The following is a 56,314-nucleotide window of genomic DNA, read 5'->3' as shown; positions in this document are numbered from 1 at the left end:
GCTCAGGATTGGTTACAACCATTGCAAGCATTGCTGACAGAATTGCAATCCCAAGTGCCCGCGCATTTAGTGCCTGTTCTCCAGGAGCTACTGGAGCAATCGCCAGTCCAATTGCTCCAGTGGGGCAATCAACTGAGGCAAGGGCAGTTTAGTGCCGTACCCGCACAGTTTAGCTTATTTATTTGGGCGGGTTTGTCACTCTATTGGTCCCATTGGGCGCCCATGGTGATTGCGCGTATGGATACCAATAGGGTTAAGCAGTCCAGTTTATGCCCTGTGTGCGGCAGTCATCCGGTCGCCAGCATGATTGTCGATAAACCCCGCGAAGGGCTGCGTTATCTGCATTGCAGTCTGTGTGAAAGCGAGTGGCATTATGTGCGCGCCCATTGTACTTGCTGCGAACAATCTCGGGAGATGTCTATTTGGTCGTTTGACGATCATAAGGCTGCCGTACGGATTGAGAGCTGCGAGGTGTGTAAAGGATATACTAAGATGTTATTTATCAACCGTTTGCCATTGTTAGATGCGGCAGCGGATGATATCGCATCGATGGGATTGGATGCCGAGCTCAATACAAAGGGCTATGGTGCGACAACTGTCAATCCGCTATTGCTGGCCCATGAAGCTTAGAAAACGTAGTTAACAGGAGATGCGTTGATGGTTGCTGATAATTCTTTCCCTAATTCAGTTGTTACAGCCGATGTGACTCGATTTAGCACGGCAGGGAATGTTGAACAAACTGAATTACTCGCCAATGAGGTAAGAGTGGCGTTGGTGTATAACGGATTGGCGCACACAGTCATGATGGCAAGCCCACAGGACTTGGAAGTGTTTGCGATAGGTTTTACGCTTTCGGAAAGAATTGTCTCAACCATTAATGATATAAAAGATGTGGAACTTGAATATGTTTCTAATAGCGTGATCATTAAGATAGAGATTAATCAACGCTGTTTCAATGAGTTAAAGGAGCATCGCCGTAGCATGGCGGGACGCACTGGCTGTGGTCTCTGTGGTGTTGCACAGCTTAAAGATGCTGTAAAACCAGTTCAAGTCGTCGGATCAGATATCCGATTCAACATTGCCCATCTCGACCCGATTTTAGTCCGAGTCAAACAACTACAACAGACTTTTGCTTTAACTGGTGCAACCCATGCTGCAATTGGTGTAAATGAAAACGGGGAGGTGATTTATCTATTTGAAGATATTGGCCGACATATCGCTTTAGATAAATTGATCGGGGCGATGTCTGTACGGTATGCAGCAAAACCCGCTGCGGTATTGTTAACCAGCCGCGCCAGTTTTGAAATGGTACAAAAGGCGGCAAGTGTCGGTATTCAAATTCTGTTTGCTATGTCAGCCGTGACGGCGTTGGCTACTGAGATTGCGGAGCAAAGCAATGTGACTTTAGTCGGTTTCTGCCGTGATGGTCGAGCAAATATTTATAATCATGGCTATCGACTTCAAGGAAGCCAACTGTCACAACCAGCTGTGGTCGGGCTTTAAGATTTGACCGTAGGCAAATGAAGAGATTGATTGCAAAATCAAAAGTCGATCCAAGTAATAATAAACACCAACATCAGGATATAAAACGCGATGCTATGTGAATTCTTTAGCACTGTATGTGGAGTAATCTCTGCAAGCATTCACGTAGCAACGCGATATAAGCAATAGCATTTCTTCCTTAAACCAATAAATCCTCAATCAAGCAGAATCAGCAGAAGTGAAAGTACTTTAACGTAAATCCATAGAGAACTGTTTTTCTCTTCAATATACAATTTAACATAATATACATTGTACGCAGTTGCAAATATTGCAAATCAAGATAAGTGATTGATACGGAGCTTTGGCGGCGTTTTCATAGGAAAAGCCTTTTTTGTCACGTTTTAAGAAATTACGAGCTTATTACTTATTAATTGACTTAAAGGGTTTTGTTATGACAAATAAATCTAATAAGAAGGAATTTAGCCCTATGAAAACTTGTACGCGCCGATGGTTTTTAGCCACGTTTGGAAATGGCACCGACGGAATCGACTATAACGCTGCGGCCAAGTTTTGTGATGTTAGTCCGAGAACTGTTCGTTATTGGTGGTCAACAAGTTGTCCGCCTTGGATTGATAGACTCGCTTACTTAGCGAGTCGCTCGATACCAGAATCTAAAGAATGGCAAGGTTTCGGCTTTAGCCACGATGGTAAGCTATTAACTCCATATAAGAATCTGACCTTTACCAGCGGCCAGTTGTTAAACGTGTTTTTTGATAGGCAGTTTAACCGCTTTGACCGCGCCGAAAAGGAAAAGCTCTCGGCTCAGGTCGATAGTTTACGCAGTGATGAAGAAGCCGCCGCCATTAGGGATGAATTAGAGGTGATCATCAACACGCTAACCAAGCTTAAACAGTCGCCTATTGTTGCGCCGAAAAAGGCGTTTGCTAAGACTGCCAAGCGAACCGTGAAGCGTAGCGAGTAAATAGCAAAATGCCGATAACGAGACTTATCGGCATTAGTTTAACTAGGCAACGAACCAGATTAGTATTTGCGCTTAACCCATGCGGCGGCAATGATTAACACGCCTGCAAATATGGCGATTAGCGAGTCACTCGGCTGGATTTTAACGATTATCGGGTCAGGTGTTTTGACCGCCACGCTATAGTCACTTGGTAAGCCGCTGAACATTATAAATATCCTCCCGCTGCTGTTTGACTTCGAGCGCCACTACCCGCTTGTCGATTTCGTTAATGACTTTATTCAGGCTGGCTTGGTTTTCGTTTATGCCCGATTGGATATTCCACATCATGCCCAGTAAGACCACGCCAAAGCCGCCTATCCCGCCGCCTTTGAGCAATTCCATTTGTTTTTTCTTTTCATCTTCGTGCATATCAGCCCCGCCATACTTTTGTTTTATCTTTTTTACGCTCGTTTTTGAATACGTCCCACGCGCCCACGCTGGCGGCGGCTGAGGCGGCAACGCCCTGTACCACTACATCACCCACGTTGACCACTGCGTTAACTAAATCAGGGTGAACACCCGCTACGGCGGCACCAATCAGCACTAGGCCGCGCCACGTTGACCACTGCGTTAAATAGTTGGTTAAAGTTTGCATCTAAGCCCCCTAGCCTATGGTTTTTGCGCTGACTTCGCCATTGATTAAGTAATTGTATTTAGGCAGTAAAACGCCTTGCGGGGCGATTTTGTTAAATAGCGCGGCAATGCCCGAGTTGCTGCGCTCCATAATCAGCCGCCAAGTGGGGTCGATAAAGCCGTTTGCGGCCACGTATTTACTGTTTAGGTAGAATGCCGCGCTTGAGAACTCAACAGGCTTATAGCCGTTAGTCCATGCCGCAATATCCGACCATGCTTGGCCGATTGGCTCGGTAATTTGCGCCGCTAATCGGTCGCCTGCCGAGTACATTTTGCTAAAAACATACAGGCCATAAATCGCCGCCACGGCGATTAGGCTGTTAGTTAAACCCTGCGGCCACTGCGCTGGTAATGGTATTTTGGTCATATGGGTTGTATCCGTTTTCAAAGTGAATCATGGCCGAGACTACCCGCGAGTAATATGCGGTTGGAATAACTTGGTTAACTTGTAGCCCTGCCTTAGTAGCCACAAAATCAGCGTATCGCTGGGTGGGATTATTATCACTTGGCGGTGCCCATCGGTTGATAATGCCAGCCACGGTATTTAGGCCGTACTTGTCGCGGTAATTCTTAAGGATGCGAGCGGCGGCGCGGATACCGTAGAACGGCGATGAAAAGATGACAAAACGGCCATCATTGCCCGTCATGCCTTGCCATTGGTCGCCACTCTTTTCTACGTTGAGCGGGTTATTATTTTGAATGCCTTTAGGGGGTAACATGCTATTGCCTACCTCGGTGCGTGGCGCTGGCTCCGCTGGCGGCTCTGGATACAAATACGGGGTTTGCACCACAGGCGCGGGGCTTGTGCGTTGAAAGATAATGTCCTCGAAACTTTCAGCCGAGAAAATATCGAGCCAATCGAGGTTTGCATAAGTGGGTTTGTACCGCTCCGATTCAGTCGGCGCGGTCACGGTGTTTGATGTGGGCGAACCGTTAACGGCAACGGGCGTTAATGGCTTTTGTGAGTTTTTAAGCCACCACCACCCCGCCGCTGCCATGGCTGCGCCTGCGGTAATCACGATAAGCGGGCGCATTAGTTTAATAACTCCATAACTTCGACCAAAGCGGGGCTTAAGTCACCGTTAACGCTCAATTCTACGCGCTGCATTTCTTCACCTGCGGCGCTGCTTTGCCCTGTGATTAAATGCCCCGCTTCATTGATCACGTAGCCGCCCTTTTCTCTCAGCCCTTCAACGTTGCCTTCGTCATGCCGATATTCCCCATTAACGAGGTAAAACGCTAACACGCTGCCGTATTTAGGCTTTATCCAAATGTCATTATAGAAATTCACCAGCGGCTTATTACTGACAGTGCCCGCACCGGTGTAGCGAACAAATGATAAGCCCCCATCATTTGAAAAATAAGGGTAAACAGTGCCATAAATGGATAAGCCGCAAACTTGCTCGCCTGTTTGGTCAAATTCAAGGGTTAAAAATTCATTCACCACAACCGACCATGACACGCCGCCGTCATTGCTGGCGAATGTTCGCCGCACAGGGCTTGAAATGCCGCCTACAATCCGCTTGCCATCTTTACTGGTAATTCTGGCGTTATAACGCTGTGACGAACCCAACTCTGGTACAACTTTTTGAATTGCGGCGGTATAACTTGCCGTTTTCGCTACGCCGCTGAATGTTAAGGTGTCTAAATCCAATAACCCCCACCATTCGCTTGCAGAGAAAAACAACTTGTTTTCGATGATATGGCCGTAAGGAAAAAAGTTTAAATAGCCGATTCCGACTAAATCCAAGGCGCTGGCAGTTATGAGGTAACTAAAGGTCACGCCGTCATCATTCGACACAAAAAATCGTGTTGAGCCTGATGAGCCATTAGTAGCAATCAGCAAATAAAGCTTGCTCCGCGCCCGATGGTGAACAAGGTAAAATCCCGCACCTTGCATGGCGACATCATTAGTCCACGCTGGCTGCGACCAAGTCGCGCCGCCGTCTGTTGAAATACGAAATCTATCAATGAAGCTTTGTGAACCCGCTAAAATGGTGTTGCCGTCTTTGCTTACGTGAAACTCACCAGCCGATAAGCTATCCGTTTCCCTTCCCGTTGCCTTTGAATAGGTGTTTAACACGCTGGCATTTTGCACGTTTAATTCAGGCAGTTTTTTATAGGCGTATAAACTGCCAGCGATTGGCAATTCTTCCACCACGCCCACAGGTAAACGCCAGCCCGTCCCATCAACCCCCGAGCCGCCAAGAAATACTTCTTTATTGGTGCGTAGGCGAATCGCTTGGCGGGTTAAATCGCTTAAGGTGATTAGCTTTGAGCCGAGCACGTCAACGGTTTTTGTCCTAACCGCCGTTGCCCCTTTGATTGAGACATTGGCTTGACCAGAAATTGAGGTATCGCCCGCCCAAAAGGTAACCGCGCCGTCATCGCCTTGAATAGTGATTTCATCAAATGGAATGGCTTTATCTATGGACATGCCAACCCACATTTTAGTATCGAGCACCACACGGCCTTTTTCAGATAGGCGAACGTTTACCACGCCGCCCGCGCTGATTAAGCTAAAGTAAGCGCCTGTTTTGTTGACGGTTAAAAAGCCGTTGTTAATCGTTTGATTAATAATCATTATTTTCGCCCCGCTAAAATGACCGCGCCCGCGATTAATGCTGTACCGCCGAGCATATAAAGCATGGTTTTATTGTTTGATTCGGCCAAGGCCGCGCCGTCACTGCGGCTAAATTGCTCGGCAAAACTCATCATGGAGTCAAAGCCGCGCTGCAATTGCCCAGTGGCGTCCTTATTGGCTTGATTGCCCGCATCGAGGGCGGTTTTAGTGAGTGATTCCGCAAGGTCGGCGCTGTTATTCATGGCGCTACCCGCTAGATAAGTGTTGTTATCGTTGGCCTTTGAAAGCGCATCGGCGACCACGGTCGCAAGGCTTTTGGAATTGTCCATTGACGCTTGAGACACGGCGGCGTTAACCGCTACCGCACCATCGGCAAACTTAAGCGAATCGCTCAGATTGTCGCGGGTGGCGTTAGTCATGGTTTCAAAGCCGCGAGCCTGTAAATCGCCGAACTCCGTTAAGGCGTTAGCTCCCACCCTAAACATATCTTGTTGTGCTGAGTTGGTTTCGCCGAACAAATCCACAGCAGCATTTAGAAAGTTTTCGTTTTGACGCTCGCCCATTAAGGCGACATCGGTCACGGCGTTGAATCCATCTGTGACCATGCCCGCGCCTTGGCTGAATAGCTGCGGAAAAATATCGACAATCTGACCAACGAGGTCAAATGCGCCGCCGTCTGTGACAGTGTTACCACTGCCATTAATCACAAGGCCATTATTAGCCCCTTGGATACCGAATGTGTTCGATGTGTTGTTTGTTGTTTGGCTGGATGCGCTGCGAGAACTTGAGCCCATTATAAAACCGCCCTTAAAATGGTTTCGGCCTTTTCATAGCCAAAACGCTTGCCCATACGGAGCATGGCTTCGGGGCGCTTGGTGTGTAGTCGAACGCTGGCGAACCCCTGCGCCTTTGCTTGATTGTGGATGGTATCGAGGTAAGGCAGTGAGTTTTTACCCGCCGCCGCGACAATCACTAGCTCTTTACCGTTTGCGGCCACTTCACCGCGCAGCACAGTAAAAAACTCGTTATCACCCCATGCAATTAATTGCGCCGCGCCTTGCTGGACTTCGCTTTTAATGGTGCGCAAGTCATCACCCAAGGCGGGCGCTAATTTTTCCCATGCAAGGGCGGCTATTTCTTTTGGGTCAACAGGTAAACGGCCACCGCCGCAATCCCGAGAATTAGCCATGTGTTTACCCCGCTACCGCTTCCGATACCGAATGAAACATTGCCACCCTGAAAGGCAGCGTTGTTTAACTGGTCACCAGTGCCCGAACTTGCGGCACTGGAATTTGACATGCCACCAGACGGACCCATTATTTAGCCTCAGCCTTGGTGTTGCGTGTGTTGATATAATTCAGGATTAAGCCAGCCACTACCGCGCCCGCTACCTGCATTAAAAACGCTTTGTTATTCATCGCGCTCCCCTTATTTTTTACGGCTCAGCCAGTACAACAGCGCTAAGCCACCGACGACTATCCCGAGCGTACCCGTGCCAATTTGCAGCCCTTGAGCCATTTTTTGTTTCATTTGCTCGGCTGGCGTGGCATAGACATAGTTTGAATTTGGCGCTGGCGTTTGAACCGTTTCTAACAGCTCCTTTTGGCCTACGCCGTTGGCGTTTTTCATGGCGCGGATTTGCTCATACTGCGCATACAAGCCAAGCGCCGAGCCTAAGCCCTCATTCACACGGTCAAACCAACCTGTTGTTGACGGGTTTGGCGCAATCGTTGGTAACTGTGTATCAGTTGCCTTTGCCGTGGCATCGAGGTACTGGGACACCGACCCAGTGAGGTAATCAAAAGCCATACAGCCCCCTTAGATACCCGCTAGGCCGTCGAAGTATTCCACCACCACAACCGCCGCCGCTGCGTCATCGGTATAAACACGAACGCGCAAATCTTGCAGACCTTTCAGCGGCAATGCTTGGAGCATGTCGCCTTCCAGTACAAAATCGAGCGTTACACGGTCAGCTTGTGGATTGCGACCATGGTCAACTTGAATTTTTTCAATCAGGGTTTTGTTACCTTCAAACGCCTTGAGCGAGTCCATTTCAAGCTCAACTTTGGTCACGGTGGCGCTAGTAACAATGTGAATCGCCGCGATACTTGCCGAGGCTGGGCGCGGGATTTTGTCGATTTCGGTCACGCCAGTATTTAGCGCAACAGGGAAGTTTTTGATTTTGGTAATGTAACCAATCTCGGCGGCATCGGATTGAATCGCGAACCCTTCCAGCTTTGGCGCTGTCGCGGCGGCGTCAATTTCAATGCGCATGGTCACGTTAGAAATGATGCCAGACGCACCCGACTTAGTACCTAAGCCAAACATGCGACCTTCGAGCAAGGTTTTCATTTCATCACGCTTGAAATGGAAGTCCAACACGCCCGTAACGGTGTTACGTTTATAGAACTTGTTGTAATCCGCTAAGGCTTGGCCGTCCTTAAATTCGAGAATGGCTTTGCCATTGACTTCAATACGGATATTTTTCATTTGCGCCAAGGTCACGCCCGAGTATTGAACGTGAATTTTGTCGTAGGTACGGCCAATAGGCAGTTCTAAGGTGGCGGTATTGCCTGCGGCAACGTTTGAAAATGATGGGAGTTTAACTGTTGTGCGCATGTTCTACCCCTTAACCAATTAAACGGCGAACAGACGGGACGCGATTCGCGGCATAGACAACGCCGACAGCAATCGCCACAAAAGGCAGGTATTTTTTTAGCATGGTTTTCCCCTTGGGATACGCTGCCTCACGGCAGACTATAAGCGCCTCACGGCGGGTTAACGCGCCTACGCTTCACAGCGTTGGCTAAGTGCGCTTATAGATATACGGGGATTTTCGGCGGGAGAAAAGCGTACCCGTTAACGGGTACTTAATTAGATGCGCTTAATGACTGATAAAATCTCTTACCGATTTCTGTTATTTCCAACAATTCCTTTTGATTAATAGTATTTTTAATTTTGACATACTGCGAATTCACAAGGCCATTAATGACTGCATCTACCTCTAATTTTTTTGTACCTGAGTACTGCTGAAGTAATGAGTGTTTCGGGTAAGTAAAGGATGCGGAATTAACCAATAAGTCAAGAATTTTATATTTTAGATCATCTAAATCTACATTCTTAGGCTCCAAAAGTGCGACCTTTTCCATAAGGCGCTCTATTTCAGTGCGAGCTTCATTTAGCTTGGCATTGGCGTCTTCATATGACTGGGTCAATGAAGTTATTTGTTTATTAAAAGTCGCTGTAGCTTTCTTTAAGTCATCACCATATTTCAAATTTAATTCCACTTCTTTTTCTGTCAGAGTTTTCTTTGAATCTTCGACCTGAGAGCTGAGTTTTTCCTTCAACTCTTTTATCTCTGAATTATTAGAGTCCAGCAAGTCTAAATACGACTGTTTATAGGAGTAAAGCTCTGCTTTTAAGTTATTCACCTGCTCTTGACTAAGCTTGGTCTCCCCATCGCTTTCTGCCTTAGAGTTAATTAGTTTCCTGTTACCAGATAACCATATTTTGTATATTCCATTCTCTAAATGTGGGAATAAAGTCGCATAAAAAACAGCCACAAAAGCCGGTATTAGATATAAACTCCAAAAAGCACCCTCCTTACCTGTTAGCAATTCAATTTCGTATATTTTGTAACGAGGTTCTAAGGATGAAAAAAACAAGATTAAGATTCGATAATTACAAATCAACCATGATATACAAAATGAACTGAATAATGGGCTTGATGCACGTTTGTATAATGTAGCTTTCATCTGCGAGGTTAAATTTTCAATCACAATCAATACCATGTGTTAGCGAATCCAAGTAACTTAGCATGACGTGAATATAAATCAATAATTTTTATTAGTTGCAAAGAGGAATAAGTTCTATTGCTTTTTTAGCGACGTTTCCTCGCACAACTTTATTCGTATTCATATCCTTCATGACATAATCCAGCGGCACCAGTTTGGCGAGTACGCTGGGGCTAATATCCATTTCAGCAGCCATCATACGGCGGTCAGCGGCGCGGCTTAAGCGACCACAGCGGATAATGGTTGCGTTACCCAATGCGGTTTTGTCGGATTCGGCGGGGCGCTGCGTTAGGGCAAAGATAGGCGCAAGGCCACGGGCGCGGCCTTTGCGTATCACCTGCCCCCACCATGGCGGCGCTTTACTGGGACTGGTGACATCGGCAATTTCCTCGGCGACCACGGCGGCATTGCACCAACTAAAGGCGCACTGCGCCCACACTTCAAACAGCTTAAAGTTAGTGGTGACAAAGCGAACCTTTAACGCGCCCCTTGGATAACGCCTGAGAATATCCACCAATGCGGCAGCGGTGGTTACTTTAACAATGCCCTCAAGCTCGCCGTATTCATCCACTGGATCCCAAATAATCACTCTAGGGCATTTAAGCCGCTTAAGCTCGGCCTTAACATAGCTCGACTTTGCTGACCCCGTAGCACCACAGACGACCCGCACATCGGCCTTGCGGCTGGTATCAATCCGCTTTTTCGGTGGTCTGGTCATCGTTTTTCACCTCCTTTTCAGCATGGCGTGGGGTTTTAAAGCGCGGTGCGAGAATTGCCCCCGTGATAATCAGCGCATTCAGCTCGACCCCAAAGGCTCCCGCCCCTTCGGGGAAATACTTGTCGATTAATGCGCCGTAGCTATCGGCAAGGGCTTGTTGTTCCTCTGGCGCAATATTCCAGTTAGGGGCAAAAATGGCGCAAGTAAGGCCAATAATCGGCGCGATAAGCTCACTACCCGATACATGGGCGGCTTGTATGGGTTGATAACCTTGGTTTTCGGCTTGGAGTCCGCCCCCTTCGATTTGCTGGGCTGCTGCTAGTGCTGCGTCGAACTCGCTAAAATGCTCGGCTTCTACGCCTGTTAAATCTTCTTCGGGCAGTTGGTCTTGTTCTAACATAATTTCCCCTTGGGACTGTTACGGCATCACGCCGTTAATGGGCTTTGGCAGGCTGGTTAACCGATTAGCCATTTAATAAAGGTTGGCTTTTCCTCCGTTGTCGATTCTGCCCCTGTAACGGGGATTTGTCCTGCGGACTCGTTAACGGGTACACGGGCAGGAATGGGCGGGATTTTAACCCCGTTAATGATGACCGGATTCGTTAACGGCTTGGCGGTTTCAGGTTCCGTTACGGCTTGGTTTCCCGCTTTTTGTGTTGGCGACCAAATCACGGCATTTTCAAGCATCCAATCTTGCCCCGTAGGTAAGTTAGGCTTAATCATTCCCGCCTTACTCACATAGTAGAGTTTGCCGTTACAGTCGCGGCGCACTGGGGCTTTTTCATTGCAGAATGGGCAAAGGATTTCGCCTATATCCTCGTTTTTAGGTTTACGTGCCATGCTACCCCCTTAATGATGTGGGCATAAAAGCCGCTAGTACTGCCAGTATTGAACCAAGCCAACGGCGTTTAGGTTTGGCTGCGGACTTAACGGGTTCGCTGGATAAAGGTTCGACTTTTTTAGCCACCGTTTGACCAGGCGATTTAGTGATATTTGGCCGAATCGCTTCACGCTCGGCATAGCGGGCATTGTGTACAGCTGCGGCGGCGCGTTTGTTTGCATGATTACCCATGATTACGCCCCTCCAAAACATTAACGCGCTTATCTAATTCGGCAACGTGCTCGATAATGTCGCCTAAGAGATCATGGCTTTGACTGGCGGCTTTTTTGGCTAAGGCAATGGCTTGAAACGGCATAGCCTTTTCTGCTGCCTCAATCACTTGGCCGATTTTTTGGTGTTGCTCTAACAAGGCTTTAATTGCCATTGGTAGTACTCCTTCAGGTTTTGTTGGTGGTTTAAAATTTCGGTTTCGAGGTCGCGCTCTGGCGCTATCTTTTCTGCCAGCCATGCCGACCAAAGGCATTCTTTTTCAGCGAGGCGATTGCGCACCGCGCTATAGGTGGCGCGGGCGGCGTTAATGCCTTTTGTCCAAAGGCGCTGACAAATCTTGTTAGGCATAAACTCGCTAGCACTGCTTAAGCCCTGCCATTGACGGGCACCAATCGCCCAGTTGAAAAACTTAGAAAGTGCCTCGGCACCCTTGAACGTGAGTTGATAATCTTGGGCGCGAACCTCGCCCGCCTTAAGCGCCGCCTTGCTGGTTTTGATTTTTTGTTCGAGCTCGGCAATACGCTTATTAATTTTGGCGAGGGCATCGGCGCGGTTTTGTGCCTTCATTACAGCTTTGTCCCTAATGGCTTTTTCAAGCGCACCATAGGCGCGGCCAATTTCACGGCGCACAGGGGCGGCGCGGTTTTCAAGCTTGTATTTGATTTCGCCAATGATTGAGGCCATGTGTTCAGCGTGATAGCTGGCGATGGTTTCCCACGGCAAGGCGCGGGCAGATTTTGAAATGTTGTAGCGGTTTCCCTTAATTTCGCCTTGGTCTGCCTTCTCGCCTTTAGTCAGATATCCCAAGGCTTTAAGCAAATAGCCGCCCGCTGCATTGGCGCTTTTAATCCGTTGTAGATTAGCGAAGCCCTGCCCCCAAAGCGCCTCAATACGCGCCGCCCAGTCATGGAACAAATGCGGCTCAACTTGCCAGCGCAGTAACACGTGGCAATGCGGGTTAACTTCACCCTCTTTGTTTTTTGGTGCCTCGGCAACCCACAGATAATCAAGCTTGTCGCCCGTTGGCTCCACAGTCTCAGTTGCGCCGATATAGTCAAAGCCGTTTTCTGATTTAAGAATCGCCCCATCGGCTGACCAGCCGCGCAGATACATTTTGCTAATCGCATCAAAGAAGCGCGAACACTCCGCGCCTATGGTCGATTCGCCGCTGATAATCCGCTCACGGGCGGCACTGTTGAATGTGAGCGTTAAAAACGTGGTAAACCCGCCGCGCACTGCGGCCACATACGCGCCCGAGTCCAAAATATTGCGAGCGCCACGACTGCTTAAGTCTTTGGTCACACGGTCACCCGACTGTTGCGGCGGCGCGTCACTCGGCGGCATATCGGCTTGCACTCTTAACCGGTATTCATTTGACCATGCGCGATGTGAAACTCGGACAACGGGCGTTTTATTCAGGACAACGCCGCTACGGTCTGATTTGCGGGTACTGTTGTCCATCGGTGGCAACATTTCGCCCGTTTCAAGGTTTACCCGCCCGAGTTCTGGCAGACTTGCCACGGTTTCAGGGGCTTTTTCGTAAACATCACGGACAATAAAACGCTCTGAGGCTTCGAGATTCACGCCAAGCGAGGCAGCAACATTGCCGTGAGCCTCGCTATCCTTGGCGCGTAAATGTTCAAGATAGCGACCAATGCGGGCTTCCTTACGGGTGTTTGTCGTTGCTACCGTGTGGCGTGTCGGACTTTTGCAATCCTTGACTAGCCTAGCTTTCTCGGGCTTCGCCCGCCCTGCGGGGCTTTGGTCTTGGAGTGCAATTTCAGCAAAATAAGCCTGATTTCTGCGGCATAAATCCAGCTTTAGCTTTTCGGCATTGCGCTGGTCAAATTCGGATACAAAAATACCGCCCCTTGGGGCGGTTAGGTCTTGAGGTTCGAAGGTGAGCGGCGGCAAATCCTCTATTATCTCAACAGTGGATATGGGCACCCGCGCACCCTTTACTGGTTTAGCAATAGTGTCAATCATCTAATGCGCCCCCATCGAAACAGCCACAAGGCATATCCCAATCTGATGGAAACTCACCAAATAAATCAGGCTGAGAAAGATACTCACCCCAATTAAAACGACGACCAAGCCCTTTAACTGATGTCAACTCGGCGGCAGATTCTAATTCAAGCGCCTTTTCTATCAGTTCTGGGTAATGCTCCTTGAGCATTTTTATTTCGTTATAGGTGGATGCTGGGCACATAAAGCAAGCCGACTTGCCAACCCTTGGCAAACCAGCCCTAAGGATTGCGTTAATGCAATCCTCCCTATCCCAACCCCACTCAATGAGTGGATACCACATTTTATATTTCTTGGTTTCGATCGGAGCATTGTCAGCGCGACGCTCTTCGTCAATATCGTAACCAACAACTTTAATAATCTTTTTCCCTGTAGCCCAAAACGCTTTAGCTAGAGGATGGTTGTTTAAGTGTTTATCTTGTGGGGCGATTTTGAATTTCTGACTGCAATTTTTAAAGCCGTATGCAAGTGATGGAAGCATGTTCCTATCTTTGCAATGGTCGTATAAATTAGCGATACGGCCGCCTTTATAAACCTTTTTTACCACCTCAATCTGCGGAAAACCGATAGAAAAAAGCCAATTATTAACAACTGTAATCATCTGGTAAGTGTGCGGTTTTTCCGCACCAGTATCAGCAAAAGTAATAATGTCAGGTCGAATACCAAGCTCAGCGAACCGCGCTAAGATTGCGATTGAATTTGTGCCCATTCCACACGAGACATAGATTAATCCCTTATCCATTACCGCCCCCTTAGCGCGTTGGCGATAGTGGCAGGTTTGATTTGCAGCTTGATAAAGTCGGCGGCTTTTTTGAGTTGGACCACGGTAAGCGGCTGGCGGGTTTTCATGCCCAGTTCAAAGGCGAGCCATTCGCTTTGGGTAACATTGATTAAGTTGCCGATAGTACCCGCGCTGCAACCGTGCTCCGCGCGGGCTTTACGAAACTGTTGACCAAGTGCAATAGAGACGCTCATCTTGCACCCCCGAATAACTTGGCTTTCAGGCGGCTGATTAACATGGCATTACGCTGGCGCTTGGGAATACTGAACTTTTCAGTTAAGGCGCTAGCGTCCATCCATACGGGGACTTCGATATTTGAATTGGGTACTTTCTTGTAAGCGGTCATTAGTCTGTCTCCTGTTGTCTGCCTGTTGGTTTTGTGGCTAACGGGACGCATCCAGCGACCCGCGCCACACAGGACATATTCAGCCTACATTCATCAACTTTGCTGTACAAGCAAGACCTCTGCTGCATTTACGATGCAGAATGCAGCAACTACACTGGTTATAGGACACAAACAGGACACGGAAAAATGCAACCATCAGACTTGCTCGACCTCATACGAGCCGCATACGGCCTGACTTCTGATTATCAAGTGATGAAAAAATTTGGTTTTTCACAGACTGGCGTTTCTCATTGGCGCCGAAATGCCAGTTTTCCTAAAGATGACGTGTTAATTAAGTTCGCTGATGCGCTGGATATTCACTTAGGGGTTTTACTATTACATTCAGTAATTTGGAGACAAAAAGACCCTGTAGCCAAAGCCGCTTTGCAAAAAATTCTAGATGCTCTGGCGTTCTGTGAAAATTCAGAGCTTCTAGATTAGATTGTTATGGAATTGTGGCAAAATCGGCCAAGCTGCTAAATCACATAAAATCGCTTACAGCCCTTACACAGTAAGGGTTTTGTGAAATTATCTAATGTTTAGAATGCTTTAACTATCTATACATTGTACGCAGTTTTCATGTAAGAGGGATTTAGGGTGCCGATAACATCCTAGTTAATACCTTGCAAATGGTCTAACGGCTTATTAAAGGCGCTTTCATGTCTTTCTATTTGTGTGGTGTGTAAATACTTCGATGTGGTGTCGATACTCTCATGGCCTGCATCGGCTTGGACATGTGACAACGGTCTACGGTTAATATTAATGTCATGGGTAATCCCTGTATGTCTGATATTGTGTGCTGTGAGTTTTCTCATTTGTGCCGCGTCTTGGTGAAAGCCATCAACTTGAGCATTATCCGCAGCAAGATTAATAATCGCTTGGATTTCTTCCCGTATCTGACGGATCCCAAGATTAGCATTCACTACACCCGCATCTCGGCCGCGACCAGCTGCTCTATGTCGAACAAATAACGGATGTGGTTCACTTTGATTTGGATAGTCAGTAAGACCTAAAAACTGTCGATATTTAACTAAGCCGTCCAGTAACGCCTTTGACATCGCCACGCTACGCTTTTTACCACCTTTACTCAGTGGAATATGAAAACTCCAAATGCCTGTCTGTGAATTTTGCCTAAATTGGCCCATCACTGGTGAATAGCCAACCCGTGCAGATACATCAGAGATGCGTAAATAGCAGGAATAAATCAATGAAATCAAGAATAAACTACGTTGATGCAATTCGGGTAATGTTTCAGCCAATCGAGTAACTGTGCTCATCACATAGGACCACTGTAGTTCTGTGAAAGCCAAGTTGTTTTCATCTTCCTCGCTTTGTCTTTGATACTGCTTGTTTTGGCCAAAGCGGCTGTGATTCAACCAAATTTGCGCGGGGTTGCGCTCACAAAACTCCTCACTCATTAAGTAGCTATAAAACGAGGATAAAATAGCAATCTTGGTTTTTAATGCATTGTCGCTAAGCACATAAGGTTGAACTTGCCCTAACAGTTTCTTGCCGACAAATGGCCGCCAAAGACTATTAGGAACCCGCTCATCACGCAGTTTATCGAGTTTAAACTGTGGCACGTTAAAGTAACCAATCAGCGCTAAGGGTGGCGCCAAACAATAATTCACATACCGACTCATATCCTTACGTAGCACCTGTGTGGGTGACATTTTGGCGACATCAAAGCACCAATGCAGGAATGTAGTGAGTTCACTCCGATAGGCTTTATAGTTGTTTTCACTGTGTTTTTGTTCAAATAACCAATCTGTTGCATGTTCCATTACTAAACCTGCATCAGGCACATCCGTTAGACTGACTTGGGTAATGTATTGATTCACCACACTGTTCCCATCTTGTATGAATTCAATTGAATCAAATAAAGGTAATACTGGAGGAAGCTGCATAATAACTTTTAAATTTAAGTGTTTAATGCATGATAATACTTAAATGCAAATGCCGATAACGTTATTTATCGGCATTAATGAGTCTTTCAATTTGCGGACAACTTGTTTGTGAACATTGCTGGCAGCCTATGCGTTTTTGGCAACAGATAAGGCAAAGTTGCCAGACTTTCCGTTTTGATTGATTATCTAGACATGAAAAATCCGCTGCACATAGACTTCCTTCACGAATGAGTTGCGCAAGTTTCTCCTCTGATATAGATAAATTGATCCTTTCTGCCATATATGCCATATAAATTCCTGCTGAGTTATCTATTTTGATAATACACAAATGATAATAGTTATCAATAACGAGCTGTTAAATTTGCGACCTTCCCCGCTGCAGAATTATTTTTACTGATTTGACAAGCTTCTACTACACTCTAACTGTGCGACATAAATTAAGTGATGAGGTCTCGGATGGTGATTGATCTTACAAAGAAAAAGCCGCTCTTTTCAGGGAAAAAAACCATAGAAACTTCTGCATTTTCTGCGCCCTGGAAAATTCTTGTTGTTGATGATGAGCCTGATGTACACACGGTCACTAAACTTGCACTTTCTCGTTTTAAACTCGATGGTCGTGCCCTCTCCTTTATTAACGCTTATAGTGCTGAACAAGCTAAAGAATTTCTTTTAAATGAACAAGATCTGGCAATTGCCTTTATTGATGTTGTAATGGAAACCGATCATGCTGGCTTGGAGTTAGTAAAGTGGATCCGTGAGGAACATAAAAACAAAACAATCCGCCTAATTTTGCGCACAGGACAGCCAGGCCAAGCTCCTGAAGAAGATGTTATCGTCAACTACGATATCAATGACTATAAGGCAAAATCTGAACTCGATTCACGCAAGTTAATGACAAGTGTCTACTCGGCACTGCGTTCTTACCGCGACATTATGGAAATCGAACAAGCAAGGCGTGCACAGCTGAATCATCGAAAAGGATTAGAGCGAGTGCTCGAGGCAACCTCAGGATTATTTGAACTCAGAACGCTCTATCGATTCGCTGATGGCTTGCTGACCCAAGTTGCAACCCTATTGAATCTCGATTCCGAAACACTGCTGCTAACCTGCAATGCCATGGATGCGATAAGCGGCCATATGGAATCTGCTGAGATTAAGATTTTGGCGGGGACGGGACAATTTGCCGAGAGTCCTGCGAACAAAGTGTTACCAATGCATATTGATAAGTTATTACGCACCGCTCTCGCACAAAAGCGTTGTTTATATGAAGATAACTGTTTCGTTGGCTATTTCCCAACGAAGAGCGGGCTTATCAACCTGCTTTATATGGATGGGATTGATAAAATCGACGATTTAGATAAAAAACTTATTGATATTTTTGCAATAAATGTGGGTATCGCCTTTGAGAACCTACTTCTAAATCAAGAGGTCGAAGATACCCAGTCTGAACTTATTCTACGTTTAGGAGATGTCGTTGAAAGCCGCTCAAAAGAGGCGGCAAACCACGTAAAACGTATGGCCGAATATTGTGCCAAACTGGCACTACTTGCTGGATTATCAGAGACCGAAGCTGAACTTTTACGCAGAGCATCGCCTATGCATGATATTGGTAAGATAGCGATCCCCGATGCTGTGTTGCTTAAGCCTGGTAAGTTAGACGATAAAGAATGGTCGGTTATGCGTCAGCACCCTACTATTGGCTACCAGATCCTCGCTAATTCCGAGCGGCCTATCCTAAAAGCCGCAGCGATTATAGCCTTGCAACATCATGAAAAGTATGATGGTTCAGGCTATCCAGCCAATTTAAGACAAGAACAAATTCACATTTTTGCCCGTATTGTTGCAATTGCAGATGTGTTCGATGCTCTTTCCCATGCACGTTGCTATAAAGCAGCTTGGCCACTGGAAGAGGTTATCGATGAAATGCGTAAAGGTGCAGGTAAACATTTTGATCCTGATTTACTCGAACTGTTTATCAATAACATCGATATTTTTGTACAGGTAAAGGAAAACTGGAAGGATCATGATGAATAGCCAAAAAAGCATTCATAATCAATCATCCACCTATGATAATCGGTCATATGAATAAGGAGCGGGAGTTAATATTGTTAACAAGCTCTTTATCCGGCGAACTGCATAAACTTAATACGGATTATCGGCAAGAAAGTCAAAAATAACGGCTTGCTCGACACCATTTCGACTAAAACTGATAAAACCACGCCACACCATATATCCACTGCTACAGGAGCCGTAAATTAACTGCCCCTCATAGGTTGTTTTGTCGAGTTGACGAATATTGACAGGGATAATGCCCATAAACATATCTCTACCTTCTAAACGGACCTGTAAATTATCAAGTACATCAGAAGATAATAGCTTCAATGTTAATGGTTTTTCACTTGGCGCACGATCTGGCGAAAGGCTGATGCTCAGCACTATATCCCCGACCTTTTTAATGCAATCTCCCTGAGTAAACACACAAAGAGTGGGATCTGTAGGCGGTATTTTTACCTGTTGCTCGGCTTTTTTATCACAAGCGCTAAGATTTAACGCAATTAACATGATGTAAAGCGGGAGACGTTTGCGATTAAGCACAAAAATTAACCTTGTGATGCAAGATGTTAACATTCTATGGCGTAGGTTGATCTAGATCAACTTTCCGTCCCCCTTCTTTGGTATCTTTTTTGACATGGCTCAAGTATCATTGCGAAACCTCATATTTGAGCACAAATGTGTAGGGTAACGCATTGACATGGCTTCATAACCCTTATAGGGACATGAGCTTTGTGTCATATATAACAGGTAAAGCTAGTCTTTACTAAAAGTAAAAGTAATAAGCAGTGGAAGCATTATGATGAACCATTCCCAGCCAACAGGCGCTGATTACAATTACACCATTGTCCGCCAATTCGCCTTAACCACAGTTTTGTGGGGTATTGTTGGTATGTCAGTCGGTGTTTTAATTGCGGCTCAGTTAATCTGGCCACATCTGAACTTCGATACGCCTTGGTTTACGTATAGTCGCTTGCGACCATTACACACCAATGCGGTAATTTTCGCGTTCGGAACATCAGCCCTCTTTGCAACATCCTATTATGTCGTACAACGCACCTGTCAAACCCGACTATTTGCACCTAAATTAGCTGCATTTACGTTTTGGGGATGGCAAGCCATCATTCTGTCAGCAGCCATCACTCTGCCAATGGGTTATACCAGCGGTAAAGAATATGCTGAATTAGAATGGCCAATCGATATCGCTATTACGATCGTTTGGGTATCCTATGCAATAGTGTTCTTCGGCACTATTATCAAACGAACAACATCGCATATTTACGTAGCGAACTGGTTCTTTGGTGCATTTATCATTACGGTTGCCGTGCTTCACATCGTGAACTCAATGGCCGTTCCTGTTAGCTTGTTTAAGTCATACTCTATGTACAGTGGCGCGGTCGATGCCATGGTGCAATGGTGGTATGGTCACAACGCGGTAGGCTTCCTGTTAACCGCAGGCTTCTTAGGTATGATGTACTACTTCGTTCCTAAGCAAGCGGGTCGTCCTGTTTACTCATATCGTCTGTCGATTGTGCACTTTTGGGCACTGATCGCACTGTACATTTGGGCAGGTCCTCACCACTTACACTACACTGCCCTGCCTGACTGGACTCAGTCTTTAGGTATGGTGATGTCACTGATCCTGTTCGCACCATCTTGGGGCGGTATGATCAACGGTATCATGACCTTATCTGGCGCATGGCACAAACTGCGTACTGACCCAGTATTGCGTTTCTTAGTGGTTTCTCTGTCTTTCTATGGTATGTCGACCTTCGAAGGTCCGATGATGGCCATCAAGACAGTTAACGCTTTATCTCACTACACAGATTGGACAGTAGGTCACGTTCACTCCGGCGCGCTAGGCTGGGTTGCAATGGTATCTATCGGTTCTCTGTATCACTTGATCCCAGTACTGTTCGGCCATGGCCGTATGTACAGCATCAAGTTAGTTAACGTGCATTTCTGGTTAGCGACAATCGGTACTGTTCTTTACATCGTGTCTATGTGGATTTCGGGTGTAATGCAGGGTCTGATGTGGCGTGCAGTTAACGCTGACGGTACTTTGACTTATAGCTTTGTTGAAAGTCTGGAAGCTTCTTATCCTTTCTACTTCGTACGTTTCCTCGGCGGTTGTTTCTTCTTAACTGGTATGCTGATCATGGCATACAACGTGATCCGTACTGTGAAAGCCTCTAAAGATACATTGCCAGCACTGGCTGAAGCAAAAGCGGCTTAAGGAGCAAACTCGATGAAATTTAATCATGAGATAGTTGAAAAAAACATCGGTTTGTTAGCGATATTCACTGTTATCGCTATCAGCTTCGGTAGCTTGGTTGAAATCACGCCGCTGATTTTCCAAAAAGATACCACTGAGCCTGTTGAAGGTTTGAAACCCTACACTGCCCTGCAACTTGAAGGCCGTGACATTTATGTGCGTGAAGGTTGCTACAACTGTCACAGCCAGATGATCCGTCCTTTACGTGCAGAGACTGAACGTTACGGTCACTACTCTGTTGCCGGTGAGTCTGTTTGGGATCACCCATTCCAATGGGGTTCTAAGCGTACTGGTCCAGACTTGGCCCGTGTTGGCGGTCGCTACAGCGATAAATGGCATGAAGTTCACTTAATCGATCCTCGTGCTGTGGTCCCTCAATCGAATATGCCAGCCTTCCCATGGCTTGCCGAAAACAAGTTAGACGGCAAGTTAACCGGCGACAAGATGACTATTCTGCGTAACATGCACAAAGGCGGTTACAAAGGTAAGGATCTTTACACCGATGAAGAAATCGCAGGCGCGCAGAAAGCTGTTGAAGGTAAGACAGAGCTGGAAGCCTTGATTGCATATCTTCAGTCTTTGGGTCACGCACTCAAATAAGGAGGCAGTATATGGATTACGGCACATTACAAGGTATTTTAACCATCATTGTGATGCTGACCTTCGTCGGTATATTTGCTTGGGCATATAGCTCGCGTCGTCAAAAATCCTTTGATGAAGCAGCGAATCTTGTGTTTTCCGATGAGGAAATCAGCAAGGAATCGAAGGACTCAGGAGAGAATAAGTGATGAGTAGCTTCTGGAGTATTTGGATTAGCGTACTCTCGTTAATTGTGATCGCAGGATGTTTTCTGTTGCTACGTGTGTGTTCAAAGAACACCACGGATGTCAAAGAAGGCGAATCCATGGGTCACAGTTTCGATGGTATCGAAGAACTCAATAACCCACTGCCAAAATGGTGGAGTTATATGTTCTATATCACTATCGTGTTTGGCCTAGTGTACTTAGCCCTGTTCCCAGGTTTAGGTAACTACAAAGGTCTACTGAACTGGACCAGCTCTAACCAAAGCATTGGTACAGAGAAAGGTATTAAAGCCGATTCTGTAGCCGCGATTGAGCTGGCGGCAAAAGAAGGCATGTACGTTCAGTACGACCAAGAAGTTAAACACGCTAACGAAAAATATGGCCCAATCTTCGCGGCTTACTTGGCAACACCACTCGAAGAGTTAGTGAAAAACCAAGAAGCGTTGAAAGTGGGCGGCCGTTTGTTCCTACAAAACTGCGCGCAGTGCCACGGCTCTGACGCACGTGGTAGCAAAGGCTTCCCTAACCTGACCGACAGTGATTGGTTATACGGTGGCGATTTAGCCACGATTAAAACCACCATCATGAGCGGTCGTCATGGCATGATGCCACCAAAAGGTGGTTTGCCAATCGACGATAGCGAAATTGCTGGTCTAGCCGAGTATGTGGTTAAGTTATCTGGTCGTGAACACGACGAGAAACTCGCAGCTCTTGGTCAAGGTTCATTCATGAAAGGTTGTTTTGCGTGTCACGGTATGGACGCAAAAGGCAATAAACTCATGGGCGCACCTAACTTAACTGACGATGTTTGGTTATATGGCGGTAGCCGTGGTGTGATCGAAGAAACGATCAAACACGGCCGTGCAGGCGTGATGCCAGCATGGAAAGACGTTCTCGGTGAAGAGAAAGTCCACGTGATCGCAGCTTATGTTTATAGCTTGTCAAACAAGTAATTAGATATGAGTAACACTAAGGCCTCGATAACGTCGAGGCCTTTTTTTTAAAGTGCTAAAGCCACCTTTTAACGGTAAAATGGCGCAAATTTTTATAATGGGTATTTAACATGAGCGAACAACAACCCTGGTATAAGCAGTTTTGGCCTTGGTTTTTAATTATTCTTCCTTTATGTGCCGTCGTCGCAAGTTTTACCACGCTAAAAATTGCCCTCTCAAACTCTGACTCTCTGGTTGCCGAGGATTATTACAAAGAAGGCAAAGCCATCAACATGGACTTGAGTAAAGTCAAATATGCCAAGCAGCTTGGCATGCAATGGCAACTTGAACAGAATAACCATGAACTCCTATTCACTCAGCACGGCGGCCCAGCCTATCAAGCTGCGTTGAAAGTCGAATTTTATCACCCAACGATTGCCGAAAGAGATATTAAGACCACTGTCACCGCCGATGCCAATCATGTGTATCGCATTACTCTGCCCGATGTGTTAACGGGTGCTTGGGAAGTCCGCCTCGAAGGTTTTGACGGTAAATGGCGTATTCATCAACGTGTCGAATTAAAAGACAACGTCCAATTGTGGTTGAACTAATTGTGGTTGAATGAATATTGCTATGACGCATCCAAGTTGTTTTCACTGTAATGAACCTGTACTCACAGGCACGCAGTTTGTCACTCGCATTAATGATCGCGATGAACTCATGTGTTGCCCGGGCTGCCAAGCGGTATCCCAAGCCATTGTTGATGCAGGCTTATTAAGCTATTACAAGTTTAGAACTGAGCCAGGTAATAAACAGACTGCCCTTGTGCCTGATGAATTAAATCAGTTTAGTGCCTATGACTTGCCAGAGGTACAGCAGGACTTTGTCCACTCAGTGGAGAATAGCGACTCAGTGTCGCTGTCCATTGATGGCATTACCTGCGCGGCCTGCGCTTGGTTAATTGAACATAAAGTGAAGCAACTGCCTGGCGTAAGGCAAGTGATGGTCAACTCCACCACCCAAAGGGCGCTGATCAGCTGGAATAAACAGCAAGTTAAACTCAGTGATATTTTGGGGCAAATTAGCCGTATCGGTTATCAAGCTGCGCCCTACCAAGTGGATGAACAAGAACTGACCGCCAAGCAAAATAGCCGTAAATTCTTACTGCGTTTAGGTTTGGCGGGCTTTGCCACCATGCAAGTGATGATGTTCGCCCTCGCCCTCTATACCGGTTACTTTACCGATTTGGATGTGCAATATCGGGATTATTTCCGCTGGGTGAGCATGATTTTCGCCACGCCCGTGGTGCTCTATTCGGCGCAGCCCTTCTATTTTAGCGCGATTCGCACCCTGCTCAGTGGCAAACTCAATATGGACGTATCGGTCTCTATCGCCATTGGCGGCGCCTATATCGCCAGTTGCTTTGCGACCGTTAACGGCACGGGCGAAGTCTATTTTGAATCCGTTTCCATGTTTACCTTCTTCCTGCTGCTGGGACGTTATTTCGAGCAGAAGGCCAGACAAAAGGCCTCCGTTAGCTCCAGCAATCTGCATAAGTTAGTGCCGTTAACGGCGCATCTGGTTACGGCGCAGGGGCAAGAAGAGATCCCCGCTAAAAAATTATGTCTTGGGGATATTATCCTTATTAAACCCGGTGAAATGGTCGCCGCCGATGGAATCGTGGTTGACGGCCACACCAGCATCAATGAAGCCATGCTCACCGGTGAGCAAATGCCGATTGAAAAGCCCGTCGATAGCCAAGTATTTGCAGGCACCATTAACCTAGACCAACCCATTAAGGTAAAAGTCACCGCTCTTGGGCAAGACCAATTGGTTGCTGAAATTATTCGCTTGCAGGAATTAGCCTCAAACACTAAACCTGCCGTCGCTATGCTTGCCGATAAACTGTCGCGTTATTTCTCAGGCACTATCTTAACCATAGCGACAATCACCTATCTGGTGTGGCTACAAATCTCCCCCGAAGACGCCTTTTGGGTGACCTTGTCAGTATTAGTGGCCACCTGTCCTTGCGCCCTTGCGCTGGCGACGCCTACCGCAGTGACCTGCGCGACCGCGATTTTTACCCGTCTTGGGATCATTACCCGTAAGGCGGGTGTATTTGAAAAACTGCCTCAAATCAAGCATGTAGTATTTGATAAAACCGGCACCCTCACCTGCGGCACGCTATCGATAGCCAAGGTGCAATGTCATGGTGATGTGGCTAAAGAACAAGTGTTGGCAATTGCTGCTGCGCTAGAGTCAGGTTCTCGCCACCCCATCGCCGCGGCCTTTGCCAGCTTTGCCCAAGTCGATGTTGTTGCCGAGCAAGTTCACCATGAAGTGGGCTTTGGGGTGAAAGGTCTCATAAATGGCATAGAATATCGCATTGGGAATGCTCACTTTACTGGCGCAATAGTCAATCCTGAGTTTATCAATCAACAGATTTGGCTTGCTCGTGCCAGTGATGACCAACTAAAGGTTATCGCCACTATTGAGATCAAAGACAATATTCGTATCGATAGCAAAGAAACTGTCGACATACTGAAGCAACAGGGTTGCAAGGTCAGTATCGCCAGCGGGGATAGCTCTGGGCATGTGCATCAATTGGCAAAAGAGCTCGGCATTACGGATGTACACAGTGGACTCACACCGGCCGATAAACTCTCGCTAGTGAATAAGTTACAGCAATCCAATCCTGTGGTGATGTTCGGTGATGGCATAAATGACGCACCAGTACTCGCTGGCGCCGATTTATCCGTGGCCATGGGCAGCGGTAGTGCAATTGCCAAAAACAGTGCCGATCTAATTTTGCTTGGCGATCACCTCTCCCGCTTCACCCAAGCGGTGAGGGTTGCTAAACTGACCACACTAATTATTCGCCAAAATCTCGCTTGGGCATTAGGTTACAACGCGCTCATTTTACCTTTAGCGGTAACCGGCCATGTTGCACCTTATATTGCCGCTATCGGCATGTCGACAAGCTCACTGATTGTTGTGGGTAACAGTTTGAGATTATTACGAATTAAAATATAACAATAAAATAGGCTTAGCTAATGAGCATCATTTATGTACTTATCCCTATTGCGATGATCTTTGTGTTGATCGCTGTAGCCGTGTTCTTTTGGGCGGTAAAATCCGAACAATTCGATGATTTAGACCGCCAAAGTGTCTCAATTCTATTCGATGAAGATGCCGACAAACCTAATCCTGCGAGCATCAAGCAACAGGAATCTCAAGACAAAGGCATGCCTCAGTGACTGGCACTGTGATTGAATACAATGTAATGGGTGCGTTTCTCGTTGGTCTAATGGGAGCCGCTCACTGCTTTGGCATGTGTGGTGGCCTTGTTGGCGCCTTTTCCTCTCAGCTTGCTAATCCTAAGCAAGGAAACCACTTAGCCCATCAACTCACTTACTTATTAAGTTATAACCTTGGCCGGATTGTCAGTTATACCTTCGCGGGCGCTTTAGTCGGCGGTTCATCTGCCATGCTTGGGCACTTATTTGAGCTAGATAGCTACCTATTAATTCTCCGGATCATCGCCGGCGTCATGATGATTGCAACCGGGCTTTACATTGCAAAAATTTGGATCGGAATAGTACAAATTGAACGCCTTGGTCAGGTATTGTGGCGTTATTTGAAACCCATAGCACAACGTCTGGTGCCAATCACTACGCCAATGCAAGCTATCACCGCGGGATTGATATGGGGATGGCTGCCCTGCGGACTGGTATATAGCACCTTAACTTGGTCTGTAGCAGCAGGTTCCGCCAGTCAAGGCGCCTTGATCATGCTGGCATTTGGTTTGGGTACACTCCCTGCACTACTCAGTGCAGGATTGGCGGCCAAACGCTTAGCCAATTGGGTACAGCAAAAAACCGTTAGATTATTGAGTGGCTTACTTTTAATTGCCTTTGGTGCACAAACTTTATATATCGCCCTGTCGCAGCTAAACTAGCCCAAGCGAATGAATTGGTTTAACATGGCTGCAGTGGATTAACTTGAGAACCGACATGACAATAGAGCAGAATAAAAACCGTCGTCCCGCCGCCAGTGGGTGCGCAATTCATTGTCACGATTGCAGTATGGGAACCCTTTGTATCCCATTCACCCTCAATGCAAATGAACTCGATCAACTCGATGACATTATTGAGCGTAAGAAACCTATTCAAAAAGGCGAACAGATTTTTAAATCAGGTGATCCTTTAAAATCACTCTTTGCGATCCGCTCAGGCACCATAAAAAGTTACACTATCACCGAACAAGGCGATGAACAGATCACTGGCTTTCATTTAGCGGGAGATGTCATTGGTTTTGATGGTATTCATGCACAATCTCATCAAAGTTTTGCACAAGCCTTAGAAACTTCCATGGTGTGTGAAATACCCTTCAATATTCTCGATGAACTTTCAGGCACAATGCCTAAATTACGCCAACAAATCATGCGCTTAATGAGTAATGAAATCATGAGCGATCAAGAAATGATTTTGCTGCTCAGTAAGAAAAATGCAGAAGAACGCCTCGCTGCATTTATCAGTAATCTCGCTAACCGCTTTGGTAATCGAGGTTTTTCTGCCAAAGAATTTCGCTTGACCATGACACGTGGGGATATTGGTAATTACTTAGGCCTTACCGTTGAAACCATCAGTCGCTTGTTAGGCCGCTTCCAAAAATCTGGGTTAATCGAAGTAAAAGGTAAGTACATCATTATCGTTGATTATAATGAACTTAATCTTCTAGCGGGTAATGCCAGAATTGCCAGATAAGCTTCATCATTAATCATGCGTTTTTGGCGCTAGGCACTGGTTTTCAAAAGAGTTTTGATCTAGAACAATACAGATAATTGCCAAAGGCTCATGATGAATATGAGCCTATGACTAAAGGAACAAGTTATGAAGGATTATCAAAAAATACTGGTCGTTGTCGATCCTACGACAGAACATCAAGTGGCACTCGCTCGAGCGGTTACCTTAGCCAGTAAAAGTAACGCCCATGTGACCGTGTTTCTTTCGATTTTTGACTTCTCCTATGAAATGACATCGATTCTATCGAGCCAAGAGCGCGAAGCCATGCGCCAAGGTGTGATTGATCAACGTTTAGCTTGGATACAAGATCTGCTGTCAGCCTATAACCACCTACAACTGAATATTGATACGCAAGTTATTTGGCACAACCGCCCCTTTGAAAGCATTATTAACTATGCCATTGCAGGGCAATATGATCTGATTGTTAAAGGCACCCATGCTCATGATAAATTAAAAGCGGTGATCTTTACTCCGACGGATTGGCATTTAATGCGTAAAGCCCCTGTTCCTGTATTAATGGTCAAAGATCATGATTGGCCTGAAACCGGTAAAATCCTCTGTGCGGTAAACGTGGCGACTGAGGATACCGATCATCAAATGCTTAACGGCAAAATTATTGAACATGCGAAGGATTTAGCCGCAAAATTTGCCGCCGAAGTTCACTTAGTCAATGGCTATCCTGGTACACCGGTAAATCTTGCCATTGAACTCCCCGATTTTGATGCACAAACCTACAACGACACCATTCGCCTACAACACGAACAAAGAGTGCAATACCTGGCTAATGCCTATGGTATCGATACACTCCATTGCCATGTGAGGGAAGGATTGCCAGAGGATGTGATCCCTGAGCTTGCTGAGCAGCTCGATGCTGAATTAGTTATTTTAGGTACAGTCGGTCGTACGGGCTTTTCAGCAGCACTCATTGGCAACACAGCAGAACATGTTATCGATAGCATCAATTGTGATTTATTAGCTATCAAACCTGATGGTTATAAATCGCCGCTTGAAGAGGCATAGCGCACGCCGCTCTTTACCCCGCCGTCGATAGCTGGAATAATACGCGCCCTGAAACTGAGTTACTGGGCGCTTTTTTTATGTTGGAAGCTATGTCTGAAGTTACGGCGAGTCAAATGCCTGAAGAATTATCAAAAAAACAAATTACCCGTCTGAATAAATTACAGAAGCGTCTGCGTCGTGAAGTGGGTAGTGCTATCGCCGACTACAACATGATTGAAGATGGTGACCGAGTCATGTGCTGCCTAAGTGGCGGTAAAGACAGCTATGCTATGCTGGATATTCTGCTCAATCTACAACAGCGCGCGCCTGTACAGTTCGAAATTATTGCCGTTAACTTAGATCAAAAGCAGCCAGGTTTCCCTGAAGATATACTGCCTGCCTATCTAGATAGCCTTAATATTCCCTACCACATTCTTGAAAAAGACACTTACTCGATTGTGAAGGAGAAAATTCCTGAAGGCAAAACCACTTGCTCACTGTGCTCTCGCCTGCGTCGTGGCACTCTCTATGGTTTTGCGCAACGAATTGGCGCAACCAAGATAGCTCTCGGTCATCACAGAGACGATATTATTGAAACGCTATTCCTCAATATGTTTTATGGCGGCAAGATGAAAGCCATGCCACCTAAGTTGCTCTCGGACGATGGCGCAAACGTGGTTATTCGCCCACTTGCGTACTGTCGTGAAAAGGATTTGGAAGAATACGCACAGCTTAAAAAATTCCCCATTATTCCTTGTAATCTCTGTGGCTCTCAGGAAAACCTCAAGCGTCAAGCGGTGAAAGACATGCTCAATCAGTGGGATAGACTATATCCTGGCCGTATTGAAACCATTTTCACTGCTATGCAAAATACTGCACCTTCACAGGGTGTTGACCGTGACCAATTTGACTTTGTATCGTTGAAACGCGATCCCAATGCGCCAATGAAGGGTGATGTGGCCGAAGCCGATCTGCCCGCATTTGATTTTCTCGATATTGCTAACAACGGCCATATCGATTTAGATGCGGCAAAACGTATTAATATCGTCAACGTGTACGAAGCGTAAATGCGACAAGCATAAAAAAGCCCACTGACGTGGGCTTTTTTATAGCTTATCTATTGTTACTTAACCCAAGGACTCAATACGGTCGGCACTTGGCTAAATTGCAATGATGTCAGACTGTTGATCTGCTCGACGCTCAGTTTAAAGCTAGTATTCACCTGTTGTTCACGCCCATCGAGCGTCACTGTAACAGTTTGATCTTGAGCAAATTCAAAATTTAATCCTGCAATAGGATCCTTAAAGTAACGCATCGGGAAGCCCTGCATAGCCCCTAGTAAGTCATCCATTTCATTAGCAATTTGCTGTAAGCGTTCTTGATCATATTGAACTTGTGTTTGCTTCGATCGCACTTGCATCGCAATTCCACAGCCTTCAGCCTTACCCTCAAACTCTAGATTTACTAATGCGCGTTGGTCTTTCAGTGCATCATCAAAGGGAATAAACAAACGTTGCGCAGATGTATAAGTGAGTGGCGTTGAATTTAATTCACTCGAAATGGTACCACTCTGAATATGGCAGTTAGGCAGCATTGGTACACTAAAGGCCACTTCAACTAACTGATAACTACCCTTATTGACTTGCTTTAATCTGTCATAAAACCCTTTATATTCAAGGGAAATTGTTTCTGCCTGCACATTTGATGCACACAAGCAAACTCCCACTAACAACCATTTTTTATACATCCGCCTTCACCAAATATTTTTCATTATGACGTAACATATCGAGTAGTTCATCGATATAAGCTTCTTGCCTTTCAGAATAATTCACTAATCCATAGATAAGTTGGTCGGCACTCAATTCAGCCTCCTGAGCACGTAAATCGGCTCGAATTGAGCGAAACAAGGCATATGCTGTGTTCGAGTTTAAATTACGCATATAGGAGGAAACTGAAGCGTCTACCGATGGAAATATTTCTACTTCGTGTATTTTACCTGAGCCTCGCGAAGAAGGCACAATGCCGCAGCCATTACTAAAACACCATTCACCAAAGAAATTAAAACCTTCACGAGCAAAACGAGAACTGCCCCACCCAGATTCATTAGCCGCTTGGATCAGCACCATCGATTCTGGAATAATATCAACCCGTTTGAGTAGGCTGTTAAGGGATTTAGTATCGACACTGCGGGCAGCATATTGATATTTATCAAATAATTGATTGAGCTGCGCTAACTGTGATTCGGACAACGTATTGCCATTATCTATTACTGCCAACATATCAATGATAAATTCACGTTCAGTGGCAATAATGGCGTTTTGTTGTTGAACAATCGGCCTCAAAAAGTTAAAAAAGGCACGTTTTTTTTCTGCTACATCACTGATAGCAGAAAAGTCAGGAACTTGCGTAACAGGCTCAACGGCGTTTTCCAATTGGTTAACAATAGATTCAGGCTCATTCGTTGTAGGAATGAGCCACAATCTCAACGAAAAAATCGCCGAGATCACTAGGGCTAACGCGAGTGTAAACGAACCAATTCTACCAGTTTTCAATAAGTCACCTTCGATGTTGAGTTACTAGTGGCAAAATAAGCGCCAGATTATATGTCATATCTTGAAATTCACGAAATTTGGATGCAAAAACAACAATTCTTCCCAATCCTGCATTCACACATATCTAAAATGCGATCCGGTGCTTAAGTATTAGAATGCGTGAGAATTTTTAGTGCATGCTTTTGACTGAGCTTTTATACTAAGGTTCCGTTAGCCTCGGCAGTAACAAACTGAGTTTATCCGAGTTGATAACAGGATAGGATTTTACGGGTATTCAGGAAGGAAGCCTCATGCAGCAAATCTTAAACCAATTCAATCATGTAGTGGCAATCGGTGGCGGCCACGGTCTTGGACGTGTACTTTCATCACTCGATTTTCTAGGCAATCGTCTCACAGGTATTGTTGCTACGACAGATAATGGTGGTTCTACAGGTCGATTAAGAGCCGAGCAGGACTGCATTGCTTGGGGTGATTTGCGCAATTGTTTGTCCCAACTTGCTCATCGTCCTTCTGTCGGCTCACAATTATTTGAGTATCGCTTTCAGGGCGAAACTGAACTCAGTGGTCATAATCTAGGTAATTTGATGTTGCTCGCCTTAGATAAGTTGTGCGTTAGGCCCCTCGAAGCCGTCAATCTTATTCGGCATATGCTTAAAATTGAGACCAATATCATTCCGATGTCGGAGCAACCAACCCATTTGGTGGCATTACGAGCGTCCGGCTCAAAAGTGTTTGGTGAAGTGAATGTCGACAAGATGAATGAAGCTCCCATTGCACTATGCCTTGAGCCACAAGTTGATGCGACAGCCGAAGCCTGTGAAGCCATTTGCCGCGCGGATCTGATTATCTTGGGACCTGGCAGTTTTCTTACGAGTGTGATGCCACCTCTCTTATTACCCTGCTTTGCTAAAGCATTAGCAATGACAACCGCGCCCGTAGTTTTTATCGATAATCTGAATGAAGAAACTTCGCCAGCAGGTCAATTTAGTATTGAGCAACGTATTACTTGGTGCCATCAAGTAATTGGCAAACCCGTGATCACTAAAGTGCTGCGACATTCAGAACAAGTGCGTTTAGGCACCCTAGTTAATTATTTTCCCTTAAAAAATCGTCATAATCCGCAATTGCATGATCAGGCTAGTCTGCGTGATGCGCTTAACGCCATACTGCGGATAAAGTCAGAATTACCTTTAGAAACACTGGCTTCATAATTGTTCTCTATACTGATAAACCATAATACTTAAGTTTATCGACCGCATAAAAGTAAAAGGACAGCCTAAGCTGTCCTTTTTCGTGAGCCTCTTTTAAGTTAGAGGATTTGAGCAATCGCCTTACAGATCACAGGCATATTAGTTTTGGTCATACCCGCCACACTAATGCGACCCGAGCCGACGATATAAATGCCGAACTCGTCTTTCAAACGGGTAACCTGTGCTTTATTTAAGCCGGAGAAGCTAAACATACCGTTTTGACGAGAAATAAAGCTAAAGTCCTGGGTCACACCTTCATCTTTTAAGCTTTGTACAAATAGCGTACGCATCTCGGCAATACGTTCACGCATTTCGGTCAGCTCTTGTACCCAAAGGGCTTTCAATGATGCATCACTCAGAATCGTACTCACAATTAACGCGCCATGGGCTGGTGGATTTGAGTAATTTGCACGAATAGTACGTTTCACTTGGCTAAATGCACGCACCGCTTCATCGGCATTTTGTGCAACCACAGTCACGGCGCCGATACGTTCATTATACAAACCAAAGTTTTTAGAGAATGAATTTGCGACCAATAGTTCTGGTACTTTTGACGCAACTAAGCGTAAACCAGCAGCATCTTCTTCAATACCAGCACCAAAACCTTGGTATGCAAAGTCGAATAATGGAACTAATTGCTTGTCCGCACAAAGATTAGCGACTAATTCCCATTGAGTTAACGTTAAATCGATACCCGTTGGATTATGGCAGCAGCCGTGCAGTAGAATAATGTCGCCCGCCTGTGCATTGGCGAGATCTGTCATCATGCCATCAAAATCAATATCGTGGGCACTGGCGTTATAGTAACCGTATTCTTTAACCGTCAAACCCGCGGTTTCAAAAATATTTTGATGGTTTGCCCAAGTTGGATTACTTACCCACACAGTGCGCGATGGCGTATTACGCAATAAGAACTCGGCAGCAATACGCAGTGCACCTGTACCACCAGGCGCTTGAGCCGTTGCTGCTCGGCCAGAAGTCACGAGATCACTACCTTCACCAAATAGCAGCTCTTGTACTACGCGATTATAGGTTTGAACCCCTTCTATCCCTAAATAGTTTTTAGTTTTCTCTTGCTCAAGCAATAGGGCTTCAGCTTTCTTCACTGATTGTAATACTGGAGTCTGCCCTGCTTCATCCTTATAAATGCCAACACCAAGGTTGACTTTATCTTGGCGCGGATCGGCCTTAAATGTATCGGTTAAACCAAGGATGGGATCGGCGGGTGCGAGTACTACCTGAGAGAAAATCATGACTACTTATCCTAAATGTTCACGTGTAGGGGGAAAATTCGGCTTATTTATACCACTGTCTTAAGAGAGGGAATAGCGCCTATTACCGCTTCTTAAGGAAATAGTTTGGCTATTATGGATTGATTAAAATAAATAACAACTAAATGAGAGATCATTTATGTGAAAGCTGAATTTTTTGAAAAATATGATTTTTTAGAGGCAGATCACTATCGCTTCAAGAGTGGCTTTAAGTTATAAACTTGAAATTATTGCCAATAAAAAAGGCCTAACAAATGTTAGGCCTTTTTTATGTTATGGTACCCGAGGCCAGACTTGAACTGGCACGCTGTTACCAGCGAGGGATTTTAAATCCCTTGTGTCTACCGATTCCACCACTCGGGCAAACTCTTTATATTAACGACAGTAATCGTATCATTAATACTTTAATCTATGGAGGCGCGACCCGGAGTCGAACCGAGATCGACGGATTTGCAATCCGCAGCATAGCCATTCTGCCATCGCGCCAAATTTCCAAACTCGTAGAGAGTTGGAGCGACATATCGGGTTCGAACCGATGACCTATACCTTGGCAAGGTATCGCTCTACCAACTGAGCTAATGTCGCATCGATGTCATAGAGTAACGTTACTACGCTTTCCCCTGACTGCGGATTGGCATTCTACCGATTTAACCTTCAGAGTCAATCAACAAATTTGAAATATTGCGCTTAACCACACTGTTTGCCCAATATTCAGCCATAGCGATATAAACTTGCCGATAGAATCAACAATTCACGGATTTGCTCAATAACAATGTTCAGATAAATTGTTATTCAACATAATTGAAGTATAAAAAAAGCGCCCTCTCAGGCGCTTTCTCTGTTGTACTTCTGTCTGTCGCAATTAAGCAGGCAGAGACAGCGTTGTTAAGCCTAACATCGTTTGCATAACACCGACTACTTGGCAGCTGTAACCAAATTCGTTGTCATACCATACGTACAGAATGGCGCGTTTACCTTCGGCGATGGTCGCTTGAGAATCAACCACGCCCGCATAGCGAGACCCCACTAAGTCGCTTGATACGATTTCAGTTGAGTCTGTGTAGTCAATTTGGTTCTGCAAGGGTGATTGCAGCGCCGTGTCTTTTAGGTATTCGTTCAATTCGTCTTTGTTGGTCTCAGCATTTAAGTTCATGCTGATGATCGCCATAGATACGTTTGGTGTTGGCACGCGAATCGCGTTGCCTGTCAGTTTGCCCGCTAATACTGGCAGAGCTTTAGCGACGGCTTTCGCTGCGCCCGTTTCAGTGATCACCATGTTTAATGGTGCACTGCGACCGCGACGGTCAGCACTGTGGTAGTTGTCGATCAGGTTTTGATCGTTTGTATATGAGTGAATCGTCTCAACGTGACCATTCTCGATACCGTACTTATCATTTACCGCTTTCAGTACTGGTGTAATGGCGTTAGTGGTGCAGCTCGCTGCAGACACAATGATGTCTTCTGGCGTAATATCGCCTTCGTTCACACCGTAAACGATGTTCTTGATGGCGCCTTTTGCAGGTGCTGTCAGTAACACTTTGCTTGCACCAGGGCTCTTCAAGTGTAAGCCTAGGCCTGCTTCGTCTTTCCAAATACCCGTGTTGTCTACCACTAAGGCATCTGTAATACCGTATTTAGTGTAATCCACTTCATCTGGTGAGTTTGCGTAAATCACTTGGATATAAGTACCGTTAGCGATGATGGCGTTGTTCTCTTCATCCACTTCAACAGAACCGTTAAATGGACCATGAACAGAGTCACGACGCAGTAAGCTTGCGCGTTTTTCTAAATCGCCCTTCTTACCACCACGTAATACGATAGCACGCAGTCTTAACTTGTTGCTGCGGCCAGTACGTTCGATCAGTAAGCGCGCTAATAAGCGACCAATACGACCAAAACCATACAACACCACATCACGCGGAGCGATATCATCAGCATGATCAATCGCAGCCGCTAATTCGCGTGCCATATAGCTTTCAATTTCGTTGGTATCGGTATGTTCAGCCCAGTATTTGACAGCAAGCTTACCAATATCCACTTTACATTGTTTAACAGCGAGTCTGCTTAAGGCTTGAACAAACGGGAAACTCTCGCGTAAACGTAATTTCTCGCCGACATGACGACGAACTAAACGGTGCGCTTTAATAATCTCAATAGTAGAAGCATTGAGTAATGGCTTACCATAAACCACAACTTCGACGCCTTGGTTACGGTATAACTTGCCCAGCAAAGGTTGCATTGCCTCTGCCATTTCAAAACGTTCTTGCCAACTTTGTAGGTGTTTATCAGCGCTCATTTACAGATCCTTTATCTCACTTTTCAATAAAATATATTGAAAGGTTTGAGTAACATGACGAAAAGACCAATAATCTTATGTAGGTTTTAGGGAAAACCCTCTGTTTTGGTCGGCGCCATTGTAATGAAAACTGACCCAGCTTGCTAGTAAGATATTTTCTGTAAATCTGTAATTTTATTAGAGAAAATTGCATTTTGGAGCGTATTTTGAGACAAAATCTAGTAATAATTACATCATTTACCCTCGCGATAAGCCTTTTCGGTTGTGATAATGGCCGAAATATCGAAACGATTTGTAAAAATAATCCTGAAATTTGTGCCGATTTGCATAAGGATGGCTGGTGTTTAGCCGAGAAAACAAAGTTGATCCAAAGTCGATACGACCTAATGGACAATAAAAATCCTACAGGCAAGCAACTCTATCAACAGTTAACTTACCTCGAGGACTATAGTCGATGTATTGAATTGGCCTCGGGCGTTCAGCACATTATCCACACAAGCCGCACAGCTGATAGAGCCAGAGCCTTTCGACTAAGTACACAAAATTTGAGTCGGTTGCAGGATGAAACCCGCGAGCGCCAAGACCCGTTTATGTCTTATTATCAATGGACACGTTTTGGTGACACGGATGCATTAAACCGACTCTTGGCACAAGAAAATGCTGGCGAAGTCACTGAGCCATTTCTTTTAGCGCAAATAGCCACCTACTACAGCAACCGTAATGCCATCAAAGCGCAACAACTCTACCTTACTGTGTTTGCAGAGATCCAATACGCTGACTTTGATCCAAATTGGTTGCTTGGGCTCGCTGCAGCCTATCGCCAAACCCAAGCGCTAGAAAAAACTTACATGCTGACAAAAGCCAATTTACTACTTACGCAGCAGAAGTATTCTGAAGATAAGATGCTAGCCTTAATCGGTGGCAACAAAACGCTGGCGACAAGATTAGATGAATACGCCCAGAATTTGATCAATGCGTTAGAAGATGGCCTCTATTCGACTAGTCCGGTTGCGCTCTGGCTTGCTCCACCTCAGACAGAGGTAACACCGCCAGCGGCAACTCCCGTCGAACCAGAGAAGCCAAACTCGCCTTAAGGCTTGGGCCTTGAGTAACGTCGGCAAAATGTTTGCCATCTTGTAATTTTTTATCCAAATGCAGTGCTAAAAAAGGGGTTTTCGCGAGCAATGTAAAAAAAACACCTAATTTGTTAACCGAATCCCGGCAAAATAGCCGAATTAACTTGACGATAGCTGTCAGTTTGGTAATTTTACTACCAGTTGAATTTTATAATCACCAGAGGGATATGAGATGACTATCCGTGTTGCAATAAATGGTTACGGCCGTATCGGTAGAAACGTATTACGCGCCCTGTACGAAAGCGAAAAAGCTTACCCAATCAAAATTGTTGCCATCAACGATTTAGGCGACGCTTCAATCAACGCTCACCTGACAAAATACGATTCTGTACATGGTCGTTTCAATGCCAAAGTTGAGCATGATGCTGAAGCAATTTATGTTAACGGTGACAAGATCCTCACTTTCCAAGAGCGCGATCCAGGCAAATTACCTTGGGGCGACCTACAAGTAGACGTGGTATTTGAATGTACCGGTATCTTCACTTCTAAAGATTCTGTTCAACCGCATTTAGCCGCTGGCGCAAAGAAAGTGATTATCTCTGCACCAGGCAAAAACGTTGATGCAACCGTCGTTTACGGTGTGAACAACAATGTGTTGACCGCGGATATGACCGTTATCTCTAACGCGTCATGTACCACTAACTGCTTAGCGCCTTTCGCTAAGCCGTTAAATGACGAAATTGGTATCGAATCAGGTCTGATGACCACCATCCACGCGTATACCAACGATCAACGTTTATCTGACGTATACCACACAGATTTACGCCGTGCCCGCGCTGCGGCACTGTCGATGATCCCTACTAAAACGGGCGCTGCGGCTGCTGTAGGTTTAGTTGTGCCTGAATTACAAGGTAAATTCGATGGTTTAGCGGTACGTGTACCGACTGTTAACGTGTCTTTAGTGGATTTATCTTTCATTGCATCACGTGACACAACCGTTGAAGAAGTTAACGCCATCATCGAGCGTGCAGCAAGCGTAGCACCACTGAGCGAAGTGTTGGCTGTCAACAAAGAGCCGTTGGTATCTATCGACTTTAACCACAATGCGTTTTCATCTAACTTCGATGCGACGCAAACCCGTGTTAACGGCCGTTTAGTCAAAGTAATGGCTTGGTACGATAACGAATGGGGCTTCAGTAACCGTATGTTAGACAACGCGGTTGCGTTAATGAACGCTAAATAATCTCGATTAGCGATTTAGCTAAAGCCCTGCAAATGCAGGGCTTTTTGTTATTTACCGTATGGCAACTGCAATTAAAAAAATATCCCCGCAAAGCGGGGATATTAATGTTGAAACTCGATGTGCGACTAAAAGCGCTTAGGCATTACCCTTCACTTTCATATTGAGCGTTTTAGCGAAATCGAGCATACGGGTCAGCGGGATTAACGCTTTCACTCGCAAGTCTTCATCAACAAAGATCTCATGGGTGGTTTTGTCGCTATCACTTAATGACGCTTCAATGGCTTTTAAGCCATTCATTGCCATCCAAGGACAGTGGGCACAGCTCTTACAGGTGGCACCGTTACCACCAGTAGGCGCTTCTATCAATGTTTTACCCGGCGCCGCTTGTTGCATTTTGTAAAAAATACCGCGATCGGTCGCGACAATAAAACGCTCGTTAGGCATGGTTTGCGCAGCTTTGATCAACTGACTGGTGGAGCCGACAGCATCCGCCATCGCCACCACACTCGCGGGTGATTCTGGGTGTACCAAAATTGCTGCGTCGGGATAAACGCTTTTCAGATCACGCAGGGCATTCGCTTTAAACTCATCGTGAACGATACAGTCGCCCTGCCACATCAGCATCTCGGCGCCCGTTTGTTTAGCAATATAGCTGCCTAAGTGGCGGTCTGGGCCCCAAATGATTTTTTTGCCTTCGCTGTCTAAGTGCTCAACAATTTCAAGGGCAATACTCGAGGTCACCACCCAATCGGCACGGGCTTTTACCGCCGCAGACGTGTTGGCGTAAACCACCACGGAATGGTCTGGGTGTGCATCACAGAAGGCGCTAAATTTATCGATGGGGCAACCTAAGTCCAATGAACAGGTCGCTTCAAGAGTCGGCATCAGAATGGTTTTTTCTGGGCTTAAGATTTTGGCAGTTTCACCCATAAACTTCACCCCAGCGACGATTAACGTCTTTGCGGGATGATCGCGGCCAAAGCGCGCCATTTCAAGTGAGTCTGAAACACACCCACCAGTTTCTTCAGCCAACGCTTGAATTTCAGGGTCGGTATAATAATGGGCAACCAATACCGCATCCTTTTCAATCAGCAGCTGCTTGATACGTGCCTTGTAGTCCGCCTTTTCGGCATCGGACAGAGGAATTGGCTTAGGCGGAAACGGATAATCAATAGTTTCGATTGTTGGGGCAAATGGGCTGGGGCTCATAACAAATCCATCAGGATAACAACGTTCGCGAATTATACGTAATTGGGATCAAAAGATTAACCCATTTATGGCCTGCGAATAAAAAAGGACGCTAAATTGCGTCCTTTTTTGCCGGATTGGCTGTAAGTATTGGCTGACAGCCGACTAACGCATGGCTAATAGCATATCCTGCGGTTGCTCAAGGTATTGTTTCCAAAGGTTACAGAAACGAGCAATGGTGCCGCCATCGATAACGCGGTGATCGCCAGACCAACTCACTTGCATGATCTGGCGCGCTTCGACTTCACCTTTCGCATTAAAGCGCGGCAAGGTTTGCAACTTACCAAGCGCAACAATCGCCACCTCTGGCTTATTGATAATTGGTGTTGCGACTGTGCCACCCAATGCACCAATATTCGAAATCGAAATCGTGCCTTCTTTAAGATCTGCTGGTGCAACACGGCCGTTACGCGCAGCAGTGGTTAAGCGGGTGATCTCGGCAGCCACCTCAAGAATACTCTTATCTTGCACATCCTTCACATTTGGCACTAACAATCCCACTTTCGAATCTACTGCCATACCAATGTTATGACGCGCCTTGTAGGTGATTTCCGTACAATCAGCATTCACTTGGCTGTTAAGCACAGGGAACTGCGTTAAGGCTAATGACATGGCCTTCATAAAGAATGGCATCATGGTCAACTTAACTTCGTCGGAGGAATACTTGGCCTTCATGCTTTCACGCAGAGCGACTAAGTCTGTCAGATCAAACTCTTCGCAATAGGTGAAGTGTGGAATGGTTGATACCGATTCGACCATCATTTTCGCCATCACGGCTTTCACGCCACGGATAGGCTCAACAATGTCACCCCGTGCAGAATTTGCCACGACGTTAGAGACGGTTGATTGAGTCACACCTGATTGAGTCGGTGCTACAGCCACTGGCGCAACGGCAGACACAGCGCCGCCCTGCGCTTGGAAGCGAGTAATGTCTTCCTTATATACTCGGCCATGTTTGCCACTACCAGGTACGCGACTTAAATCGATATCTAAGGCACGTGCCATACGGCGAACGGCTGGGCTGGCTAAGGCTTTACCTTGGCGTGCAGGCTCCGAGGACACCGCCGCGCAAGCGGCTGGTGCAGCGGTATTCGCAGCGGCAACGCTTGCTTCCTGTGCATGGCTGACCGGCGCACTAACGCCACCTTCAACCTCAATCGAAAATAGTGGCGCATGTACTTTCGCTAACTGGCCCTTACGGTAGTGCAATTTGACAATTTTGCCCGCTTTGATGGCGGGGATTTGCACTAAGGCTTTATCAGTCATCACATCGGCGATGGGTTGGTCTTCAACCACTGTATCGCCTTCTTGGACTAGCCATTCGACCAGTTCACACTCAACAATCCCTTCGCCAATATCGGGCAGCAGGAACTCTTCAACGCTGGTACCCGCCACGCTGGCTTGGCTTGCAGATGCTTGAGTAGATGTGTGTGCTTCAGGTTGAGACGCAGCAACAGGCGCAGCTTCGTCAGACTCAACCTGCACGGCATACAGCGGTGCATGCACCTTAGCAATATCGCCTTTGGCGTAATACAACTTAGTCACGACTCCTGCAAAAGGCGCCGGAATTTGCACTAAGGCTTTGTCGGTCATCACATCGGCGATGGGCTGATCTTCCACAATCGTGTCGCCCTCTTGCACCAACCACTCGACGAGTTCGCACTCGACAACGCCTTCACCAATGTCCGGCAAAATAAAATCTTTAATCATACCGGACTCCTAGAAGTTCACTGATGCCTTAATGGCTTCAAAAGTTTTGAGCGCATCGGGCATATATTCTTTTTCGTGGACCAGTGGATATGGGGTATCTAGACCACATACACGGCTGATGGGTGATTCTAAATACAAGAAACACTCCTGCTGAATGGTGGCCGCAATTTCACCCGCAAAACCACCCGTTAATGGTGCTTCATGGTTGATCAGTAAGCGGCCTGTCTTCTTCACAGAATCGGCAACGGTATCTACATCCCAAGGCGCGAGTGTACGCAGGTCGATAATTTCGCAGGAAATCCCCTCTTTTGCTGCCATGTCGGCCGCTTTTTCGATGATTTCCATCTGTGCGCCCCAAGCGACTAAGGTGATATCTTTCCCTTCACGCACCACTTCGGCTTTACCCAGCTCGATTTCATAATCGCCCGCAGGGACTTCTCCCACAGAAGCACGGTATAAACGCTTAGGCTCGAAGAATATCACCGGGTTTTTATCACGAATCGAGGCAAGCAATAACCCTTTGGCCTGCGCAGGATTACGCGGCACAACCACTTTTAAGCCTGGGGTTTGGGTGAAATAGGCTTCTGGCGATTGTGAGTGATAGTGACCACCTGCAATACCGCCACCATAGGGCGTGCGGAACACTAGGCTTCCCACATTGAATTCATTACCGCTGCGGTAACGGAATTTAGCCGACTCGTTTACGATCTGATCGAACGCCGGAAAGATGTAATCAGCAAACTGGATTTCGGCCACCGCGGTCATACCATTAGAGGCTAAGCCGTTGGCAAAACCCGCAATACCTTGCTCAGTCAGTGGCGTGTTAAAGCAGCGGCTGCGACCAAACTTTTCCTGCAAACCAGAAGTTGCGCGAAACACGCCGCCAAAGTGGCCAACGTCTTCACCAAACACCACCATGCGCTCATCAGCTTGCATGGCGATTGACAAGGCCTCATTGACGGCCTGTAACATATTCATTTCTGCCACGGCTTATAGCCTCCCTGCACTTTTGGGATAGGATTGCGGATATTTTTTGATGTGTTCTTTAAGATCGCTCAGTTGCTTTTTAAGCGCAGGCGTTGGCTTGTCGTACACGTCTTCAATAATCTCATCCAGCATAGGGATAGGTAATTTTTCCGCGACTTTAACGGCGGCTAACACTTCTTCACGGTACTTTTCGTAACGCTGGGTATCATCGGCCTCAGCTAACCAGCCTTTATTAATCAGCCACAACTTAAAGCGTTTGACCGGATCGTGTTGTTGCCATTTCGCCTCTTCTTCTTTTGAGCGATAGCCAGATGGATCGTCAGAAGATGAGTGAGCGCCCAGACGATAAGTCATAGCTTCAATCAACACAGGGGCATTGTGCTCAATCGCATAGGCACGAGCTTGTTGCGTTGCGGCCAACACCGCCAGCATATCATTGCCGTCGACACGAATGGTGTGCATACCGTAACCCACACCACGGCTAGCAATACCGTTACCGGCAAATTGCTCTTCCGTTGGGGTAGAAATGGCATAACCATTGTTACGGCAGAAGAAAATCACGGGGCATTTTAATACCGCCGCCATATTCAATCCTGCGTGGAAGTCACCTTCCGAGGCTGCGCCTTCACCGAAATAACAGACGGCAACATTACGTTTCCCCTGCATTTTCAGGCTATAACCCACACCTGTCGCTTGCGGGATTTGAGTGGCTAGTGGTGATGAAATGGTTTGGTAATGGAGCGCTGCGCTACCATAGTGGATGGGCATTTGGCGACCTTTACCTAAGTCCTTTTCGTTACTGAACATTTGGTTCATAAACTGTTCAGTGGTAAAGCCGCGATAACGTAGCGCTGCATGTTCACGGTATTGCGCGAGGATCACATCTTCTTGATCAAGTGCGGCTACGCTACCGACGATCGCCGCCTCTTCACCTGTGCAGGTCATATAGAAGCTGATCCGTCCTTGACGCTGTGCGCCAAGCATACGTTCGTCGAGTACCCGCGTAAACACGCAAGTATCATAAATTTTGGTGGCTAAGGCTTCATCTATTACAGGCAAAACCGCGGTTTCATAGGTAGTGCCGTCTGCTTGTAGAATTCGAAGGATAGGAATGTGAAGCGAGGCCTTATCCAAGAAGCCGACACGGTGCACTGTATCAGTGTTGAGTGTTGCTTTGCTCATATTGTGCTCTTGTTATCTCGTTACGCAGCAGAAAATCCACTGCGCCTAATTTATACGAATATGCCGGATGAACATTACGTTAACGTAAACTACCTATCAACCGTTGGCACAGTTCAAATGACAACTAATCCCCTGTTTGCATGTATATATTGCTTTACAAACTTAACGAACATTCGGCGCAACTGAGGGGATCAGACAAATCACCGTGCGATTGCCAATAGGCACCTTAGCATTAGGAAATACTATAGATTCAAACTCTTGTTCTACTTTAATTTCTTGTCCACCCTCGCGGGCTAAGACAAAACCTTTTGGAAAAGATCTGAAGTTTTCGACATCGGTCGCGAAGGTAAATTCAAAATCATCAAAATGTTTGTTAATCACTCGGCACACTTGATACAGATTCACTTTATCTGCCGAAAATGGCTCAAGCTGCAAAGGTTTGTCGGTGATAAGGCGAGTAAACATCTCTTGGGCGGCAATAAAACGCGTCATATCGTTCTGCCCCATGGGATACACCTTGCCTAATTCAATGGTAAAGGCATCGGCACCATACTGCTCGGAGGAAAAATAACTAAAAGTCGTTGTCGGTTCATGGTGAAACAACACAGTATCCACGCCGCTGGCCGCTAAAAACATGATTTGCTCGGCGCTGTAAGCGCGGCCGGGACGATAGGGATAAATCGCAAACTTTTCGTGTTTTGACGCCCGCATCGCCGTGTGTAAATCATAGTGAATACGCTGACGCCCTGCGGCTGCGCCCTTAAAGAAGCGGTCAACATAGGCTTCCAATTTTTTCGCCCGCACCCGCTCAGGATTCACTAATCCCGGTGGATTTGAATGCTCGCCACTAAACAGACGATTCATATTCTCGTCGATAATGCGAGTACCGTTATTAATCGCTAAAGGGTTACCAATAAGAAAGAGCGTGCGTTGTTTGGCGATTATTTTTTGTTGGAGAAGCTGTTTGATTAAGGTATTGCAGAGTTCGATGGGGGCGGTTTCATTGCCGTGGACACCGCAGGAGAGAATGACATCCTTACCTTGGGCTTGTGTAGGCTCAAAGACGATGACACCCGTGTCCCACACCTCGACTCGAGTATGTTCCCCTAAGGTGAAACTAAACTCATCCCCGAGGGTTTGTGGATTGGCAAGGGTCAGGGCGAGAAAATCCTTCGAATCTAACAGAGCTTGTAACACAGAATTCTCCTTATAATAGCGTGTTATAGGCGAGTCGTTATGGCAATAACTGCCTGTTTCATTGCACTTATCGCTACCCGCCTTAAAAAGCGCATCCATACTAACACAAGTTTTTAAGCCGTTACTCTGTGATTCTGGTCAAACAAGCGCATTTATCGGTAAAACCTTAGCATCTATCGTGTCTTGTCCAACAGCAGATTAATTTAATCAGTACACTTGCTTTTCGAAATGAGTTTCATCACAATCCTCAGCCATCTAGACTTCTATTGGGATTTATCATGGCGTTTGCAACTTTCGGTGCTGGTTGTTTTTGGGGCGTGGAGTATTTCTTTAGACAAGTCAACGGTGTGACCAACGCGACCTGTGGCTATATGGGTGGCAATAATTCAGCAACCACCTATGAAGAAGTCAAAAAAGGTAAGACGGGTCATGCAGAAGTTGTGCAAGTTGAATTTGATCCAACTATCGTCAGCTACGACGAATTACTCGAGGTGTTTTGGAAAAATCACAATCCCACAACCCTCAATATGCAAGGCGGCGATATTGGTACTCAGTATCGCAGTACGATTTTCTTCCATGATCGCGAACAAAAAGCCGCGGCAGAAGCCTCAAAACTGGCCTTTGCCCGTTCAGGTCGTTGGGGATTACGTCATATCGTCACTGAGATTGTGCCGTTACAACAATTCCATGTGGCAGAGGAATATCACCAAAACTATATCGATAAGAATAACTTACCAAGTTGCCATATCGAGTACTAAGCTTAGCGATTCAGCTCAAACCTGAATAATTTGACCTTACAATCGCTGCAAATAAAAACGCACTCATAGGATTTCGATGAGTGCGTTTTTTTATCGGTAAAAAGAATGCGTAAACGCTAAATCAGGCGCTGAGGGCCTTATCGATCAGGGCTTGTGCGTCCTTAATGATATCGGCAAGATGCTGCTCACTGATAAAGCTCTCACCGTAAATCTTAAATAACGCCTCAGTGCCCGACGGCCTCGCCGCGAACCAACCATTGGCCGTGGTCACTTTAATGCCACCAATTGAAGCATTATTACCAGGTGCATGGGTCAATACGGCCTCAATGTTCTCACCCGCCAGCATAGTGGCGTTTAAGGTCTCGGCATTAAGCTTGGCAAATTTGGCTTTGTTCTCAAGGCTAATCGGACTATCGATACGCTTGTAGAAGCTTTGACCGAATTGCGCCACTAATTCTTGATGGCGTTGTCCCGGCGTTTTACCTGTGACCGCAAGCATTTCGGCTGCGAGCAGCACTAAAATAAAACCGTCCTTGTCAGTACACCAAGTCGTGCCATCACGGCGCAGGAACGCGGCGCCCGCACTCTCCTCACCGCCAAACGCAATGGTTGCCTCGGCTAATCCATCGACAAACCACTTAAAGCCAACGGGGACTTCGAGTAATTTTTTGCCATGGAAGGCACAGATTTTATCGATAAGCGCGCTCGATACCAATGTCTTACCAATGGCTAAGCTATCGCTCCACTCTGGTCTGTGGGTCAGCAGATAATCAATCGCTACTGCTAAATAGTGGTTGGGGTCCATCAGCCCGGTGCCCGGACACACGATGCCGTGTCTATCGTAGTCAGGATCGTTACCCACACATAAATCGAAGCATTCTTTATGGGCCAGTAAACCTGCCATCGCATAGGGAGAAGAGCAATCCATGCGGATCTTGCCGTCCTTATCCAATGACATAAAGCTGAAGCTTGGATCGACCTTATCATTAACTAAAGTGATATCAATGCCATAGTGCTTGGCAATCGGCGCCCAATAATGAATACCGGAGCCGCCTAATGGATCGACACCCAGCTTAAGTTTAGCCTTAGCGATAGCATGCATATCGACGACATTGTCTAAATCCGTCACATAGGGCGTGATTAAATCAATGGCATGCACATAACCCGAAGCCAATGCATCTGCATAAGCGAGCTTATTAACGCCCTTGAGCGCTGCGCGCAGGTAATCGTTTGCGCGGGACTCAATCCACGCAGTGATATTACCTTCAGCAGGGCCACCATGGGGTGGATTGTATTTAATCCCACCATCCTGAGGTGGATTGTGGGATGGCGTAATAATCAAACCATCGCTTAACGCGGCACCACTTAGTGCCGCCTCGCGATTTGCACAAATAATCGCATGTGACACCACTGGCGTTGGCGTAAAACCATCATGTTGCTGGATATGCACAGTCACCTTATTGGCTGCTAACACTTCAATCGCCGACACGTAAGCCGCATAAGATAAAGCGTGGGTATCGATACCTAAAAACAGCGGGCCTTCGATATTCACCGATTGGCGATAATCGACAACGGCTTGGGTAATCGCCCAAATATGGTCTTGGTTAAAGCTCCCTTGAAATGCAGTTCCACGATGGCCTGAGGTCCCGAATGTCACACGCTGCTCGGCAGCATCCACATTGGGTTTGATGCTGTAATAATGGCTCATCAGCTTTGGAATATTCACCAGATCCGTCTGACTCGCGGTTTGTCCTGCCCGTTGATGTATTGCCACCTGATCCTCTCCTACTGGAAAATCGGTTATTAAATGGAAACGCCGCATCATTGCGGCGTCGATAAGTCGTTATACGCGTTCGGCAATGCCGTTGGCGATTTGGGCATCACAGCCCAATTGCACCAAGGCCTCGGCTAAAATTGTCCGTTTTTTTGCAGTATTGTTGTTGGTCGTTACCCAAAATCCGGTATTACCGATTTCCTTAGGATTTGCGGTGGCGCTAGCCTTGAGTAACTCCTCACGAGAGCGCGCAAAGTAGAGACGATCGCGCCCTTGGATCTGTAAAATTTGCGAAAACTGGGCTTTGTTAAGTTGATACAAGCTCTCGAGCAAAAATAAGAAGCGGCCCACCGCGCCTTTTTGTTGTTCTAACTTATGTTCATCAACCAATTGATTAAAATCGGTGACAGACTCGAAGCTTTCTACTTGCGGAACGCTCTGTGGCTCAGGCGTTACCACCTCTAAACTCGGTTGGCTGATAGACTGTGGCTGTGACTGTTCAACCGCATCGACGGACAGGCCGAGTAATCGACGGAGAATATCAGAGGCACTCTCACCAATACGTTCCGTTTTGCTGGCAATATGACGATAGAGCTCTTCATCCACTTCGATGTATTTCATAACCTTATTATCCTTTGTTATTCGATAGGCTTACCGAAAAAGTGCACCACAGGCGATCCTAGCAAAGGATCTGTGCGATCGTTGCCTCAGTGTATCTATCTCTATCAATCTGATAAAGCATCATTAATCTAAAAATGCGTGAAATCGCACATCAAATTAGCACAACGATGTTAATCGCTGAAAAAGCCAGCAAGTTGAAGGTTCTTAATTTCAAAACCGCCACAAGACTTGTCAAACTTAACGCATTGAAGGCACAATTCGCGCAACGTTAGGTACCATAGCACAGGCTATTCCATGAATTTTGTATCTTCTGGTCAAGGAGAAGCGGTCCTCCTTATCCATGGTCTCTTTGGCAATTTAGATAATCTTAAAGGCTTAGGTCAAGTTATCGAAACCCATCATCAAGTCATCCGCGTTGATGTACCTAATCACGGCTTAAGTGAACATTGGCAACAGATGGACTACCCAAGCTTAGCGAAAGCGATGGTGGATTTACTCGATGATCTCAAGCTTGAGCGCGTGCATATTATGGGACATTCCATGGGTGGGAAAATTGCCATGGCAACGGCCCTAGCCTATCCAGAACGCATCATCAGCATGGTTGCCGCTGATATTGCCCCAGTTGCTTATCAGCCACGCCATGATGCGGTATTTGCCGCACTCGAAAGTTTGCCACTTGAAGGCCACACCGATCGCCGTTTTGCCTTGGCCCATTTAACCCATAGCGGCATTGATGAAGCGACAGCCCAATTTCTTCTCAAAAATTTGCAACGGACTGAGACAGGATTTCGTTGGAAAATGAATTTAAGCGGCTTAAAAGCGTGTTATCCCAATATAATTGGTTGGCATAATCTTGTAGAAGAAAAGCGCCAAACTTACCACGGCCCCAGCCTCTTTATCCGCGGAGGAGACTCAAACTATGTCACTGGTGAACATAGAAATGCCATCATGACGCAATTCCCATTGGCGCAAGCAAAAACCCTTGAAGGGTGTGGCCATTGGTTACATGCGCAAAAACCTACCATTTTTAACCGGATTGTGTCTGAATTTATTGACAAACACACGGTGTAAATGACAACGATTCTCGACCTAAATCATATAGCCGACACCTTGTTGATGTGATATATTCGCGCCTCTTTTAGCCTTAGAACACTCTAGAGGACTAAGAAAGTATGTTATCTCAGTACATGGAACAAATTGAGACCATCGGCTTGAACCTGTTTTTTGCCGCGATATTTTTCTTTATCGGCATGGCCATCCACGATGTGCTAAAACAAGGTAACGTACCGAAATTCGGTCGATTTATTGTTTGGTTAGTGTTATTTCTCGGCTGCGCCGGGTTTATTGCAAAAGGTATTATCCAGATGTCTTGGGAAGGTTCAGGCATCGGTTAAACAATAAGAACATGGCAAAAGAAGCAACAGATAGAACGACCATTGACCTTTTTGCCAATGAAAAGCGACGGGGACGCCCACGTAGCAATCCTTTGTCCCGTAGCCAGCAACTTAAGGTCAATAAGCGCAACCAGATCCAGCGGGATAAAGCCAAAGGATTAAAGCGAATAGAGTTAAAGGTGTCACAAGATTTATATGACGCCTTGAATGAGCGGGCATTGGCCAGTAACATCAGCCGAAGCCAGTTAATCGAATTAATTCTTCAGCAAAAAATAGAATGCTGAGCAATCGATAGCAGCAAGATTAACGTATAAGTGAACTAGACATAAAGGATAGACAATGGCAACTGTAGGTCTTTTTTTCGGTAGCGACACAGGCAACACCGAAGCTGTCGCCAAGATGATCCAGAAGAAACTGGGTAAGAAAATGGTTGAGGTGAAAGATATCGCCAAAAGTACCAAAGAACAGATCGCAGAATACGACCTGCTGCTGTTCGGTATCCCAACCTGGTATTATGGTGAAGCACAGTGTGACTGGGATGACTTTTTTCCTGAGTTAGAACAGATTGATTTTACAGACAAACTGGTTGCTATTTTCGGTTGTGGTGATCAAGAAGACTACGCGGAATATTTCCTCGATGCCATGGGCATGATTGGCGATATCGTTCAAGCCCGTGGTGGTATTATCATTGGACATTGGCCTACTGCAGGTTACAACTTCGAAGCTTCTAAAGGCTTAGTGGATGACGATCACTTCATCGGTTTAGGGATTGACGAAGACCGTCAACCAGAGCTGACCGAAGAGCGTGTTGATGCTTGGGTCAAACAAATCTACGAAGAAATGTGTTTAGCAGAACTCGAAGACTAAGCCTAGTTTCATCGAGTGAGCTCTGTAAAAAAAGTGGCCCAATGCCGCTTTTTTTACATTTGTTCTCCACGTAATTTAAAGCGATATTTCCAATGGTAGCTCCCCAACATCCCCACTGGGATATCTTCTGCACTGTCGTCGATAACTACGGTGATATTGGCGTTACTTGGCGTTTAGCCAAACAGTTAGTCAATGAATATCAGATCCCAATTAAGCTTTGGGTCGATGACTTAAACAGTTTTTCGCATATTTTACCGACCCTTGACCCTAACCTCACTTGCCAGATTTTTCATGGCGTGACTATCCTTCATTGGACTACGCCCTTACCTTTGGTTTATGAACCAGGCGCAGTGTTAATTGAAGCCTTCGCCTGCGAATTACCCGATGTAGTGAAGCAACAACTGGCTGAACTGCATATTAAAACACCAAAATCTGTGCCTTTATGGCTTAATTTAGAGTATTTAAGCGCAGAAGATTGGGTCGATGGCTGCCATGGTTTACCCTCGATGCAGGCCAGCGGCATTAGAAAGTACTTCTTTTTCCCAGGCTTTACACCTAAGACGGGTGGACTGATTTGTGAGCGAGAGCTATTTGCCGAGCGCGATGCATGGCAACAGGATAGCGCCAATAAGCTGCAATTATTTGAGCGTCTTGGTCTTAAGGATATTGAAGCGCAAGATACTGTCTATAGCGTCTTTAGTTATGAAACCGAGTCGCTCCCAGCCTTATGTGAACTCTGGCAAGCCACGGCCAAACTCGATGCAAAAATTCACGCCCTTATCCCCAAAGGCCGCAGCTTAAACAGTTTGCAGCACATATTGCCCTGCCCTATAGAGGAATTAATACCTGGGCAGCAAATTAAACTGGGGGATTTAACCCTGCATATCTTGCCGATGACCGATCAAAAGGGATTTGACCGCCTACTATGGAGCTGCGACGTTAACATTGTCCGCGGTGAAGATAGCTTCTTACGGGCCCAATGGGCGGCAAAACCTTTTATTTGGCATATTTATCCGCAAGAAGATGATTATCATCTAATAAAATTAGAAGCTTTTATTCGACTTTACTGCGATAATCTGCCCCCTGATATTGCTGACACTTGGTCTAAATTGAACGTTGCATTTAACCAAGGAGAGCAATCCGCCGTGAAAACTCACTGGCAAAACCTAAATCCAGTCTGTTTGCCACTCTTACAACATGCTAAAGAATGGCCAATTGACGCAATAAATGCTGCAGATCTTGCAACTCGGCTAGTCCAATTTGTGAAAAAAAGCTAAGATGCTGCGCTGATATAGAAAATCGACATATAGGAAATTGTGTAATGAAAACTGCTCATGAAATCCGTCCTGGTAACGTGATCATGTTTGAAGGCAGCCCATGGGTTGTACAGAAAACAGAAACAACTCGTTCTGGCCGTAACGCTGCCATCGTTAAGTTAAAGCTGAAAAACTTACTGCTTAACTCTGGTACTGAAACCACTTTTAAAGGTGAAGATAAGTTAGACGATATTATCCTAGATCGTCTGGATTGTACTTATTCTTACTTTGCTGATCCTATGTATGTATTCATGGATGCAGAATACAACCAATACGACGTAGAAGCTGAAAACTTAGGTGATGCAGCAGCTTACATCGTTGACGGTATGGAAGAAACTTGCCAAGTGACTTTCTACGAAGGCAAAGCAATTTCTGTTGAAATGCCAACCACTATCGTACGTGAAGTGATCTACACTGAGCCATCAGCTCGTGGCGATACTTCAGGTAAAGTAATGAAGCCAGCAACTATCACTGGTGGCGGCACTATCAGCGTGGCTGACTTTGTGAAAGTTGGCGACAAGATTGAAATCGATACCCGTACTGGCGAATTTAAAAAGCGCGTATAACCGCCTTTTTTCGTCAGAGAAAGCCAGTGTCCGCACTGGCTTTTTTATTCTTTGGTAAACGCAATAATTTCCTCAGCAATATTGCTTAAAGCAACCTGCCGACTGACTGCGCCGAGCTTAACAGCCTCTTTTGGCATACCATAAACCACACAACTGGCTTCATCCTGTGCCAATGTTGTGGCTCCAGCATGATGCATATCTAGCAAACCCCGAGCACCATCGTCCCCCATACCAGTCATAATTATGCCTAGGGCATTTTTACCCGCAGCATTAGCGACTGAACGAAACAACACATCAACCGAGGGGCGATGCCGACTGACCAACGGTCCGTCCTTAAGCTGAACACGATATTGAGCACCACTACGTTGTAGCAGCATGTGCTTGCCACCGTTAGCAATGAGCACAAGACCCGGCATCACTCTATCGTTATCTTCGGCTTCTTTCACTTCCATTTCACATAAACTATTTAACCTACTAGCAAAGGCCGCCGTAAAATGCTCTGGCATATGTTGGACAACAACAATACCGGCACTTGTACGTGGCAATGCCGTTAACACGCACTCAAGTGCATGGGTTCCACCCGTTGAAGTTCCGAGTGCAACAACCCGATCCGTGGTTTGGTGTAGCGCATGGTTTGTTGATGTTAACACTACATCGGCGTTATGTTTCGCGGCGACAGGCATTTTTGTAGGGGTATTAACACGCAATTTTGATACTGATGCTTTAGCTGCAGCACGCACGGACTGGAGTAAACGGGCTTGTGATTCCTCCAAAAATCCCTTCAATCCTAATTTAGGTTTAGTAATGATATCAACCGCTCCCGCGGCAAGTGCAGCAATAGTCACTGAAGCACCTTGCTCAGTGAGTGTTGAGCAAATCACAACAGGGGTTGGCCTTTCAGCCATCACTTTTTTTAAGAAAGTAATGCCATCCATTCTTGGCATTTCAATATCAAGAATAATGACATCGGGCCATTGCTGTTCAAATAATTTAAGCGCAAACAACGGATCCCGAGCACAGCCTAATAAGGTAATATCAGGCTGGTTAGATAACATGCTGCTGAGCACTTGTCTGACAACTGCTGAGTCATCGACTATGGCGACATTAATCACAAGGCCCCCTTAAGTCTTGTTAATCCGACCAAATCACCACCGAGTTATTAGAGGTACGCATATCTTCACTCGCTTTATTAAAATATCGGTATTCTTCATCCTGAAGTGACGCAATTTCTTCATATTTATTCTCGATTAAACTGCGATACACCGAATAATCCGACGGATCGAAATAAATTATTCGACCAGAATGGCCTCCAAGATCTTCACTAATAACAGGGATTCGTTCACGTTGTAGAAACTGTCTAACAAAATCAATATTCATCCCGCCAATATCATAGTGATTAAGGATATTGTCAGCACACAAAGATAAAACATTCGCGCCTCCAAATATTTTACTCTGCAAATATTGCCGCTGTGCTCCTAACTTTAGCATGGCATTAATTAAGATCTCCATGGCATGAACACCATAGTAACCTGCGCGAGAATCAAGAAAATGTGTAAGCTTGCGCCGATCAGCAGCCAATAAAAAGTGATTCATTCCAATGATCTGGGCCTTGGGATCAAATAAACATACTGCCACACATGAGCCCAATAATGTCTTTATGACTTCGTTTTTCGCCGTCACATAATGCTCACCAGGGCCAATCATGATTACTGTTCTTTGATTTAAGGCTGTCTTTTCCACATCAAATCCTTTGATATATAGAAGGTTTAATCTGCTTTAACCCATGTTTTACGTGCATTAAGGATTCGGTATGTGAAATAAACAAATAACCACCGACTTTCAACTGCTTTATTACATGGTTTATGACCCTTTGCTTAGACTCAGCATCAAAATAAATCATTACATTACGAATAAAGATTAAGTCGCACATTCCGACACTTTCACAGGATTGAGTCAGATTCATCGCAAAAAAGCTAACTTTACTCTTTAAGCTTTGGTCAATTAAAAATGTACCGTTTTGCTTACCCACCCCCTTTAAGCAATACTTCTGTAATCTCTCAAAGCCGATGGCGTCATTACGTTCAAGGGGATAATGTGCCATTTCAGCCTTCGCTAGCACCCGCTGGCTAATATCAGACCCCTGCACTTGCCAGTGACCATCAATCCCTAAATGATCCGCCAACAGCATGGCTAAGCTGTAAGCCTCCTCTCCAGATGAACAAGCTGCTGACCATACCTGCCAGCTTTTTTTTTGTGGATGTGTTTTTATTAGGTTTTTAACAAATTCAAAATGCTCTATTTCACGAAAAAAGAATGTTTCATTGGTCGTCAAAGCATCAATAAAATGATGATATTCAATATGTTCAGAGTGTTTTTTGACGAACTCAAAGTAATCTCCATAGTTTTCATAACCAGTTTCTTTTAGGCGTCGACATAATCGACTAGCCACCAATGATTTTTTAATGTCGCTCAAGAATATACCGGCCTCCTCATACAAAAATTGCCGGATATGTTCAAATTCCCTTTGCGTTAAGGCGGTATGTTCAAGCGGCAACGGTGAGGACTTCATAGTGCTTCATCAGTGGCATCAGCTGCATGAAAATTGAGTTGGCTAATTGCACTAATGTCGGCCACCGACAGCACATAATTGATATCAAGTAATATCATAAAATGTTCACCAACTCGCCCCATTGCGCGAATAAAGTCAACTCTGAGATCGGCACCAAAATCCGGTGGCGGCTGTGTATGTTCATCATCAATTTCAAGGATTTCATTTACTTCATCCACTAACATCCCAATAGTTTGCTGCTCATCCTCGTGACTGACTTCTACCAACACAATACAACTTTTTTTTGAGATGACCGTTGTTAGACGCCCTAGCCTTTTGGACAAATCAATAACAGGAACGACCTTACCTCGTAAATTAATAATACCGCACAAAAATTCTGGCATCATAGGCACCCGCGTAATGCCTTCAATTTCAATGATCTCTTTTACATCCAAAATACCAATTGCAAAGGTATCATTCCCTGACTGAAAGGTAAGATATTGGGTAATATCTCCCACTGAATTGGCCTTCATCTCATTCACTAATTGATTCATGATAGGCCCCTATCAGAATCGTTCGAAATCGGTACGTTCAACATGTTGCTTAGCTTTGGCTGTCTTACGCCCAGAAGCCGCCATTACTGTTGATTTACCTTGATGAGATCTTTCACTACTGATGGCAAGTTTAAAAAACTCTACTGCGTCAAGTAGTTGATTAGCCTGACCGTTTAACTCCTCTGATGTCGCGGCTAACTCTTCTGACGCAGATGCATTCTGCTGTGTGGCTTTATCAAGCTGTAACATAGAGTCATTAATCTGGCTGATCCCAATGGCTTGTTCCTCAGAGGAGGAACTAATTTCCTGAACCAAATCAGATGTTTTTTGGATATTAGGCACAATATTAGCGATCAAACGGCCAGCATTTTCAGCAATACCAACACTTTCGCTGGCTAGTTTATTAATTTCTTGTGCCGTTAAGCTGCTGTTTTCAGCTAATTTTCTAACTTCGGAGGCGACAACGGTAAAGCCTTTACCATGTTCACCAGCACGGGCCGCCTCAATGGCAGCATTGAGACTTAATAGATTAGTTTTATATGCAATGTCTTCTATTAGGCTAATTTTCGCCGCAATCTGTTTCATTGCGGCAACGGTTTGTTCTACCGCTATTCCACCTTGTCGTGCTTCTTCAGCGGCTACCGTTGCCATATTATTGGTAACCCTAGCATTTTCGGAGTTCTGCTGGACAGATGCATTTAACTCTTCAACGGCACTGGTCGTCTCTTCGACACTAGCAGCCTGCTCTGTTGCTCCTTGGCTTAGACTTTGAGCGGTACTACTGACCTGTGAAGAAGCACTAGACAAATTATCTGCACCACTTCGAACCTGAGCAATCACAGAAGTAAGGCTATCAATCATATCAATCATCGCCTTATAAACCCCCGTCGCATTTTCACGCTGTTTTAGTTCTACCGTTAAGTCTCCGTTAGCGATTGCGCGCGCAATCGTTTCCATATCACGAGGTTCTCCGCCCAACGGTTTTTTAATTAACTTCACTAAAAACCATGCCAAGAAAATGCCGATCAAAATAGCGGCGATAGATACACTAATAACAGTGGTAAGGGTCTGCTCATTCTGTGCTTTAACAATAGGACCAAGGGCATCTTGCCTTTTTTGGATGGTTAATTTGATATCTTCAGTTTGGCGCGCAACATCAGCACCGATACGGTCGAGTTGATTTTGCACAATATCGTTTCTTTCGCTAATAGTGCTATAAACTGACTTTAACGAAGACGCATAATTGTCAATGCTGCTGGTAAATTGTAATAATTTTGATTGTGCATCTAGATCTGTTGCCACAGTTTTTAAGGCAGAAAGACGCTCTCCCTTAGCTAAATCAATTGCCATCAGCGCCTGCTGTAAATCCGCATCTAAATTTGTTTCAAGGAATTTAGATGCCGCTAAACGAGCAGTCAATATCGATTCGAGCACAGAACCTGCTCGATAAGCAACATCAATCTGACCTTTATTATAGGATTGATGCATAGTGTCAGAAATCAGTTTTACAACTTCAGTTCCTTTAGGAACCAACACGTTGGTAACTTCATCATTGCGAGATTTAATCAATTTTACTACAGATTCAAAGTAATTATTG

General features: G+C 45.7%; 64 protein-coding genes and 3 tRNA genes (2 of these 67 only partly in view). 26 read left to right on the top strand and 41 right to left on the bottom strand.

Annotation, left to right across the window (positions count from 1 at the left end):
- The 3 genes from fdhE to MMG82_RS08550 form a co-directional block, all read left to right on the top strand.
- Positions 1-630, top strand: the 3' portion of a protein-coding gene (gene fdhE / locus MMG82_RS08560) for a formate dehydrogenase accessory protein FdhE (RefSeq protein WP_241406750.1). It extends 270 nt beyond the left edge of the window; the window shows 630 of its 900 coding nt (coding positions 271-900); its start codon lies off the left edge, out of view; the stop codon is at positions 628-630.
- A 27-nt stretch (positions 631-657) separates the two neighbouring features.
- Positions 658-1,503: a formate dehydrogenase accessory sulfurtransferase FdhD gene (gene fdhD, locus MMG82_RS08555; RefSeq protein ID WP_347154607.1), complete on the top strand. Its 846-nt coding sequence runs from the start codon at positions 658-660 to the stop codon at positions 1,501-1,503.
- Between the two features lie 430 nt (positions 1,504-1,933).
- The gene (locus tag MMG82_RS08550; RefSeq protein ID WP_241406749.1) at positions 1,934-2,464 is read left to right on the top strand and encodes a phage protein; all 531 of its coding nucleotides are present in this window, start codon (positions 1,934-1,936) and stop codon (positions 2,462-2,464) included.
- A gap of 183 nt (positions 2,465-2,647) precedes the next feature.
- Here the strand turns inward: MMG82_RS08550 and MMG82_RS08545 are convergent, their stop codons facing one another.
- From MMG82_RS08545 to MMG82_RS08455, 19 genes are all read right to left on the bottom strand, one after another.
- Positions 2,648-2,872 (bottom strand): hypothetical protein, encoded by a 225-nt coding sequence (locus MMG82_RS08545; RefSeq protein ID WP_241406748.1) that lies wholly within the window; start codon positions 2,870-2,872, stop codon positions 2,648-2,650.
- A 1-nt stretch (position 2,873) separates the two neighbouring features.
- Positions 2,874-3,098 (bottom strand): hypothetical protein, encoded by a 225-nt coding sequence (locus MMG82_RS08540; RefSeq protein ID WP_241406747.1) that lies wholly within the window; start codon positions 3,096-3,098, stop codon positions 2,874-2,876.
- 9 nt (positions 3,099-3,107) lie between these two features.
- Positions 3,108-3,503, bottom strand: a complete 396-nt coding sequence (locus tag MMG82_RS08535) for a hypothetical protein (RefSeq protein ID WP_241406746.1) — start codon at positions 3,501-3,503, stop codon at positions 3,108-3,110.
- On the bottom strand, positions 3,457-4,170 hold the full coding sequence (locus MMG82_RS08530; RefSeq protein ID WP_241406745.1) for a hypothetical protein: 714 nt from the start codon (positions 4,168-4,170) through the stop codon (positions 3,457-3,459). The genes MMG82_RS08535 and MMG82_RS08530 overlap by 47 nt, the downstream gene beginning before the upstream one ends.
- Positions 4,170-5,720: a glycoside hydrolase gene (locus MMG82_RS08525; RefSeq protein WP_241406744.1), complete on the bottom strand. Its 1,551-nt coding sequence runs from the start codon at positions 5,718-5,720 to the stop codon at positions 4,170-4,172. The genes MMG82_RS08530 and MMG82_RS08525 overlap by 1 nt, the downstream gene beginning before the upstream one ends.
- On the bottom strand, positions 5,720-6,514 hold the full coding sequence (locus MMG82_RS08520) for a hypothetical protein (RefSeq protein ID WP_241406743.1): 795 nt from the start codon (positions 6,512-6,514) through the stop codon (positions 5,720-5,722). The genes MMG82_RS08525 and MMG82_RS08520 overlap by 1 nt, the downstream gene beginning before the upstream one ends.
- Positions 6,514-6,909 carry a hypothetical protein gene (locus tag MMG82_RS08515; RefSeq protein ID WP_241406742.1) on the bottom strand — a complete coding sequence of 132 codons (396 nt, stop codon included), beginning with the start codon at positions 6,907-6,909 and terminating at the stop codon, positions 6,514-6,516. The genes MMG82_RS08520 and MMG82_RS08515 overlap by 1 nt, the downstream gene beginning before the upstream one ends.
- 239 nt (positions 6,910-7,148) lie before the next feature.
- Positions 7,149-7,529 (bottom strand): hypothetical protein, encoded by a 381-nt coding sequence (locus tag MMG82_RS08510; protein ID WP_241406741.1) that lies wholly within the window; start codon positions 7,527-7,529, stop codon positions 7,149-7,151.
- Positions 7,530-7,538: 9 nt separating this feature from the next.
- Positions 7,539-8,339: a major capsid protein P2 gene (locus tag MMG82_RS08505; protein ID WP_241406740.1), complete on the bottom strand. Its 801-nt coding sequence runs from the start codon at positions 8,337-8,339 to the stop codon at positions 7,539-7,541.
- 251 nt (positions 8,340-8,590) lie between these two features.
- On the bottom strand, positions 8,591-9,499 hold the full coding sequence (locus tag MMG82_RS08500) for a hypothetical protein (protein ID WP_241406739.1): 909 nt from the start codon (positions 9,497-9,499) through the stop codon (positions 8,591-8,593).
- Positions 9,500-9,566: 67 nt separating this feature from the next.
- A complete protein-coding gene (locus MMG82_RS08495) occupies positions 9,567-10,232 on the bottom strand; it encodes a hypothetical protein (RefSeq protein ID WP_241406738.1) in 666 nt (221 codons plus the stop codon).
- Positions 10,204-10,632: a hypothetical protein gene (locus MMG82_RS08490; protein ID WP_241406737.1), complete on the bottom strand. Its 429-nt coding sequence runs from the start codon at positions 10,630-10,632 to the stop codon at positions 10,204-10,206. The genes MMG82_RS08495 and MMG82_RS08490 overlap by 29 nt, the downstream gene beginning before the upstream one ends.
- A 56-nt stretch (positions 10,633-10,688) precedes the next feature.
- Positions 10,689-11,072 (bottom strand): hypothetical protein, encoded by a 384-nt coding sequence (locus MMG82_RS08485; protein WP_241406736.1) that lies wholly within the window; start codon positions 11,070-11,072, stop codon positions 10,689-10,691.
- Between the two features lies 1 nt (position 11,073).
- Entirely contained in the window at positions 11,074-11,304 is a 231-nt protein-coding gene (locus MMG82_RS08480) for a hypothetical protein (protein ID WP_241406735.1), read from the bottom strand.
- Complete coding sequence (locus tag MMG82_RS08475) at positions 11,297-11,497, bottom strand: hypothetical protein (RefSeq protein ID WP_241406734.1); 201 nt, start codon at positions 11,495-11,497, stop codon at positions 11,297-11,299. Before MMG82_RS08475 ends, MMG82_RS08480 begins: the two co-directional genes overlap by 8 nt.
- Positions 11,476-13,329: a hypothetical protein gene (locus MMG82_RS08470; RefSeq protein ID WP_241406733.1), complete on the bottom strand. Its 1,854-nt coding sequence runs from the start codon at positions 13,327-13,329 to the stop codon at positions 11,476-11,478. The genes MMG82_RS08475 and MMG82_RS08470 overlap by 22 nt, the downstream gene beginning before the upstream one ends.
- The gene (locus MMG82_RS08465) at positions 13,322-14,110 is read right to left on the bottom strand and encodes a phosphoadenosine phosphosulfate reductase (protein ID WP_241406732.1); all 789 of its coding nucleotides are present in this window, start codon (positions 14,108-14,110) and stop codon (positions 13,322-13,324) included. The genes MMG82_RS08470 and MMG82_RS08465 overlap by 8 nt, the downstream gene beginning before the upstream one ends.
- The gene (locus MMG82_RS08460) at positions 14,110-14,343 is read right to left on the bottom strand and encodes a hypothetical protein (protein WP_241406731.1); all 234 of its coding nucleotides are present in this window, start codon (positions 14,341-14,343) and stop codon (positions 14,110-14,112) included. The genes MMG82_RS08465 and MMG82_RS08460 overlap by 1 nt, the downstream gene beginning before the upstream one ends.
- Positions 14,340-14,495: a hypothetical protein gene (locus tag MMG82_RS08455; RefSeq protein ID WP_241406730.1), complete on the bottom strand. Its 156-nt coding sequence runs from the start codon at positions 14,493-14,495 to the stop codon at positions 14,340-14,342. The genes MMG82_RS08460 and MMG82_RS08455 overlap by 4 nt, the downstream gene beginning before the upstream one ends.
- Positions 14,496-14,681: 186 nt before the next feature.
- Here MMG82_RS08455 and MMG82_RS08450 point away from each other — a divergent pair, with 186 nt between their 5' ends.
- Entirely contained in the window at positions 14,682-14,975 is a 294-nt protein-coding gene (locus tag MMG82_RS08450; RefSeq protein WP_241406729.1) for a helix-turn-helix transcriptional regulator, read from the top strand.
- Between the two features lie 170 nt (positions 14,976-15,145).
- Here the strand turns inward: MMG82_RS08450 and MMG82_RS08445 are convergent, their stop codons facing one another.
- Both MMG82_RS08445 and MMG82_RS08440 read right to left on the bottom strand, forming a co-directional pair.
- Positions 15,146-16,441: a site-specific integrase gene (locus tag MMG82_RS08445; protein ID WP_047532797.1), complete on the bottom strand. Its 1,296-nt coding sequence runs from the start codon at positions 16,439-16,441 to the stop codon at positions 15,146-15,148.
- A gap of 61 nt (positions 16,442-16,502) precedes the next feature.
- Complete coding sequence (locus MMG82_RS08440) at positions 16,503-16,721, bottom strand: hypothetical protein (protein ID WP_037430492.1); 219 nt, start codon at positions 16,719-16,721, stop codon at positions 16,503-16,505.
- Positions 16,722-16,897: 176 nt separating this feature from the next.
- On the opposite strand from MMG82_RS08440, the gene MMG82_RS08435 reads away from it, so the two are divergent.
- On the top strand, positions 16,898-18,475 hold the full coding sequence (locus MMG82_RS08435; protein ID WP_055647957.1) for a DUF3369 domain-containing protein: 1,578 nt from the start codon (positions 16,898-16,900) through the stop codon (positions 18,473-18,475).
- A gap of 108 nt (positions 18,476-18,583) precedes the next feature.
- Here the strand turns inward: MMG82_RS08435 and MMG82_RS08430 are convergent, their stop codons facing one another.
- Positions 18,584-19,069, bottom strand: a complete 486-nt coding sequence (locus tag MMG82_RS08430; RefSeq protein WP_055647956.1) for a hypothetical protein — start codon at positions 19,067-19,069, stop codon at positions 18,584-18,586.
- Between the two features lie 223 nt (positions 19,070-19,292).
- Here MMG82_RS08430 and ccoN point away from each other — a divergent pair, with 223 nt between their 5' ends.
- From ccoN to ttcA, 11 genes are all read left to right on the top strand, one after another.
- Positions 19,293-20,729 (top strand): cytochrome-c oxidase, cbb3-type subunit I, encoded by a 1,437-nt coding sequence (ccoN, locus tag MMG82_RS08425; RefSeq protein WP_241406728.1) that lies wholly within the window; start codon positions 19,293-19,295, stop codon positions 20,727-20,729.
- A 12-nt stretch (positions 20,730-20,741) separates the two neighbouring features.
- Positions 20,742-21,368: a cytochrome-c oxidase, cbb3-type subunit II gene (gene ccoO, locus MMG82_RS08420; protein ID WP_023265294.1), complete on the top strand. Its 627-nt coding sequence runs from the start codon at positions 20,742-20,744 to the stop codon at positions 21,366-21,368.
- Positions 21,369-21,379: 11 nt separating this feature from the next.
- Positions 21,380-21,556, top strand: coding sequence for a CcoQ/FixQ family Cbb3-type cytochrome c oxidase assembly chaperone (locus MMG82_RS08415; protein WP_011072349.1), 177 nt, complete (start codon positions 21,380-21,382; stop codon positions 21,554-21,556).
- Positions 21,556-22,524, top strand: coding sequence for a cytochrome-c oxidase, cbb3-type subunit III (ccoP, locus tag MMG82_RS08410; protein WP_037430481.1), 969 nt, complete (start codon positions 21,556-21,558; stop codon positions 22,522-22,524). The genes MMG82_RS08415 and ccoP overlap by 1 nt, the downstream gene beginning before the upstream one ends.
- 110 nt (positions 22,525-22,634) lie before the next feature.
- A complete protein-coding gene (locus MMG82_RS08405; RefSeq protein ID WP_037430483.1) occupies positions 22,635-23,114 on the top strand; it encodes a FixH family protein in 480 nt (159 codons plus the stop codon).
- A gap of 22 nt (positions 23,115-23,136) precedes the next feature.
- Entirely contained in the window at positions 23,137-25,536 is a 2,400-nt protein-coding gene (locus MMG82_RS08400) for a heavy metal translocating P-type ATPase metal-binding domain-containing protein (RefSeq protein ID WP_241406727.1), read from the top strand.
- A gap of 20 nt (positions 25,537-25,556) precedes the next feature.
- Positions 25,557-25,760 carry a cbb3-type cytochrome oxidase assembly protein CcoS gene (ccoS, locus tag MMG82_RS08395; RefSeq protein ID WP_037418545.1) on the top strand — a complete coding sequence of 68 codons (204 nt, stop codon included), beginning with the start codon at positions 25,557-25,559 and terminating at the stop codon, positions 25,758-25,760.
- An 8-nt stretch (positions 25,761-25,768) separates the two neighbouring features.
- Positions 25,769-26,461 (top strand): sulfite exporter TauE/SafE family protein, encoded by a 693-nt coding sequence (locus MMG82_RS08390; RefSeq protein ID WP_192959165.1) that lies wholly within the window; start codon positions 25,769-25,771, stop codon positions 26,459-26,461.
- A gap of 55 nt (positions 26,462-26,516) precedes the next feature.
- Positions 26,517-27,269 (top strand): electron transport transcriptional regulator EtrA, encoded by a 753-nt coding sequence (gene etrA / locus MMG82_RS08385; RefSeq protein ID WP_037418542.1) that lies wholly within the window; start codon positions 26,517-26,519, stop codon positions 27,267-27,269.
- Positions 27,270-27,395: 126 nt separating this feature from the next.
- Positions 27,396-28,328 carry a universal stress protein UspE gene (uspE, locus tag MMG82_RS08380; protein WP_088585564.1) on the top strand — a complete coding sequence of 311 codons (933 nt, stop codon included), beginning with the start codon at positions 27,396-27,398 and terminating at the stop codon, positions 28,326-28,328.
- A 77-nt stretch (positions 28,329-28,405) separates the two neighbouring features.
- On the top strand, positions 28,406-29,374 hold the full coding sequence (gene ttcA / locus MMG82_RS08375; RefSeq protein WP_169548031.1) for a tRNA 2-thiocytidine(32) synthetase TtcA: 969 nt from the start codon (positions 28,406-28,408) through the stop codon (positions 29,372-29,374).
- A gap of 56 nt (positions 29,375-29,430) precedes the next feature.
- On the opposite strand, the gene MMG82_RS08370 is transcribed toward ttcA, so the two are convergent.
- Entirely contained in the window at positions 29,431-30,054 is a 624-nt protein-coding gene (locus MMG82_RS08370; protein WP_144346386.1) for a DUF2987 domain-containing protein, read from the bottom strand.
- Positions 30,047-30,859, bottom strand: a complete 813-nt coding sequence (locus MMG82_RS08365; RefSeq protein ID WP_037418530.1) for a glucosaminidase domain-containing protein — start codon at positions 30,857-30,859, stop codon at positions 30,047-30,049. Before MMG82_RS08365 ends, MMG82_RS08370 begins: the two co-directional genes overlap by 8 nt.
- Before the next feature lie 290 nt (positions 30,860-31,149).
- On the opposite strand from MMG82_RS08365, the gene MMG82_RS08360 reads away from it, so the two are divergent.
- A complete protein-coding gene (locus MMG82_RS08360; protein ID WP_241406726.1) occupies positions 31,150-32,070 on the top strand; it encodes a YvcK family protein in 921 nt (306 codons plus the stop codon).
- A gap of 98 nt (positions 32,071-32,168) precedes the next feature.
- Here MMG82_RS08360 and MMG82_RS08355 read toward each other — a convergent pair whose 3' ends face one another.
- The 5 genes from MMG82_RS08355 to MMG82_RS08335 all read right to left on the bottom strand — a co-directional run bounded on the left by MMG82_RS08355 (position 32,169) and on the right by MMG82_RS08335 (position 35,676).
- Positions 32,169-33,362 carry an amino acid aminotransferase gene (locus MMG82_RS08355; RefSeq protein ID WP_241406725.1) on the bottom strand — a complete coding sequence of 398 codons (1,194 nt, stop codon included), beginning with the start codon at positions 33,360-33,362 and terminating at the stop codon, positions 32,169-32,171.
- Positions 33,363-33,656: 294 nt separating this feature from the next.
- Positions 33,657-33,743, bottom strand: a tRNA-Leu gene (locus MMG82_RS08350).
- A 49-nt stretch (positions 33,744-33,792) separates the two neighbouring features.
- Positions 33,793-33,866 (bottom strand) — tRNA-Cys (locus MMG82_RS08345).
- A gap of 23 nt (positions 33,867-33,889) precedes the next feature.
- Positions 33,890-33,965: transfer RNA gene (locus MMG82_RS08340), tRNA-Gly, on the bottom strand.
- Positions 33,966-34,242: 277 nt separating this feature from the next.
- Positions 34,243-35,676, bottom strand: a complete 1,434-nt coding sequence (locus MMG82_RS08335) for a glyceraldehyde-3-phosphate dehydrogenase (RefSeq protein ID WP_023267065.1) — start codon at positions 35,674-35,676, stop codon at positions 34,243-34,245.
- Between the two features lie 206 nt (positions 35,677-35,882).
- On the opposite strand from MMG82_RS08335, the gene MMG82_RS08330 reads away from it, so the two are divergent.
- Together MMG82_RS08330 and gap are read left to right on the top strand one after the other, a co-directional pair.
- Positions 35,883-36,770, top strand: a complete 888-nt coding sequence (locus MMG82_RS08330) for a DUF2989 domain-containing protein (RefSeq protein WP_144374982.1) — start codon at positions 35,883-35,885, stop codon at positions 36,768-36,770.
- A gap of 214 nt (positions 36,771-36,984) precedes the next feature.
- Positions 36,985-37,995, top strand: a complete 1,011-nt coding sequence (gene gap, locus MMG82_RS08325) for a type I glyceraldehyde-3-phosphate dehydrogenase (protein ID WP_037418518.1) — start codon at positions 36,985-36,987, stop codon at positions 37,993-37,995.
- Between the two features lie 135 nt (positions 37,996-38,130).
- On the opposite strand, the gene nadA is transcribed toward gap, so the two are convergent.
- From nadA to astE, 5 genes are all read right to left on the bottom strand, one after another.
- A complete protein-coding gene (nadA, locus tag MMG82_RS08320; RefSeq protein WP_241406724.1) occupies positions 38,131-39,204 on the bottom strand; it encodes a quinolinate synthase NadA in 1,074 nt (357 codons plus the stop codon).
- Between the two features lie 144 nt (positions 39,205-39,348).
- A complete protein-coding gene (locus tag MMG82_RS08315; RefSeq protein WP_047535028.1) occupies positions 39,349-40,953 on the bottom strand; it encodes a dihydrolipoyllysine-residue acetyltransferase in 1,605 nt (534 codons plus the stop codon).
- A 9-nt stretch (positions 40,954-40,962) separates the two neighbouring features.
- Positions 40,963-41,940: an alpha-ketoacid dehydrogenase subunit beta gene (locus MMG82_RS08310; RefSeq protein ID WP_172589594.1), complete on the bottom strand. Its 978-nt coding sequence runs from the start codon at positions 41,938-41,940 to the stop codon at positions 40,963-40,965.
- Positions 41,941-41,943: 3 nt separating this feature from the next.
- Positions 41,944-43,122 carry a thiamine pyrophosphate-dependent dehydrogenase E1 component subunit alpha gene (locus tag MMG82_RS08305; RefSeq protein WP_241406723.1) on the bottom strand — a complete coding sequence of 393 codons (1,179 nt, stop codon included), beginning with the start codon at positions 43,120-43,122 and terminating at the stop codon, positions 41,944-41,946.
- Positions 43,123-43,284: 162 nt separating this feature from the next.
- On the bottom strand, positions 43,285-44,319 hold the full coding sequence (astE, locus tag MMG82_RS08300; RefSeq protein WP_241406722.1) for a succinylglutamate desuccinylase: 1,035 nt from the start codon (positions 44,317-44,319) through the stop codon (positions 43,285-43,287).
- Positions 44,320-44,597: 278 nt separating this feature from the next.
- On the opposite strand from astE, the gene msrA reads away from it, so the two are divergent.
- Positions 44,598-45,077, top strand: a complete 480-nt coding sequence (msrA, locus tag MMG82_RS08295; RefSeq protein WP_241406721.1) for a peptide-methionine (S)-S-oxide reductase MsrA — start codon at positions 44,598-44,600, stop codon at positions 45,075-45,077.
- Between the two features lie 121 nt (positions 45,078-45,198).
- Here the strand turns inward: msrA and pgm are convergent, their stop codons facing one another.
- Positions 45,199-46,851 (bottom strand): phosphoglucomutase (alpha-D-glucose-1,6-bisphosphate-dependent), encoded by a 1,653-nt coding sequence (gene pgm, locus MMG82_RS08290; protein ID WP_172591021.1) that lies wholly within the window; start codon positions 46,849-46,851, stop codon positions 45,199-45,201.
- A 69-nt stretch (positions 46,852-46,920) separates the two neighbouring features.
- On the bottom strand, positions 46,921-47,472 hold the full coding sequence (gene seqA / locus MMG82_RS08285) for a replication initiation negative regulator SeqA (protein WP_047535036.1): 552 nt from the start codon (positions 47,470-47,472) through the stop codon (positions 46,921-46,923).
- 294 nt (positions 47,473-47,766) lie between these two features.
- Between seqA and MMG82_RS08280 the strand changes: the two genes are divergently transcribed.
- From MMG82_RS08280 to efp, 6 genes are all read left to right on the top strand, one after another.
- Positions 47,767-48,543: an alpha/beta fold hydrolase gene (locus MMG82_RS08280; RefSeq protein WP_037429771.1), complete on the top strand. Its 777-nt coding sequence runs from the start codon at positions 47,767-47,769 to the stop codon at positions 48,541-48,543.
- Between the two features lie 101 nt (positions 48,544-48,644).
- The gene (locus MMG82_RS08275; protein ID WP_007648263.1) at positions 48,645-48,866 is read left to right on the top strand and encodes a DUF2788 domain-containing protein; all 222 of its coding nucleotides are present in this window, start codon (positions 48,645-48,647) and stop codon (positions 48,864-48,866) included.
- Between the two features lie 11 nt (positions 48,867-48,877).
- A complete protein-coding gene (gene ybfE, locus MMG82_RS08270) occupies positions 48,878-49,150 on the top strand; it encodes a LexA regulated protein (protein ID WP_011072323.1) in 273 nt (90 codons plus the stop codon).
- Positions 49,151-49,205: 55 nt separating this feature from the next.
- Positions 49,206-49,733, top strand: a complete 528-nt coding sequence (gene fldA / locus MMG82_RS08265; RefSeq protein ID WP_023265275.1) for a flavodoxin FldA — start codon at positions 49,206-49,208, stop codon at positions 49,731-49,733.
- A 92-nt stretch (positions 49,734-49,825) separates the two neighbouring features.
- A complete protein-coding gene (gene earP, locus MMG82_RS08260; RefSeq protein WP_047535670.1) occupies positions 49,826-51,010 on the top strand; it encodes an elongation factor P maturation arginine rhamnosyltransferase EarP in 1,185 nt (394 codons plus the stop codon).
- A 44-nt stretch (positions 51,011-51,054) separates the two neighbouring features.
- Positions 51,055-51,615 (top strand): elongation factor P, encoded by a 561-nt coding sequence (efp, locus tag MMG82_RS08255; RefSeq protein WP_037418480.1) that lies wholly within the window; start codon positions 51,055-51,057, stop codon positions 51,613-51,615.
- Between the two features lie 44 nt (positions 51,616-51,659).
- Here the strand turns inward: efp and MMG82_RS08250 are convergent, their stop codons facing one another.
- The 5 genes in view from MMG82_RS08250 to MMG82_RS08230 are tightly spaced (at most 19 nt apart) and all read right to left on the bottom strand, a layout consistent with a single transcriptional unit that may run on beyond the window.
- Entirely contained in the window at positions 51,660-52,727 is a 1,068-nt protein-coding gene (locus MMG82_RS08250; RefSeq protein WP_037418477.1) for a chemotaxis response regulator protein-glutamate methylesterase, read from the bottom strand.
- Between the two features lie 19 nt (positions 52,728-52,746).
- Complete coding sequence (locus MMG82_RS08245) at positions 52,747-53,355, bottom strand: chemotaxis protein CheD (protein ID WP_172591022.1); 609 nt, start codon at positions 53,353-53,355, stop codon at positions 52,747-52,749.
- Between the two features lies 1 nt (position 53,356).
- Positions 53,357-54,184 (bottom strand): protein-glutamate O-methyltransferase CheR, encoded by an 828-nt coding sequence (locus tag MMG82_RS08240; RefSeq protein ID WP_081990907.1) that lies wholly within the window; start codon positions 54,182-54,184, stop codon positions 53,357-53,359.
- Positions 54,181-54,717 (bottom strand): chemotaxis protein CheW, encoded by a 537-nt coding sequence (locus tag MMG82_RS08235; RefSeq protein ID WP_037429777.1) that lies wholly within the window; start codon positions 54,715-54,717, stop codon positions 54,181-54,183. The genes MMG82_RS08240 and MMG82_RS08235 overlap by 4 nt, the downstream gene beginning before the upstream one ends.
- A 12-nt stretch (positions 54,718-54,729) precedes the next feature.
- Positions 54,730-56,314, bottom strand: the 3' portion of a protein-coding gene (locus MMG82_RS08230) for a methyl-accepting chemotaxis protein (RefSeq protein WP_144346397.1). 356 nt of this gene lie beyond the right edge of the window; the window shows 1,585 of its 1,941 coding nt (coding positions 357-1,941); the start codon falls outside the window, past its right edge; the stop codon is at positions 54,730-54,732.

The sequence above is a fragment of the Shewanella sp. MM_2022_3 genome, assembly GCF_022557375.1.
In the GTDB taxonomy this organism is placed as follows: domain Bacteria; phylum Pseudomonadota; class Gammaproteobacteria; order Enterobacterales; family Shewanellaceae; genus Shewanella; species Shewanella xiamenensis.
The sequence above is the reverse complement of the archived record's forward strand: the minus strand, read 5'-3'. Positions and strand labels throughout refer to the sequence as shown.

Bases quoted from the DNA above. Each gene is read 5' to 3' on its own strand.
- fdhD (WP_347154607.1), top strand. From the start codon at position 658: ATGGTTGCTGATAATTCTTTCCCTAATTCAGTTGTTACAGCCGATGTG.
- MMG82_RS08550 (WP_241406749.1), top strand. From the start codon at position 1,934: ATGACAAATAAATCTAATAAGAAGGAATTTAGCCCTATGAAAACTTGT.
- MMG82_RS08545 (WP_241406748.1), bottom strand. From the start codon at position 2,872: ATGCACGAAGATGAAAAGAAAAAACAAATGGAATTGCTCAAAGGCGGC.
- MMG82_RS08540 (WP_241406747.1), bottom strand. From the start codon at position 3,098: ATGCAAACTTTAACCAACTATTTAACGCAGTGGTCAACGTGGCGCGGC.
- MMG82_RS08535 (WP_241406746.1), bottom strand. From the start codon at position 3,503: ATGACCAAAATACCATTACCAGCGCAGTGGCCGCAGGGTTTAACTAAC.
- MMG82_RS08530 (WP_241406745.1), bottom strand. From the start codon at position 4,170: ATGCGCCCGCTTATCGTGATTACCGCAGGCGCAGCCATGGCAGCGGCG.
- MMG82_RS08525 (WP_241406744.1), bottom strand. From the start codon at position 5,720: ATGATTATTAATCAAACGATTAACAACGGCTTTTTAACCGTCAACAAA.
- MMG82_RS08520 (WP_241406743.1), bottom strand. From the start codon at position 6,514: ATGGGCTCAAGTTCTCGCAGCGCATCCAGCCAAACAACAAACAACACA.
- MMG82_RS08515 (WP_241406742.1), bottom strand. From the start codon at position 6,909: ATGGCTAATTCTCGGGATTGCGGCGGTGGCCGTTTACCTGTTGACCCA.
- MMG82_RS08510 (WP_241406741.1), bottom strand. From the start codon at position 7,529: ATGGCTTTTGATTACCTCACTGGGTCGGTGTCCCAGTACCTCGATGCC.
- MMG82_RS08505 (WP_241406740.1), bottom strand. From the start codon at position 8,339: ATGCGCACAACAGTTAAACTCCCATCATTTTCAAACGTTGCCGCAGGC.
- MMG82_RS08495 (WP_241406738.1), bottom strand. From the start codon at position 10,232: ATGACCAGACCACCGAAAAAGCGGATTGATACCAGCCGCAAGGCCGAT.
- MMG82_RS08490 (WP_241406737.1), bottom strand. From the start codon at position 10,632: ATGTTAGAACAAGACCAACTGCCCGAAGAAGATTTAACAGGCGTAGAA.
- MMG82_RS08485 (WP_241406736.1), bottom strand. From the start codon at position 11,072: ATGGCACGTAAACCTAAAAACGAGGATATAGGCGAAATCCTTTGCCCA.
- MMG82_RS08480 (WP_241406735.1), bottom strand. From the start codon at position 11,304: ATGGGTAATCATGCAAACAAACGCGCCGCCGCAGCTGTACACAATGCC.
- MMG82_RS08475 (WP_241406734.1), bottom strand. From the start codon at position 11,497: ATGGCAATTAAAGCCTTGTTAGAGCAACACCAAAAAATCGGCCAAGTG.
- MMG82_RS08470 (WP_241406733.1), bottom strand. From the start codon at position 13,329: ATGATTGACACTATTGCTAAACCAGTAAAGGGTGCGCGGGTGCCCATA.
- MMG82_RS08465 (WP_241406732.1), bottom strand. From the start codon at position 14,110: ATGGATAAGGGATTAATCTATGTCTCGTGTGGAATGGGCACAAATTCA.
- MMG82_RS08460 (WP_241406731.1), bottom strand. From the start codon at position 14,343: ATGAGCGTCTCTATTGCACTTGGTCAACAGTTTCGTAAAGCCCGCGCG.
- MMG82_RS08455 (WP_241406730.1), bottom strand. From the start codon at position 14,495: ATGACCGCTTACAAGAAAGTACCCAATTCAAATATCGAAGTCCCCGTA.
- MMG82_RS08450 (WP_241406729.1), top strand. From the start codon at position 14,682: ATGCAACCATCAGACTTGCTCGACCTCATACGAGCCGCATACGGCCTG.
- MMG82_RS08445 (WP_047532797.1), bottom strand. From the start codon at position 16,441: ATGCAGCTTCCTCCAGTATTACCTTTATTTGATTCAATTGAATTCATA.
- MMG82_RS08440 (WP_037430492.1), bottom strand. From the start codon at position 16,721: ATGGCAGAAAGGATCAATTTATCTATATCAGAGGAGAAACTTGCGCAA.
- MMG82_RS08435 (WP_055647957.1), top strand. From the start codon at position 16,898: ATGGTGATTGATCTTACAAAGAAAAAGCCGCTCTTTTCAGGGAAAAAA.
- MMG82_RS08430 (WP_055647956.1), bottom strand. From the start codon at position 19,069: ATGTTAACATCTTGCATCACAAGGTTAATTTTTGTGCTTAATCGCAAA.
- ccoN (WP_241406728.1), top strand. From the start codon at position 19,293: ATGATGAACCATTCCCAGCCAACAGGCGCTGATTACAATTACACCATT.
- ccoO (WP_023265294.1), top strand. From the start codon at position 20,742: ATGAAATTTAATCATGAGATAGTTGAAAAAAACATCGGTTTGTTAGCG.
- MMG82_RS08415 (WP_011072349.1), top strand. From the start codon at position 21,380: ATGGATTACGGCACATTACAAGGTATTTTAACCATCATTGTGATGCTG.
- ccoP (WP_037430481.1), top strand. From the start codon at position 21,556: ATGAGTAGCTTCTGGAGTATTTGGATTAGCGTACTCTCGTTAATTGTG.
- MMG82_RS08405 (WP_037430483.1), top strand. From the start codon at position 22,635: ATGAGCGAACAACAACCCTGGTATAAGCAGTTTTGGCCTTGGTTTTTA.
- MMG82_RS08400 (WP_241406727.1), top strand. From the start codon at position 23,137: ATGACGCATCCAAGTTGTTTTCACTGTAATGAACCTGTACTCACAGGC.
- ccoS (WP_037418545.1), top strand. From the start codon at position 25,557: ATGAGCATCATTTATGTACTTATCCCTATTGCGATGATCTTTGTGTTG.
- etrA (WP_037418542.1), top strand. From the start codon at position 26,517: ATGACAATAGAGCAGAATAAAAACCGTCGTCCCGCCGCCAGTGGGTGC.
- uspE (WP_088585564.1), top strand. From the start codon at position 27,396: ATGAAGGATTATCAAAAAATACTGGTCGTTGTCGATCCTACGACAGAA.
- ttcA (WP_169548031.1), top strand. From the start codon at position 28,406: ATGTTGGAAGCTATGTCTGAAGTTACGGCGAGTCAAATGCCTGAAGAA.
- MMG82_RS08370 (WP_144346386.1), bottom strand. From the start codon at position 30,054: ATGTATAAAAAATGGTTGTTAGTGGGAGTTTGCTTGTGTGCATCAAAT.
- MMG82_RS08360 (WP_241406726.1), top strand. From the start codon at position 31,150: ATGCAGCAAATCTTAAACCAATTCAATCATGTAGTGGCAATCGGTGGC.
- MMG82_RS08355 (WP_241406725.1), bottom strand. From the start codon at position 33,362: ATGATTTTCTCTCAGGTAGTACTCGCACCCGCCGATCCCATCCTTGGT.
- MMG82_RS08335 (WP_023267065.1), bottom strand. From the start codon at position 35,676: ATGAGCGCTGATAAACACCTACAAAGTTGGCAAGAACGTTTTGAAATG.
- gap (WP_037418518.1), top strand. From the start codon at position 36,985: ATGACTATCCGTGTTGCAATAAATGGTTACGGCCGTATCGGTAGAAAC.
- nadA (WP_241406724.1), bottom strand. From the start codon at position 39,204: ATGAGCCCCAGCCCATTTGCCCCAACAATCGAAACTATTGATTATCCG.
- MMG82_RS08315 (WP_047535028.1), bottom strand. From the start codon at position 40,953: ATGATTAAAGATTTTATTTTGCCGGACATTGGTGAAGGCGTTGTCGAG.
- MMG82_RS08305 (WP_241406723.1), bottom strand. From the start codon at position 43,122: ATGAGCAAAGCAACACTCAACACTGATACAGTGCACCGTGTCGGCTTC.
- msrA (WP_241406721.1), top strand. From the start codon at position 44,598: ATGGCGTTTGCAACTTTCGGTGCTGGTTGTTTTTGGGGCGTGGAGTAT.
- seqA (WP_047535036.1), bottom strand. From the start codon at position 47,472: ATGAAATACATCGAAGTGGATGAAGAGCTCTATCGTCATATTGCCAGC.
- MMG82_RS08280 (WP_037429771.1), top strand. From the start codon at position 47,767: ATGAATTTTGTATCTTCTGGTCAAGGAGAAGCGGTCCTCCTTATCCAT.
- MMG82_RS08275 (WP_007648263.1), top strand. From the start codon at position 48,645: ATGTTATCTCAGTACATGGAACAAATTGAGACCATCGGCTTGAACCTG.
- ybfE (WP_011072323.1), top strand. From the start codon at position 48,878: ATGGCAAAAGAAGCAACAGATAGAACGACCATTGACCTTTTTGCCAAT.
- fldA (WP_023265275.1), top strand. From the start codon at position 49,206: ATGGCAACTGTAGGTCTTTTTTTCGGTAGCGACACAGGCAACACCGAA.
- earP (WP_047535670.1), top strand. From the start codon at position 49,826: ATGGTAGCTCCCCAACATCCCCACTGGGATATCTTCTGCACTGTCGTC.
- efp (WP_037418480.1), top strand. From the start codon at position 51,055: ATGAAAACTGCTCATGAAATCCGTCCTGGTAACGTGATCATGTTTGAA.
- MMG82_RS08240 (WP_081990907.1), bottom strand. From the start codon at position 54,184: ATGAAGTCCTCACCGTTGCCGCTTGAACATACCGCCTTAACGCAAAGG.
- MMG82_RS08235 (WP_037429777.1), bottom strand. From the start codon at position 54,717: ATGAATCAATTAGTGAATGAGATGAAGGCCAATTCAGTGGGAGATATT.